The following is a 57,671-nucleotide window of genomic DNA, read 5'->3' as shown; positions in this document are numbered from 1 at the left end:
TCAGACACCACCGTCACTACTGTCACCATGGAAGCAGCCGTGCTGGAACACCGCGACTCACGCGGCGTTGTCACGCTGACGATGAACCGGCCGGGCAGTTTCAATTCGCTCAGCGAAGAAATGCTGGCTGCGATGCAGGCCGCGCTTGATCGTGTGGCGCAGGACGATTCGGCGCGCGTGGTGGTGATCGCGGCCAATGGCAAGGCGTTTTGCCCCGGTCACAACCTCAAAGAGATGGTGGACCATCCGTCGCTCGACTATTACCAGAAGCTCTTCGCGCAATGCAGCAAGATGATGCTGACGATCATCAAATTGCCTGTGCCCGTGATTGCGCGCGTGCAAGGCATCGCGACGGCAGCGGGTTGCCAGCTCGTCGCGCAGTGTGACCTTGCAGTGGCCGTGAACGAGGCGAAGTTTGCCGTGAGCGGCGTCAACTACGGGCTCTTCTGCTCGACACCCAGCGTGCCGCTGCTGCGCAACATGGCGCCGAAGCAGGCGATGGAGATGCTCGTCACGGGTGACTTCATTTCAGCGCAGGAGGCGAAGGAGCGGGGGCTGGTCAATCGCGTGGTCGCAGCAGACCAGCTCGATGCGGAGGTCGCAAAACTCGTCGAGAGCATCCTCGCCAAGCCGCGCGTCGCGATTGCGCTGGGCAAGGAGATGTTCTATCGCCAGCGTGAGATGGGCATTGAAGCGGCATACCAGCTCGCTGGCCAGACGATGGCGGTGAACATGATGGACGCGAGCGCGCAGGAAGGTTTCACGGCGTTCACTGAAAAGCGCAAGCCGAACTGGAGTACTTGAGCCAGACTTTGGTGTGCGGAACGATGGGTTGCGCAGGGTTACTCATGCAAGTTGCGGCATCAAGGCCGCGCCCACGCAGGAATCATCTTGATCCGAAGCCAAAATCCAACGCACACGGCACCTGATGTCGTCGTCTTCCACATGCAAGCAGGCCAGGCAGTCCTGCTGCCCGGAGCACTGCGAGTTGTTGCAAATCATCCGGTCGCCTTCGGCCAGCCTGAAAATATTCTCGCAATGCATCCGCCGCTATCGCTGCGCGCGAGCGAGCCGGTGCGAGTGTGCAGCCGTGGTCGGCGGGCCATCTACCAAGGCCTGGGGCCAGCTGCCGATCTGCATCGGTTTACGCAGGTGTGCGCAAGACTTGAGCGCAGGATGAGGCTGGGCGAGCGCGCTGTGATTGCGTTTGTCGAAGCCGCGACGTGGCTGATGCATTGGCAGCAACCTGCGGCCGCATTGATTCTGTTGCGTCGGCTTGACGCGTTGGTGCCGGGCCGCTCTGACGTCCACCGGCAGTTAGGAAAGGTGCTCTGGCGGCTGGGGTGGTATGACGATTCCATTGAACAAAGCTGCGCAGGTCAGCATCCTGAGCGCGGCGGCATCGACTGCGAACATCTGGTGTTCTCAGTCCTGGTGCGGGATGGCATGGCTGCAGCATTCGCTCTCGCCGGAGAAATTGGTGCAACACGCATGCAGCGCTTGCTGTTGGAGGCGCAAGCCTGGCTCGATACCGGGGAAGTTGACGCCGAAAGTCTGCAGGAGTGGACCGAGACTGAGCCTGGGCGCTTTCCGGCACTGATCGGCGATGCGCGTGGGACGTTAGCGCAGCTCAAGGTATTGGCAGATAGAGTCCAGTGGCGCGTTCTCATGACTGAATTGGCCCTACCCATCTACGACAAGTTTCGCGACGACCGTTGGTTTGCGCAATTTGTTCGGCGGGTATCGCCCCCGGCAGAAATGCTGCAGGCAATCCACTTGCGGATTCCCGACCGGTTCTTCACAGACGACAATTTCTTTGTGGCGCCAGCTGGCTGATCGCACCAGCCGGGCAGGCTCATTCAGCGCGTTGTCCGCCCAAACCCAGATACGTGTTCACCACGCGCGGGTCGTTCGTCAAGTCCGTCGCCGGGCCTTCGAGCGTGATGCGCCCCGTCTCCAGCACGTAACCATAGTCAGCCACCTGCAGTGCGGCGCGCGCGTTCTGCTCCACCAGCAAAATCGCAACGCCGCTCTCGCGCAGCGCCGAGATGATGTGGAAGATCTCGCGCACCACCAGCGGTGCGAGACCCAGGCTGGGTTCATCGAGCATCAACACGCGCGGCCTGGCCATCAGTGCGCGGCCAATGGCGAGCATCTGTCGCTCACCACCTGATAGCGTCCCGGCCAGTTGCTTGCGCCGCTCTTCCAGCCGCGGGAACAGGCGAAACACTTCGGCGCGCATTGCGTCGGCGTTGCTCGCGCGGCCCTTGAGCTTCACGTAGGCGCCGAGCAGCAGGTTGTCTTCGACGGTCATCGTCGCGAACAGCTCGCGCTTTTCGGGCACGAGGCTCATGCCGTCGGCCACGCGCGAGGCGATGGTTCCTTTTTCGACATGACCGTCGAACCACACCTCACCGCTTGCGGCAGGCAGCACGCCCATGATCGCGTTGAGCAGCGTTGATTTGCCCGCGCCGTTCGGCCCGATCACGGTAGCGATGCGGCCGGGCTCCACGTGAATCGCGGCGTCGTGCACAGCGCGCACCTTGCCGTAGTCCACGCACAGGTTCTTGACTTCGAGGATGGCGCTCATTCCACGCCCCCCAGGTACGCTTCGATCACTGCAGGGTTGTTGCGCACGGCTTCCGGCAGCCCATGCACGATGCGGGTGCCGAAGTCCATCACCACCAGCCGGTCGACCAGGCCCATCACGAATTCCATGTCGTGTTCCACCAGCAAGATGCTCACGCCTTGCGAGCGCAAATCGCGCAGCAGTGCGGCCAGCGCAAGTTTTTCCTGGTGACGCAGACCCGCAGCCGGTTCGTCGAGCAGCAGCACCACCGGGTCGCCAGCGAGCGCACGCGCAATTTCAAGCAGCCGCTGCTGGCCGAGCGCGAGGCTGCCCGCTTCACGCAGCGCATCAGCGCCGAGCCCCACGCGGTCGAGTTGCGCCTGTGCTTCGGCAAAGATCGATGCTTCCTCGATGCGGTTCGCACGCATCACACCCGCCATCCACCCGCGATGGCCGCGCAGGTGCGCGCCGATAGCAACGTTCTCGATCACGCTCATCGCCGGCAGCAGCCGCACATGCTGGAAGGTGCGCGCCATGCCCGCTCGTGCCAGTGCGCGTGACGTCTTGCCGTCGATGCGCTCACCCGCGAAGTGCACTTCGCCCGAAGTCAGCGGCAGCACGCCACTGACGAGGTTGAACATCGTGCTCTTGCCTGCGCCGTTCGGGCCGATCAGCCCGAGGATTTCGCCGGCATTCACGCTGAAGCTCACGTCGTTCACCGCGACCAGCCCGCCGAACGTCTTGCGTGCACTGCGCACATCGAGCACCGTGCTGCCCGCCGCGGCTTGCGGCCTGCGTGGCAGCGGCTGTGCGAGCTGTGCGTTCTGCAGGCCAATCGGTGCGGGCAGTTGCGGATGTTCGCCAGTCGCTGTGCCGCGCTTGAACATGCCCACCACGCGCAGCACCATCGGCCACAGGCCACCGGGCGCGCGTTGCAGCAGCAAGATGAGCAACATGCCCGACACGATCACTTCGAAGTTGCCGCTCTGGCCCAGCAGCTTCGGCAGGATGTTCTGCAGCCAGTCGCCCAGGATCGTCATGAGCGCGGCGCCCGCGAGCGCGCCCCACACGTAGCCCGCACCGCCGACGACGGCCATGAAGAGGTAGGTGATGCCTGCGTTCAGGCCGAAGGGCGTCGGGTTCACAGCGCGTTGCAGGTGCGCATAGAGCCAGCCCGACAGGCCCGCGAGCACGGCAGCCAGGACGAAAGCGAGGAGCTTTGTGCGAGCCGTGTTCACGCCGCATGACTCGGCCATCACCAGACCGCCGCGTAGCGCGCGGATGGCGCGGCCCGTGCGCGAGTCGAGCAGGTTGAGCACGGCGAGCACCGCCAGCGCCACGATCACCCAGATCAGCAGGTACAGGTTGCGCCCGCTTTGCAGCTCCACGCCCAGAAAGTTGATCGGCGGAATGCCCGTGATGCCATCGAATTTTTTCAGCAGTTCGAGGTTGCCAAAGAGATAGAACAGCGACAGGCCCCATGCAATGGTGCCCAGCGGCAGGTAGTGGCCCGACAGGCGCATCGTGATCGCCCCCAGCGCACCGGCAGCCAGCACGACGAGCGCGATGCCTGCGACCAGCCCCACCCACGGCGAGCCTCCGTATTGCGTGGTGACGAGCGCGCTGGCATACGCGCCAAGGCCGACAAAGGCCGCCTGCCCGAATGACGTCATACCTGCAATGCCAGTGAGCAGCACAAGGCCCAGCGCGACCAGGCTGTAGAGCCCGATGTAGTTGGCCAGCGTGATCCAGAACTCGGGCACCGGCAGGAACACAGCCGTGCACATGACAGCGAGCCAGATCGCGACGCCGAGGCGCTGGGGGCGAAGGCGCGTCATGACTCGTCGTCCTCCAGCAGCGTGTGGCTCGTGAACGAGCGCCACACCAGCACTGGCACGATCAGCGTGAACACCAGCACTTCCTTGTAGGCACTGGCTTCGAACGAGGCATACGCTTCGAGCAGGCCCACCAGCAGCGCGCCGCCAGCGGCGACGGGGTAGCTCGCCAGCCCGCCGATGATTGCGCCGACGAAGCCCTTCAGGCCGATGAGAAAGCCCGAGTCGTAATACAGTGTGGTGATCGGCCCGATGAGGATGCCCGAGAACGCGCCGATCACGCCCGCGAGCAGGAAGGCGAGCCGGCCCGAGCGCGCGACTTCAATGCCGACAAGACTTGCGCCGAGCCTGTTCACGGCCGTGGCGCGCAAGGCCTTGCCCGCCACCGTGTTGCCGAAGAAGACCGACAGCGCCGCCATGATCACGATGGACGCCGCGATGACCGACAGCCCCTGGCCCGTCAACGTGAGCGGCCCGACCGCAAAGCGCGCTTCCGAGAAGGCCGCAGAACGCACGCCTTCCGCGCCGAACATCACCAGGCCCAGGCCGAGCATCACGAAGTGCGCTGCGACTGAAACGATGAGCAGCACCAGCACACTGGCATGCGCGAGCGGCTCGAACGCGAGGCGATAGAGCATCGGCCCCAGCGGCGCGACCACAGCGAGCGTCAATGCAATCTGCCCCGCCAGCCCGATTTGCTGCAGCGGCAGGAGTTGGATGGTGGCCAGCACCACCGCAGGCCACACGAGATTGGTGAGCGCGGATTGCGCCAGCACTTTGGGCGAGACGGCGTCACCGCGACGCGCCACAAACTGCCACATGTCAATGGCGAACACCGCCACGCCCATCGCCAGCAGCAGCCAGCCGGTCGCAGGCCGCTGGCCACTTTGCATCGCTGCAATCGTCAGGGCGCCGTACGCCACGAGCTCGCCCTGCGGAATGAAGATGACGCGGGTGACGGCAAAGACCAGCACAAGCCCCACGGCGAGCATGGCGTACACCGCGCCGGTCGTGATGCCGTCCTGCGCGAGGATGAGAGCGATCGAGAAGTCCAAGGCAGTCCGGGCGAAAGATCAGGGGCGAAAAATCAGGGGCGAAAAAATGGGCGCTGCGTTGCGGCAGCGCCCACAGCATATGTCACGAACTTACTGCGCGAGCTTCCATGTGCCGTTTTCGATCTTCACCATCACGCGTGCGCGCTGGTCGAAGCCCATGTGGTCCGTCTTGCTCATGTTCATCACGCCGTGCGTCGTCACGAGTTCCTTCGTGCCTTCGATGGCATCGCGCAGCGCCTTGCGGAATTCCTTGGTGCCGGGCTGGGCTGTCTTGAGTGCGATAGGCACTGCGTACTGCAGCATCAGGTAAGTATTCCAGGCGTGTGCCGAGAACGAGTTGGCGCTGCCCGGCGGGTACTTGGAGTCGTGCAGCTTGATCAGCTCCATCGACACCTTCTTGATCGGGTTGCTGTCGGGCAACTGCTTGGCGACCACAAACGGGCCAGCAGGCAGGAACGAGCCTTCGAGGTCTTTGCCGCCCACGCGCAGGAAGTCGTCGTTGATCACGCCGTCAGTGAAGTAGATCTTGCCCTTGTAGCCGCGCTCCTTGAGCGTCTTGGCGGGCAGGGCGGCGGGCGTGCCAGAGGCGGCGATCATGATCGCGTCGGGGTTGGCTGCCATCAGCTTGAGCACCTGGCCCGTCACGCTCGTGTCAGAGCGGGCATAGCGCTCCTGCGCCACCACGTTGAGCTTGCGCGCGCCGGTGAGCTTGCCGAATTCGGTCATCACGCCTTCGCCGTAGGCGTCGTTGAAGCCGATGAGGCCCACGCTCTTGACGCCGTTGTCGGCCATGTGGGCCGACATGGCGGTCATCATGTGCGCGTCGTTCTGCGGCGTCTTGAACACCCAGTACTTCTTCGCGTCCACCGGATCGACGATGCGCAGCGACGAGGCGATGGCGATCATCGGTGTTTCGGATTCGGCGGCGACGTCCACCATGGCCAGGCTGTTCGGCGTGATGGATGAGCCGAGGATGATGTCCACCTTGTCTTCGGAGACGAACTTGCGCGTGTTGCGCACGGCAGCCACGGGGTCGGATGCGTCGTCGAGAACGATGAACTCCACCTTCTTGCCGGCGATCTCGCGCGGCATGATCGCGAACACGTTCTTCTCCGGAATGCCCAGCGAAGCAGCGGGGCCAGTGGTCGACACCGTAACGCCCACCTTGATTTGCGCCATGACGGCGGGGGCTGCGAGGGCCAGGCCCAGGGCCGAGGCCAACAACACCTTCTTGAACATCGGGAACTCCTTGGAAATTGCTGCTCTGCACTATAGGGCGCGCAGGGGCTGCACCCGTCATGGCTTTCCCGAGTTTTTGCAAATGGGGTGCGCGTGAAATGTCATCTGCCCGACAGACCTCGCCGGCCCGTGCCCGCTTGCCTATAATCCAAAATCGAACGGTCGTTCTTTTTTCGGTCCGCATGCCGGGGCGACCTAGAATTCCAGCTTACGTCAACGTCAATTCCCTTAGATCCAGGAGCCAGCAGCATGAAGGTCCTCGTACCGGTCAAACGCGTGGTCGACTACAACGTGAAAGTCCGAGTGAAATCGGATGGCACGGGTGTCGATATCGCCAACGTGAAGATGAGCATGAACCCCTTTGACGAGATCGCTGTCGAAGAGGCCGTGCGCCTGAAGGAAAAGGGCGTTGTCACCGAGGTGATCGCTGTGTCGTGCGGTGTCACGCAATGCCAGGAAACGCTGCGCACGGCCATGGCCATTGGTGCAGACCGCGCCATCCTCGTTGAATGCGTCGATGAGCTGCAGCCGCTGACGGTGGCCAAGCTGCTCAAGGCGATTGTCGACAAGGAACAACCCGGCCTCGTGATCCTGGGCAAGCAGGCCATCGACGATGACTGCAACCAGACGGGCCAGATGCTCGCCGCGCTGTGCGACCTGCCGCAGGCCACGTTTGCCTCCAAGGTTGAAGTGGTGGACGGCAAGGCCCGCGTCACGCGCGAAGTCGATGGTGGCCTGGAGACCGTGTCGATCACGCTGCCCGCGATCATCACCACTGACCTTCGCCTGAACGAGCCGCGTTACGTCACGCTGCCCAACATCATGAAGGCCAAGAAAAAGCAGATGGACACCTTCAAGCCCGCTGACCTGGGCGTTGAAGTCAAGCCCCACCTCAAGACGCTGAAAGTGTCCGAGCCGCCCAAGCGCTCGGCTGGTATCAAGGTGCCAGATGTCGCGACTCTGGTGGCGAAGCTCAAGAATGAAGCGAAGGTGATTTGAGATGACCGCACTCGTAATTGCAGAACACGACAACGCCACCATCAAGGGCGCGACGCTCAACACCGTGACAGCCGCTGCGCAATGCGGTGGCGATGTGCACGTGCTGGTCGCAGGCCACAACGCCGGTGAAGCGGCCAAGGCAGCAGCGCAGATTGCAGGCGTGAGCAAAGTCATCCATGCCGAAGGCGAGCACTTCGCGCACGGCCTGGCAGAGAACATCGCAGCGCAAGTGCTGGCATTGGCAGGCAGCTATTCGCACATCCTGTTCCCGGCAACGGCCAGCGGCAAGAACGTGGCGCCGCGCGTGGCAGCCAAGCTCGATGTGGGCCAGATCAGCGACGTGACGAAGATCGACAGCGCCGACACGTTCGAGCGCCCCATCTACGCCGGCAACGCCATCGCCACGGTGCAGAGCCTGGACGACAAGAAGGTCATCACCGTTCGCACGACGGGTTTTGATCCGGCAGCGGCCGCAGGTGGCGCAGCTGCCATCGAAGCAGCCACGGCAGTTGCAGACAGCGGCAAGAGCCACTTCGAAGGCAACGAGATCGCCAAGAACGACCGCCCCGAACTCACCGCCGCGAAGATCATCGTGTCGGGTGGCCGCGCGCTCGGCTCCAGCGAGAAGTTCAATGAAGTGATGACGCCGCTGGCCGACAAGCTGGGCGCCGCACTCGGTGCTTCACGCGCTGCGGTCGATGCAGGCTACGCACCGAACGACTGGCAAGTGGGCCAGACGGGCAAGATCGTCGCGCCGCAGCTGTACATCGCAGCGGGTATTTCAGGCGCCATCCAGCACCTGGCCGGCATGAAGGATTCGAAAGTGATCGTCGCGATCAACAAGGACCCCGAAGCGCCGATTTTCTCGGTGGCAGATTACGGCCTGGAAGCCGATCTGTTCACCGCGATTCCCGAGCTGATCAAAGCCTTGTGAGGTTGGGCGTTGGGCGTTCGGCGTTGAGCGAATTCCCGGCGTTCCTTCTTCTCGCGCTCAACGCTCAACGCCTAACGCTCGACCTAAAAGATGACCTATAAAGCTCCGCTCAAAGACATGCTCTTCGACATTCGCCATCTGGCGGGCATCGATGAGATCGCGAAGATCCCCGGCTTTGAAGAAGCCGGCTTCGACACGGCGCAAGCCGTGCTTGAAGAGTGTGCGAAATTCAATGAGGGCGTGGTCGCGCCGCTGAATGTGGACGGCGACCGTAATCCGTCGAGCTGGAAAGCCGGCGTGGTCACGACAACGCCGGGCTTCAAGGAAGCGTTCAAGCAATACGCCGAAGGTGGCTGGCAGGGCCTGCAGCATCCGACGGATTTCGGCGGCCAGGGCTTGCCGAAAACCATCGGCGCTGCATGCGGCGAAATTCTCAACTCGGCCAACCTGAGCTTCGCGCTGTGCCCGCTGCTGACCGATGGCGCCATTGAAGCGTTGCTCACCGCAGGCTCGGATGACCTGAAGGCGACGTATCTTGAAAACCTCGTGTCCGGCAAGTGGACTGGCACGATGAACCTGACGGAGCCGCAGGCAGGCTCTGACCTGGCGATGGTGCGCACACGCGCCGAGCCGCAACCCGATGGCACGTACAAGATCTTCGGCACGAAGATCTTTATCACGTATGGCGAGCACGACATGGCCGAGAACATCGTGCACCTGGTGCTCGCTCGCGTTGTGGGTGCGCCTGAAGGCGTCAAGGGCATCAGCCTGTTCGTAGTGCCGAAGTTCATGGTCAACGGTGATGGCTCGCTCGGTGCGCGCAACGACGTGCATTGCGTGAGCATCGAACACAAGCTGGGCATCAAGGCATCGCCCACGGCGGTGCTGCAGTTCGGCGATCACGGCGGCGGCGTGGGCTACCTCGTCGGCCAGGAAAATCGCGGCCTCGAATACATGTTCATCATGATGAACGCTGCGCGTTTTGCGGTGGGCGTGCAGGGCATTGCAGTAGCAGAGCGCGCTTATCAAAAGGCCGTGGGCTACGCGAAAGACCGTGTGCAATCACGCCCGGTGGATGGCTCGATCAGCGCCAGCGCGCCGATCATTCACCACCCCGACGTCAAGCGCATGTTGATGACGATGCGCGCCTACACCGAAGGCTGCCGTGCGATGGCAACGGTGGCTGCATCGGCCTACGACGCGGCGCACCACCATCCTGATGCTGACGTGCGCAAGCAGAACCAGTCGTTCTACGAATTCATGGTGCCGCTCGTGAAGGGCTACAGCACCGAGATGAGCCTGGAAGTCACCTCGCTGGGCGTGCAGGTGCACGGCGGCATGGGCTTTATTGAAGAGACGGGCGCGGCGCAGCATTACCGCGACGCAAAGATCCTCACGATCTACGAAGGCACCACTGCCATCCAGGCGAACGACCTCGTGGGCCGCAAGACGGCGCGCGATGGTGGGCAGGTGGCCAAGGCGATTGCTGCGCAGATCGAAAAGACCGAAGGCGAATTGTCCAAGCGCGACAGCGCCGCGGCCAAAGCCGTCGCGAAGAAGCTCACGGCGGCGCGCCAGGCTTTCCTCGATGTCGTCGACTTCATCGCAGGCAACTCCAAGACATCGCCGAATGCGGCGTTTGCCGGCTCGGTGCCTTACCTCATGCTCGCGGGCAACGTCGTAGCAGGCTGGCAGCTGGCGCGCTCGCTCATGGCGGCTGAAGACCTCGCCGCCAGCGGTGAAGACAAGGCCTTCATGGAAGCGAAGGTTGCGACCGCGCGCTTTTATGCAGAGCACATCCTGGCGAAGGCGCCGGGCACACGCGACGCTATCGTCGATGGCGCAGGCAGCGTCACCGCGCTGGCTATCGAAGCTTTCTGATCAACTCCGGAAATCAACCCATGTCACGTCTGCCTCCCGCGCTGAGCAAGCTCCCGTTTCCCGTCATTGGTTCGCCGCTTTTCATCATCAGCAACCCCAAGCTCGTGATCGAGCAGTGCAAGGCGGGTGTTGTGGGCTCCATGCCCGCGTTGAATGCACGGCCTGCCGCGCAGCTTGACGAATGGCTGCACGAAATCACCGAGACGCTCGCTGCGTACGACAAGGCGAACCCGGACAACCCGTCGGCGCCGTTCGCCATCAACCAGATCGTGCACAAGAGCAATGACCGGCTCGAGCACGACATGGAGATGGTCGTCAAATACAAGGTGCCGATCATCATCACGTCGCTGGGCGCTCGCTCTGATGTGAACGAGGCGATCCATAGCTACGGCGGCGTTGTGCTGCACGACATCATCAACAACTTCTTCGCCAAGAAGGCGATTGAAAAGGGCGCTGACGGCCTGATCGCCGTGGCTGCTGGTGCTGGTGGCCACGCCGGCGTGAAGAGCCCGTTTGCGCTGGTGCAGGAAATCCGCACGTGGTTCGATGGCCCGCTTGCACTCAGCGGCTCGATCTCGACGGGTGGCGCCGTGCTCGCAGCGCAAGCGATGGGCGCTGACTTTGCGTACATCGGCTCTGCGTTTATCGCCACGAACGAAGCGCGCGCCAGCGATGCGTACAAGCAGGCGATTGTCGATTGCAACTCTGACGACATCGTTTATTCCAGCCTCTTCACGGGCGTGCACGGCAACTACCTGCGCCCGAGCATCGTGGCCGCGGGCATGGACCCTGATCATTTGCCCGAGGGCGATGTCAAGACCATGAACTTCGCGGGTGCCGATGGCAGCAAGGCGAAGGCCTGGAAGGACATCTGGGGTTGCGGCCAGGGTATTGGCGCCGTCACTGAGGTCACCAGTACCGCAGCCTACGTCGCCAAGCTCAAGCGTGAGTACGCTGAGGCTCGGGCGCGGTTGAGTCTGTAGCCTTTTTTTGGGCGCTGCTGTTTGGGGCGCTGAACTTTCGGGGGTGTGCTGCGGAGGCCGGGTGGCCTTTTCCCTCCGTGTCATTCCGCCGGCCACGAGGCCGGGCTCCCTTCTTTACCTGCGGGAAAAGGCCACCCGGCCTCCGCAGCACGCACGCAGCGGTGGGTGATTTACTCGGTCATCACCCGCGCGGGCGACATTTGCTCAGTGAGGTCGAACTCGGCAATCACGGGCCGAGCGCACTCCAACGGGCGCGTCCGATTTCACTGAGAAAACAGCCACCGCTCTGTCCAGTGACGTGGCTTGCGGATGGCCGGTTCACGCAGGTAAAGAAGGGAGCTCGCCCATAGGGCGGCGGAATGACACGGAGTGAACCGGCCATCCGCAAGCCGCGTCACGACCCCGAACGACGGCGCCGCGAATCAAGACCCAGAACCCATACCGTAGGTCAACTCAGTCGCCTTCCCCCAGAACACGCGGTACATGAAGATCGTGTACACGATGATCACGGGCAGGGTGATCGCAACGCCGACGAAGATCACGAAGAGCGACTCAGTGGCGCTGGCGGCTTGCCAGACCGTCAGGCGGTCGATCACGATGTACGGATACATGCTGTAGGTCAGGCCGAGAAACGCCAGGATGAAAATCATGACGGTGCTGGCGAAGACGATCCATCCGTAACCTGCGGCGACGATCTTCGGTTTGCGCAGCACTTCGAATGTGGCGAAGAACGCGACGGCGCAGGCCACCGGAATCGGCAGCAGGCCAATCAACTGCGGCAGCGCGAACCAGCGATCGAACACCGTTTGGCTGATCAGGGGTGTTGCCATCGAGATACCGACGAGCGCCAGGCCCATCGGCCACAACACCTTGCGCGCCCACGCTGCGGACTTCGCTTGCAGCTCGTCGCCCGTTTTCATGATGAGCCAGCCGGCGCCGAGCATGGCGTAAGCCGTGGGGAGCGTCAGCGCGATGCCTGCGCTGAAGGCGAGCGCAATCGCGTCATCGCCAAAGCCCGTGAGAAAGCTGCCGAGCATCCAGCCTTGCGCCATGGAGGTGATGAGCGAGCCGAGCGCAAAGAGTTTGTTCCACCGGCCCTTGTGGGCGTCACGCGCCTTCACGCGGAAGTCGAACGACACGCCGCGCAGGATGAGGCCGATCAACATCACGGCGACGGGCAGATAAAGTGACGACAGCACGATGCTGTGCGCCATTGGAAAGGCGATCAGCAACACGCCGATTCCCAGCACCAGCCAGGTTTCATTCGCGTCCCAGAAGGGGCCGATGCTCGAGACCATCACGTCTTTTTCCGTGTCGCTTGCAAACGGCAGCAGGATGCCGACGCCCAGGTCGTAGCCGTCGAGGATCACATACGCGAGCAGCGACAGGCCCATCACGGCCATGAAGAAGAGCGGCAGGGCGGTTTCCCAGTTCATCGTCGCTGCTCCTTCACGCCGGGCCGCTGATCGGCTCAGCGGGTTGCGGGCTTTGCGGTGACGCGACAGCAGGCGCTTGCGCCGGGTGTTGCGCCATGTGCATCAGCACCAGCACATACGACACCAGCAGGAACACATAGACCAGCAAATACGCGATGAGTGTGGAAAGCACCATGCCCGCAGGATGGTCCGCGACCATGTCTGCCGTGCGATATAGGCCGTACACGATGAAGGGCTGGCGGCCGACCTCCGTCACATACCAGCCCGAGAGTGTGGACACCCAGCCCGAGAACGTCATGGCCGACAGCGCGATGAGCATCTTGCGCGGATACACCGCCATGCGGCCCGACCCCAGCGCTGCGCGATGCGCGCGCCACAGCGACCACGCGGCCCACCACGACACGAGCAGCATCAGCACGCCCACGCCTACCATCACACGGAAGCTCCAGAAGACAGGTGCCACGGGTGGATGCGCATTGGGGAATTCTTCAAGCCCCTTGATCTCGGCGTCGATGTCGTGCGCGAGGATGAGGCTGGCAAGCCCCGGCACCTGGATCGCGTAGTCAGTGCGGCGTTCCTCTTCATTGGGCCAGCCGAAGAGCGTGAGCGGTGCGCCCTTCTCGGTCTGCCAGATGCCTTCGATCGCGGCGATCTTGGCGGGCTGGTGCTCCAGCGTGTTCAGGCCGTGCATGTCGCCCGCGATGATCTGCAGCGGAATGGCAATCGCCGCTGCAACCACGCCCGCTCGCAGCGCGCGCCGTGTGCCTTCATTGGCTGTGTTGCGAAGCAGCTGCCATGCGGACAGGCCTGCAATCAGGAATGCAGCCGTGAGTGTCGAGGCGAGCAGCTTGTGCACCAGCCGGTACGGAAACGATGGATTGAAAACGACATCAAACCAGTTCGTTGCGTGGACCTTGCCGTTGATGATTTCGTAGCCGGCGGGCGTTTGCATCCACGAGTTCAGGCTGAGGATCCAGAAGGCCGACATCGTGGTGCCGATCGCGACCATGAGCGTGGCGACGAGATGAACGCGGTCTGACACGCGGCCCCGGCCGAACAGCATGATGCCGAGGAAGGTTGCTTCGAGGAAGAACGCCGTGAGCACTTCATAGCCGAGCAGCGGGCCGGCGATGTTGCCGGTTTTCTCCATGTAGCCGGGCCAGTTCGTGCCGAACTGGAAACTCATCGTCACGCCGGACACGACGCCTAGCGCAAACGTGAGCGCGAAAACTTTGGTCCAGAGGTAATAGGCCTCTTCCCAGCCTTTGGAATCCTTCGTTCCGTATGCGGCGGAGTGTCGCAACCGGAAGTAGACGAGGAACCAGCAGAGCGCGATGTTGATCGTCGGAAAGAGGATGTGGAAACTGATATTTGCAGCGAACTGAAGTCGCGAGAGCAGGAGCGGATCCATGGCGTGGAGACTACCACCCGCGCAAAGACAACAAGGGCAACAGTGGCCTTGATTGCGGTGATCGGCCCCGAGGTGCATACTGTATGGATGAACAGTAGTGACAGCCACTGATGAGCGAGGTGCACATACCCCTGGCAGCGATCAAGGGCCGCGGCGCAGCGACTCAGCTCGCGCATCGTTTCGAACGCGATGCGCGCGAGGCATTTGACGATGGATGGACCACGCTCGATGAGGGCCAGGCCGAGCATCGCGAGCCGCTGCGCACCGAAGTGATCTGGGAGAACGCGCGCAGCGTGATCACCAGCAACGAGTCGCCTGATGTGTACTTCGAGCGGTCTGTCAATCCGTATCGCGGCTGCGAGCATGGCTGCATCTATTGCTACGCGCGGCCTTCGCACAGCTACCTCAACATGTCGCCCGGCCTCGACTTCGAAACAAAGATCGTCGCCAAGCGAAACATCGCCTCCGTGCTCAGGCATGAGCTGTCGAAGAAGCACTATGAGCCTAAGCTCATCGCCATCGGCACGGTGACGGACTGCTACCAACCCATCGAGCGTGAACTGCGCCTCACACGCGCCGTGATCGAGCTGATGCATGAGACGAATCACTGCTTTGGCCTCGTCACGAAGTCGAGCGGTGTTGAGCGCGACCTGGACCTCATCGCGCCCATGGCTGCAAAGGGGCTTGCTTCGGTGAGCGTGACCATCACATCGCTCGACGCGGAATTGACGCGCAAGCTGGAGCCGCGCGCCGCAGCGCCGCATCGAAGGCTGCGTACCTTGCGCACGCTCACCGAGAACGGCGTGCCCACGGCGGTGAGCCTTGCGCCGCAGATCCCCTTCCTCACCGAAGACATGGAGCAAGTGCTCGAAGCCGCATGGGACGCCGGTGCGCGCAGCGCGTTCTATCACGTCATTCGCCTGCCCTGGGAGGTGAGCCCGCTCTTCAAACAATGGCTGGAGGTGCATTACCCGCAACGCGCCGCGCGTGTGATGGCGCGCATCCACGACATGCGCGGCGGCAAAGACTACGACGCCGATTTCGCGACGCGCATGAAAGGCGCAGGCCCATGGGCCGAGCTGATCGGCCAGCGCTTTAGAAAGGCGTGCGAGCGAATCGGCTTCAACAGGAAGCACATCGTGTTCGATACGTCGCAATTTCGCCCGCCGGGGATGCAGGGGCAGGGGATGCTTTTTTAGTCGCGCTCGCTTGATCTAATGTTGTCAGTTGAGATCGCAAAGCTGGAGGAATGCATGAAGAACAAGAAGCAAACGAAGGTGACGAAAGAGAAGGCCGGACCTGTTGCGCCGAAAAAGCGGGTGAAGGTCGGCGAGGCAATCGCAGCGCTGGCCCGCGGCGCTCGGCTAACTGACCGCGATCTCGAAATCATGAATCGGGCTCGTACATCAGAGCCCGTCATTCCCATGAGGTTCGACTGATTCGCAATTCGTTGGGGTAGCAAATCCGTGTGCGGGTGGGCTATGTCGCGCGGTCGTGGCGTCCCAATTCACGCAGTCGATGACATCACCGCCGCTTGCCCCCACCCCAACCCTCCCCCGGAAGGGGAGGGAGCAATTCAAATCCATCTGCCGCCCAAACTCCTTGATTTCAAACGCTCGAACTCTTCCCGTATTCTTGCGGGATGCTCATCCGCCCACCCAACCCCGGCAAACAGGCGCTCAAGTTCGCTGGCCTGTCTGCTCTGCTGGGCTGGGTGCTGGGGCTGGTGTTGAGCACGGTGCCTGCGTGGCAGATCGTCGAGTTGAAGGTGTTCGACCTGTTCACGGTGGCCGATCCGCCCAAGCAGTCGCTGCCCATCACCATCATCGGCATCGATGAAGCGTCATTCACCCAACTCGACAAGCGTTGGCCCTGGCCGCGCGACATGCACGCGCAGCTGATCGACAAGCTCGCCAAGGCGGGCGCTGCCGTGATCGCATTCGACGTGCTTTTCCCCGAAAGCGCATCACCGAAAGAAGACGAGGCCTTTGCTGCTTCGATCAAGGCAGCGGGCAACGTGGTGCTGGCGGCCGACTTCGCGTATCACGAGACAGCGTCGATCCGCCAGTGGATGCGCGTGGACCCGACGCCTGAATTGACCAAGGCCGGCGCGACCACCGCGCTCGCCAGCATTCCGCTCGATGACGACTCCGTGATCCGCCAGGTGCCCGACGCCGAAGACGCCTTCTGGCGGCAAGTGATCAAGACGCTGATCCGCGTGCGGCCGAACATGGTGCAGGAGCCGTATGTGGCGCCCGGCTCGCTGATGCGCCACCTGGGGCCGCCACGCCGCACGTTCCCGCACATCTCGTACTACCAGGTGCTCAATGGCGATCCGTCGATTCCGCCGGACTACTTCGCCAACCAGATCGTGCTGATCGGCAAGGACTTGCGCGTGTCCGGCGAGAACAATGCGTCGCAAGGCGACCTGTTCTCCACGCCGTTTCTCTACAAGCTGCATGAGTTGACGCCGGGCGTCGAGCTGCACGCAACGTTGATCGAGAACGCGTTGATGGGCCAGACGATCCGCCAGGCGTCAATCCGCTTCAACACCATGGTGCTCACGCTGGTGATGTTGCTGTCGCTGTCGTGGCTGGCGTTCTGGGGGCCGTTGCGCAGTGCGATCTTGATGATTGCGTCGGCGGGGGCTGTTGTGGGGCTGGCGGCGTGGCAGTTCCAGACGGGCAACTTCTGGTTCTGGTCGGCAACGCCGGTGGTGAGCATGCTCGCTGCATTCATGTGCATGGCAGCGGCTTCGTACTGGACGGAGAAGCGCCGCGCCAATGAGATTCGCGGCGCGTTCAGCAAGTACGTGTCGCAGGAAGTCGTCGACCGCATGGTCGCGCACCCGGAGGAGCTCAAGCTCGGTGGCCAGCGCCGCGAGCTCACGGTGGTGTTCACCGATCTTGCCGGGTTCACCAGCCTGTCGGAAAAGCTCACGCCGGAAGGCGTGGCCGACGTGATCAATCTCTACCTGAATGAAGTGACGAAGGTGGTCATGGCGCATCACGGCACCGTGGACAAATTCGTCGGCGATGCGGTGATGGCGTTCTGGGGCGCTCCGCTCGACGATGAGGAGCATGCGTTGAATGCCACGCGCGCCGCGATTGAAATGCAAGTGGTGATGGACCGTCTGCAGCCGCGCTTCGAGGCGCTCGGCGCGGCCGGCGTGTCGATGCGTGTGGGCCTGAATTCCGGCCCCGCGATTGTCGGCAACATGGGCTCGGACTTGCGCTTTGACTACACGGCACTCGGCGACACGGTGAACCTCGCCGCGCGGCTCGAAGGCGCGAACAAGGCCTATGGCACAGGCATTCTCTTGTCGAGCAGCACGGCAGAACTTCTGCGTGGCCGCATCGGCCTGCGGCGTGTCGACAAGGTGAAGGTCAAAGGCAAGAACGTGCCCGTGGAAGTGTTCACGCCGTGCGATGACGCGAGCCTTGCTGCTGCGACAGAACGTGCGTGGCACGCCTACCAGAACAAGCACTGGGACGCGGCGTTGCAAGAGTGGGAAGCCATCCGCGCCAGCCAGCCCGGCGATTCACTGGCGCAGTGCTATGTCGAGCGGATCGGCAAGCTGGTCGAGCAGCCGCCAGAAGGTGAGTGGGATGGAGCCGTGTCGCTCGACAAACTTTGAGCAGCGCCGCGCCGGCGGCTAGCGCATGTCGAAGTTGTACGAGTAACGCAGCACAAAGTGCGGCTCAGTGCTTCTGCCCGCTGACTTGCGCGTGAGCAGGTTCTCGGCAATGGCCTGCACACTCTGCCGCTTGTCCGCTGTTTCCCAATACAGCGTGCCACCGAAGCTGACGCCCGAATCGAGCAGTACCGTGTTGCGGTCATCGCGGAAGCGCTCGCTGCGGTAAATCGCACTTGCGCCCACCAGCCACCGGCCGGGCAGCGACCACTGCACGCCCGCCTGCGCATAGTGGCGGGGAATGAAGGGCACCGCGAGGCCGGCCAGCGTGCCCGTCTGCTTCGCATCCCGGTTGACGTACTTCAGCGAGACGCTGGCGGACTTGCCAAGCAAATGATTCACCGCCAGCCCAAAGCTCGCTACCTTGCCTTCGACAAACCGCGGTGTTTCTTCCAACTCGCTGCGAGCGGAAAAAACGTCGGGCCTATCGCGCAGGCTCTCGAGTTGCGTGAGTTCGAAGTCTGAGACAGGCGAGCGTTGGCCGGCCAGGCCGTTGTCCACGCGTTCCCTGTCGATATAGGCCTGCGCAAATGTCGAGGCACCGATTTCCCCATCGAACTGCGCACGCGCGCGGCGATAGAGGCCGCTCGGTGTGGCAAGCCGGTCATTCACTGCGATGCCCGAGGTATCGACCGGGCTGAGCGTGCCTACAGAGGCTGGACGGCGCCAGCGCTGAATCGCAAAGCGCACGGACTGCAGCGGTGCGAGCTGGAACTTCGCGCCCAGTCGCGGGTTCCATTCAGATGTGTCCTGCAGGCCTACCGTTGCGGAACTCGCCAGCGGCGTGGCCACGCCAGTCGCGAGCAGCGCATTGGCGTCGCTGCGGTTGATGCGAGCGCGTTGGTAGAAGGCATCCGCCTGCAACTCATGCCCGCCAGACAGGCGATAACGCATCGAGCCCCACACATCGCTCTGGCGCAGCGCGAATTGTTCGGCGCTATCGATGATCACCGGGGTGAACGTGGTCACGAGGCGGCCATTGCGGTTCAATCGTGATCGCTCTGCCCCCCACGACCATTCGGCGGCACCCAGGTCGAATGCGTGCCGGAACTGCAGGTCCCGCTGGCGAATTCCTGCGCTGAATTCGTCGAGCGTTCCGGCGGCCGGAATGACCGTCGTCTTGAACGCAGCGTTGAGTGCTGCTGCGGAGGACGGCGAGTAGATCAGCCCGTTCACGTTGCTGTCCTGGTGGCCGCTGCCAGCCTTGATCCAGAACTGGTTGGTGGGCGTGAGCTTGAAGTTCAGGCCGAGGTCGAGTCGTTGTTCGCCCTGGTCGAGGCGGTCGTCGGTCAGTGTTGCATCACGCAGCTTTCCGTTGAGGGTGCTGTCCGTCGCAAACGCGAAGATGCCGATGTCGTGGCGCGGCTTTGCGCCCAGACCCAAGGTGAAGTTGCGCGCGCGTGCCGTGCTGTCATTGCTGGTCGCGTTTGCGCCCGCAGCATCGCCGCTGAAGTAGTAGGCCATCGGCACGCTGGCGGTCGAAAGGCCGTTGAGCGTGGCAGAGGCATTGGCCTGCCGCCAGTCGCCCGTCTCCGCCATCACATCAACGCGCCCATAGTGCCCCGGCGCGGGCACCAGGCTTGACTTGCGGCTCGACGCGCCGAAGGCGGTGGGGTCTGTCAGAAAGCCCTGGAACAACTCCGAGTTGCGCGTGAACTTGCCCGTGTACCGGTCGGCCAGGAACAGGTGGCTGCCACCCCAGTAGGGCGATGCGGCCTGGTTGGCGTAATAGCCGGCCCACTCCTGCATGCCGAAATTCGCGAGTGATGCGCCGAGGTTCGCGCTGCCTTTCTGGTCGCTCGCCACCTGGTTCAATGACTTGAGGAAGGGCATGCGCGCTTGTGCGTTGCGTGCTGCTTCAATCGCTGCGCCATAGTCGAGCGCGTCGGTCAACACGTTGCTCTCGTAAACGTAGGGCACCGGGTCGTGCGGATCGAGCTTGGCGGCCTTGTCGAATGCTTCCAGCGCGCGCTTGGTGTCGCCCAGCTGGTAATGCGCAACGCCCGTGTAGAGCCATGCGCGTGCATACCGCGGCTCGATCAGGCCCGCTTTCAGGAAATCGTCGAGCGCTTGCGCAGGCCGTCCGCTCTTGAGCTGGTACACGCCCAGCGACGTGCGCGCCACGTAGTTGTCGGGCTCGCGTGCGACCAGCGCTTCCAGCAATTGCCGCGAGGCTTCGAGGTTGCCCGCGAAAGCTTCTGTCGCAGCCAGCTCTGCGCTGGCTTGCGAGAGGCTCGCGTCATTGCGCAGCGCTTCATTCAACGCGATGCGCGCGGGGCCCACGTTCTCGCGCTCCGACTCAATCAACCCGATGCCGTACCACGCCTGCGCATTGCGCGGCTCGATGGCGAGCGCGGCGTTGTACGCGCGGCGCGAAGCTGCGGCATCACCGTCGATCGCGGCGAGCTCGCCGTCGGCCAGCAGCAATTCGATGCTGGCGGGCGATTGCACGAGTGCCTGTGCAATCACTGCACGCGCCTGCGCGAGCTGGTCTTGCCGCGCCATCGCCCGCGCCATCAAGGCCGCGACGCGGCCCTTCGTGTTCGATGTGGCATGGGGGCGCAGCACTTCCACTGCACCCGCCACATCGCCCTGCTGGATGTGCACATCGGCGAGCAGCAGCGCTGCGCTGGCGTCCGTGCGTGATGCGGGCTGCAATTGCGCAATGGCGGCGGCATAGTCGCCCGCTTCAATCTGCGCGATGGCCTGTGCGTGCCGCGCTGCATCACCGCCGGCCCAGCGCCGGGGCTGCGGCTTCCATGAAGACACCCACTGCACGCGGCTCGATGGGTTCACCAGCACCAGCCGCACCGGTGCAGCGCCCGCACGCGCCACCGCTGCTTCGCCGGCGCCAATGCTCAAGGCACCGCGCTCATTGCTGATATCGACCACGCCTGAGAGCACGACGAGTTGCGTCTCGCCGTTGGGGCCGACCTCGATTTCCCAGTCGGTGCCGCGCACGCCCATCGTGGCCGTGGGCGTCTGGATGATCACGCGTGCATCGGCTGAATTGCCGCCGCCTGCGGGTGCTGTCTGCGGCTTGGCCTGGCTCCAGGCGCGGCCGGAGTTCAGTTGCAGCTGCGTCTGCGTGAACTGCGCCGAGTCGGCCACCGTCTTGATCTGCAGTTGGCTGTTCTGGTTCAGGCGGATCTGCGTGCGGTCAGGCAGGTACAGGCCCATCTGGCTGTTGACGAGCGTGCGCACAAAGCTGCCGGCTGATACTTTTTCGTTCACCGTTGCGGCGCTCCACGCGGCCTGCTCGGTAGGGCGCTTCTCGCCCTTGCCGACGAGCAGGATGATTTCAGCGTTGGAGGCAGGCTGTGCGATGCTCGCGCTGGCGTAGAGCGCGACACCTGCAATGGCAGCGATGCGGCTCGCGGGCCGCCAGAGTCCAGGGCCGCGCGTGGCCTGCTGCTTGAATGCCATGTAACGGGTCCCTCTTATTGTGCGGAAAGCTTACCCCAACGCCGGGAAAGTTCCATCCCTATAAATGGTGATGCGAAGTGCGCGCAAGTGAATAAGATAACGCGCAGTTTGCATACAAACTACACAGAACAACGAGGATTGACCATGCTAATCACCGGCACCCCAGGCGACGACAACCTGAGCGGCACTTCAGGCGACGACACGATGCAGGGGCTGGCAGGGCGCGACTTCCTCTCGGGCGGCACGGGCAATGACCTGATCGAAGGCGGCGCCGACGACGACTACCTTGCAGGCAACATCGGCAACGACACCATCGATGGCGGCAGCCAGCTGTTCGGCGACATGGTGACGTATGAGAGCGCCGCCGGCCCGGTGAACGTCAACCTGGGCAGCGGCACTGCCAACGATGGTGATGGTGGCATCGACACCCTGATCGACATCGAGCAGGTGACGGGCTCCCAGTTCGACGACACGCTCACGGGCAGCTCTGGCAACAACGTGCTGCTGGGCGGCCTGGGCAACGACTCGATCATTGGCAATGGCGGCTCCGATACGGTGGCCTACTACTCGGCTGGCTCGGGCGTGAACGTCAGCCTGCTGACCAACCTCACGTCCGGTGGCGCGGGCATCGACACGCTGGTCGGCATCGCGAACGTGTCGGGCTCGAACAGCAACGACACGATCACAGGCAATGCATCGAGCAATGGCCTGACGGGCTACGACGGCAACGACAGCCTCGTGGGCAATGGCGGTGATGACTTCTTCGATGGCGGCGCCGGCGACGACACGCTCGATGGTGGCAGCGGCACTGGCGACTCGGTCTCCTACTGGAGCGCAACGACTGGCATCGTGCTGGACCTGACCGCAGGCACGGCGACTGACGGCCTGGGCGGCAACGACGTGCTGATCGGCATCGAGAACATCAACGCCTCCAATTTCAACGACTCCATCAAGGGCAACGCGTCGAACAACTTCATCGTCGCCGGCCTGGGCAACGACACGATCGACGGCGCCGGTGGAACGGACGTGTCGAGCTACGAATTTGCTTCCGGCAGCGTCAACGTCAACTTGCTGACGGGAGTGGCCACAGGCGCTGGCGGCACCGATGTGCTGGTCAGCATCGAAGCCGTCCACGGTTCCGGATTCAACGATGTCATCCAGCTCTCGAACACAGGCGCGTACACGTTTGGCCGGGCGGGTGACGATGTGCTCACGGGTGGCACCGGCGACGACAACCTGATTGGCGGCAGCGGCAGCGACACGGTGGCGGGTGGCGCAGGCTTTGACCAGATCTCGTACGACAGCACGTCGTTCGATATGGGTCCTGCGCCGACGGGCCTGGGCGTGAACGTCAACCTGGTGACGGGGATTGCCATCGACAACTGGGGCAACACCGACCACTTCAGCGGCATCGAGCTCGTGTCGGGCTCGCAGTTCGCCGATACGCTGACCGGCGGCAATCCCGCCAATGGCAGCGCTGCGACCGACGGCTTCGAAGGCTTCACCGGCAACGGCGGCAACGACACGATCGATGGCGGCACCGGCTTCGACCGCGCGAGCTACACCACCAGCAATGCGCCCGTGAACGTCACACTCGGCGGTACATCTCCCGGCACAGCCAGCGACGGCTTCGGCGGCACCGACGTGCTGATCAGCATCGAGGAAGTGCGCGGTTCCGGATTCGCCGACACGCTGACCGGCAGCAACAGCGGCGGCTTTGAATCGTTCGAAGGGCGCGGCGGCAACGACACGATCAACGGCCTGGGCGGCACCGACCGCGTGAACTACCAGAGCTCGCCTGCTTCAGTGAACGTCAATCTGCAGGCCGGCACGGCCACGGATGGCTGGGGCGGCGTGGACTCCTTCACCAACATCGAATACGCGCGCGGCTCGGACTTCAACGACACGCTGGTGGGTGATGCAGGCAAGAACTCGCTTGAGGGGCGCCTGGGCAATGACTCGATGAATGGCGGTGCCGGGGCTGACTCGCTGTTTGGCAATGCAGGCAACGACACACTCGACGGCGGCCCGCAGCTGATCCTGGCCAACACGGCGAGCCAGAACAACGAATACGACTTCGTGAGCTACACCGATGCGACATCGGCCGTGACGGTGGTTCTCGGTGTCGACGGCACGGCGGGTTCAGCCACGGGCGGCGGTATCGGCACTGATGTGCTGATCGATCTGGAGCATGTCGCCGGCTCCTCGTTCAATGACACGATCTCCGGCACGAACCGCGCTGTCAATGAAATCATCCGCGGCGGCCTGGGCAACGACTTGCTCAATGGCGGCGCGTCCACCGGCACAGACCTGGGCTTCAACCAGGTGGACTTCCGCACGGCGCCAGGCAGCGTGACGGTGAACCTGTCCACCGGCAGGTCGACCGGCGCGGACGGCGACGACACGCTGATCGGCTTTCGCGGCATCCTCGCGGGCGACTTCAACGACATGTTGATTGGCGACGCAACCGACAACTATTTTGAAGGCGCGGGCGGCAACGACACCATCAATGGCGGCGCAGGCAACGATCGCGCGAGCTACGGCAATTCATCCGGGGCGGTCAACGTCAACCTGCTCACGGGCACGGCGACTGGTGCGCAGGGCACGGACACACTCATCTCGATCGAGTGGGTGCGTGGCTCGGAGTTTGCCGACACGCTCACGGGCGACGCAGGCAGCAACGACTTCCAGTCGCGCGCCGGTAACGACACGGTGATTGCTGGTGCGGGGCAAGACACCGTGTATGGCGGCCTGGGCGACGACAGCCTTGACGGCGGCACGAACGACACGCTGCTGGGCTACGACTGGATTTCGTATTCGACGGCCAGCGGCGCTGTGAATGTCAACTTCGCAACGCACTTGGCCACGGGCGCAGACGGCAACGATACGTTCACGAATTTCGAAGGCGTGATGGGCTCCGCGTTCGACGACACGCTGGTGGGCGATGCGGGCGACAACATCCTGCGCGGCAATGGCGGCAACGACCAGATCGACGGTGGTGGCGGCCAGGACGCGGTGGACTACTTCGCGGCGAGCGCAGGCGTTGTGGTGAACATTGCGCTGGGCACCGCAACTGGTGCGGACGGCACGGACACCTTCACCCACATCGAACGCGCGCGCGGCAGCAACTTCAATGACAGCCTCACGGGCGACGGCAACGACAACCGCCTGCGCGGCAACGGCGGCGACGACACGCTCGATGGTGCCGGTGGCAATGACGGGGCCGACTACTACAACGCGACCAGCGCCGTGACAGTGCGGCTGAAGCAGGGCACGGCGTCAGGCGGTGATGGCAACGACACGCTGGTGAGCATCGAGAACATCTACGGCTCGTTCAACTACGGCGATGACTTGCAGGGCGACGACGGCGCGAACTTCATCGACGGGCGCGGCGGCGACGACAAGATCGACGGCGGCAAAGGCGACGACACGTTGCAAGGCGGCACCGGCGACGACACGCTGGAAGGCGGCGACGGCGTCAACGTTGCGATCTACACCGGCAACTTCTCCGACTACAAGATTTACACGGTAGCGGGTACCGACGACCTTTTCGTGAGCGGACCCGAAGGCACCGACCGCCTCAAGCACATCAATCGCATCGAGTTTGCAGACCGCGCGTACACCGTGCAGTTCGGCAAGGACGACGTGAATGACAGTCTCGATGGCGGCGCTGACGACGAAATGATCCACGGCCGCTCGGGCGACGACACGGTAGGCGGTGGCGGCGGCGACGACGCGGTGTACGGCGACGAAGGCAACGACACCCTCAGCGGCGACCAGGGCAATGACTTCCTCGATGGCGGCACTGGCGCGGACAGCATGGCCGGTGGCACGGGCGACGACACGTACATCGTGGACAGCGCCGATGACGTCGTGACGGAAACCGAAACCCAGGCCCGCCTGAAAGACCCGCAGACGCTGAACCCGGGCGGTGGTGTCGACACCGTGGTCGCGAGCATCAACTACACGCTGGGCAGCTTCCTTGAAAAACTGGTGCTGGCCAACGGCAGCGGCAACATCAACGGCACAGGCAATGCGCTGGCCAATGTGGTCACCGGCAACGAGGGCGACAACGAGCTGGCTGGCGCAGCGGGCAACGACACCATCGACGGTGGCGCTGGTGTTGACACGGCAAAGTTCTCCGGTGCGCGCAGCCTGTACACCATTGGCTCGGCGGACGGCACCGTCACCGTCAGTTCCGCAGCCGATGGCACCGACACACTGACGCATGTGGAGCGCCTGCAGTTTGCCGATGGCCTGCTGGGCGTGGGTGACTCTGCCACGCTGGCGGCGCGGACAGTGAGCGTGATCTTTGGCGCGGCTGCAACGGCAGACGCTGCGCTGGTGGGCCACTACATTGCGTTGTTCGACAAGGGCGTCACGCTCGAAGAGGGCATTGCGGCGGCAGTCGCGTCGGATCGCTTCGTGCAGCTCGCCGGCTCGCATTCCGACGTGGCTTTTGTCAACCACGTCTATGAGAACCTCGTTGGCTCCGCGCCATCTGCGCAGTTGCGCGACACGCTGGTCGGCTATATCGCAGCGGGCGTCTTCACGCAGGCATCGATGGGTGCCTATGCAGCGGAGCTGGTCGCGGCGCCTTCTGCCGGCGTGGTGTTCACGAGCCAGAGCGCATCTGCCGTGACGGGCAGCGAAGAGCTGGACGACACGCTGGGCGGCACGGCGGGGCCTGATGCGATTTTCGGCCGGGCGGGCAACGATGTGATGTCCTCGCTGGGCGGCAATGACGTGATCGCAGGCGGCAGCGGCATCGACCGCGCGGTGTTCACCGCAGTGAAGTCTGCGTACACCGTTACGTCGAACGATCTGGGCCTGGTGGTGAGCGGCGCGGGCCAGACGGCGCAGTTGATCGACGTGGAGCGCGCCACGTTCTCGAATATTTCCGTCGCCTACGACATCGATGGCAATGCGGGCATTGCAGCGAAGGTGGTGGGTGTGATGTTCGGCGCTGCGGCGCTCGCCGACGAAGTCCTGGTCGGGCAATACCTGGCGATGCTCGACTCGGGCATGAGCTATGAGCAGGTGGTGGGCGCTGCGGCTGACTCAGCGCGGTTCGCGGCGGAGGCGGGCGGCAACAGCAACGCACAGTTCGTCGATCGCGTGTTCATCAACCTGGTGGGCGCGCCGCCGACGCCAGAACTGCATGACCAGTACGTCGCGATCCTGAACCTGCCGGGCTATTCGCAGGGCTACCTCGGCTCGCTCGCGGGCGACACGATTTACAACCTCAACAACGTCAACCTCACAGGCCTGGCACAGACGGGTCTCGAATACACAGTGGCCTGAAGCAACATGCCGACCAATACCTCACCAACATTTCGCAGCATCACCGGCGGCGGTGTCACATTGCCCGGCAACGGCGGATTCAATTCGTTTGGCACGAATGTTTTCGTGCTCGGTGATGGCCGCATCCTGGTCACTGGCACCCGGGACAACGGCGGCAATCTCTCGTCGGCCGGCGGCCCCAACCAGGACGCGCGGGATTTCCTGCTTGCACGCTTTCTCGCCGACGGCAGCGTCGACACGTCGTTCGGCAACCAGGGCAGTGTGACGACGGCATTCGGGCTTACCGCGCAGTACCGCTCGGCGGCATTGCAGGCCGACGGAAAAATCCTGATCGTGGGCGGCGCATGGAAGAGCCCCGGCAACAACTTCCAGTTCGCCATAGCGCGCTACAACGCCGACGGCAGCCTCGACACCACGTTCGATGGCGACGGCAAAGTCACGACCATTGTCACGACGCGCAGCGATGTGCTTTACAGCGTGGTCGCGTTGCCCACGGGCAAGGTGCTTGTCGCCGGCTTTTCCACGACCACGGCCAATGGCTCCGGGAGCTTTCGCGATTTCACGCTGGCGCGCTACAACGCCGACGGCTCGCTTGATGCCACTTTCAACGGCGACGGCAACAGCGATGGCCTCATCGTCACGCCGGTCAGCAGCAATTCGTTCGACGCTGCGCGCTCGATCATCGTCCTGTCCAGCGGCAAGATCCTGGCGGCGGGCGTGGTTGCGGATGCAACTGGCACTCTCTTCAATCCTGCGCTCGTGCGCTACAACGCCGACGGCAGCCTGGACACTGGCTTTGGTACTGGCGGCAAAGTTGTGCTCTCGACGAACCCGGGCGACTCGAGCGCCCAGGACAACTGGTCGCAGGTGCAGGAAGACTCGAACGGCAAGCTGCTGCTGATGGGCCAGGTGGCGAGCGGGCTGCAGAACGGCAGCACGCGCATCGAACTGGTCCGGCTCAATGCCGATGGCACTCCCGACACCAGCTTCAATGGTGACGGCAACGCAGACGGCCGCATCATGACGCCGGTGGGTGACGTGCTGGACGTCGTGTATCGCGTGATGAACCTTCCGGACGGCAAGATTCTTGTGTCGGGGCTGTCGTTCTACAACGCGACATCGAACTACGGCATCCTGATCCGCTACAACCACGACGGCAGCCTCGACACGACTTTCGGCGGCGATGGCATCGTCTATTCGCCGTGGCCGGTTCCTGCTGATGCGTCGTTCCAGGACATCGCCGTGCAGGGCGACGGCAAGATCGTTGTCACGGGCTTTCGCGGCGCGCTGATCAGTGGCTCTTACGACATAGCCGTGCTTCGCTACAACACGAACGGCACGCTCGACACATCGTTCGGCAGCATGGCGCAAGAGAACATCGTCGGCTACAACATCGGCGCGCCCGCTGGTGTGCTGGCCCCCGATGCGAGCGTGTTCGACGCCGAGCTGGCGGGATTGAATTCGGGCCAGGGCGACTACGGCGGCGCGAGCCTCACGCTGGTGCGGCACGGTGGCGTGAACAGCGCTGACCACTTCGGCGCGAGCGGTGCATTGAGCATGACGGCCACGTCTGCATCGGCGGGCACGCTCGCGCTGCACGGCACGCCCATCGGCACCTACGCCAGCACCGGCAGCGGCTGGAAGATCACGCTCGCGGCAGGCACGACGCAGGCGCGCCTCGATGAGATGCTGCCGCTGCTGACGTACAGCAACAGCAATCCTGCGGTCACGGGCACCTTGCAGATCGACATGATCTTCAGTGACGGCAACAGCGGCAGCCAGGGCACCGGCGGCGCGGGTGTGACGACCTCGAGCGCCTTCGTCGTGACGGCACCTGCCGTGGTGATCCACATCGACGGCGAGCTGGCGCAAGAGGGCTTGCCTACACAGGTGAGGGTGTTTCTCAGCGGGCCGAGCTCGGGCGTGGTCACCGTGCACTGGTCCACGTCGGACGTGACGGCGACGGCTGGCTCCGACTACACCGCGCAGGCCAACCAGGTGCTCACGTTCCAGCCGGGCGAGACTGAAAAGTTCATCACGATCACGCCGACGGCCGACGGCGTGGCCGAAGGGCCCGAGTTCCTGCTCATCAACCTGTTTGGCGCCACGGGCGCGACGGTGGCTGACGGCGAGGAGCAGGCACCTGTCCTCATCGCCCAAAGCGGCGTGCCGCCCGTTGCAACGCCGTCGATCACGGTGGCCAATGTCGCGGCCTTCGAGGGCCACGGTGACACCTCGTTCTTCCTGATGCTCGATGCGCCTTCGACGCAGACAGTCAGCGTGCACTATGCAACCGCCACCGGCACTGCAGGCGCAGCGGACTTCGGCGCCGTGAGCGGCACCGCCGTTTTCGCACCGGGCGAGACGTTCAAGGTGATCGATGTTCATTACGTTGAAGATGGCATCGCCGAGAGCACCGAGAGTTTTTCGATGCAGCTATCCAGCCCGCTGCACGCCACCATCGCCACGCCAATTGCCACAGGCACGATCCTGGACAACGACCCGGGCGGCGCAAGCGGCGGCCTGATCAATGGAACGAACGGCGCCGACGTGCTGATCGGCACCGAAGCGCCCGACACGATCAATGGCGGCGACGGCAACGACGTGCTGTTCAGCAACGATGGCGCCGACGTGATGAACGGTGGCGATGGCGACGACGTGTACGTCGGGGTGCAGCAGGGCGCCGTGATCAATGAGGCCGCCTCGCAGGGCAACGACACCGTGATCCAGGGCGCGATTGCCAGCTACACCCTGCCGGCCAATGTCGAGAACCTCGTCATGCTGAAAGACGCCCTGAATGGCACGGGCAACGGGCTGGACAACCGCATCACAGGCGATGCGTTGTCGAACACGATCCTCGGGCTGGCTGGCAACGACACGCTCACGGGCGGCGGCGGCAACGACACGCTTGATGGCGGGCAGGGCAATGACGTCGCGGTGTTCCCGGGCGCGTTCTCGCTCTATTCCATCGCCGTTGACAACGCCACTGGCGACTTGTTCGTCACGGGCCCCGCGGGCGTCACGCGGCTGCATGCCGTCGAGCTGTTGCAGTTTGACGACCGCTCGTTCAGCGTGCAGCAAGGCACCGTCGCGCCCGAGTTCCTGGGCGGCGGCGAGGCGGATGACCTGATCCGCGGGCGCGACGGCAACGACACGGTCGAAGGTGGCGGCGGTGACGACGCGCTCTACGGCGACGAGGGCACTGACTCTCTTTTGGGCGACTCAGGCGATGACCTGCTCGACGGCGGCACCGGCGCCGACAGCATGACGGGCGGCACGGGCGACGACACGTACATCGTCGACAGCGCAGGCGACGTGGTGACGGAGTCTGAATCCGCCGCGCTCACTCGACCGAAAGATCCGACCACGCTCAACCCCGGCGGCGGCATCGACACCGTGGTCGCGAGCATCAACTACACGCTGGGCTCGTTCATTGAAAACCTGGTGCTTGCGCAGGGCGCCTCACCGCTGGCCGGCACGGGCAATGCGCTGGCGAACCAGCTCACCGGCAATGATGGCAACAACACGCTCAGTGGTGGCCTGGGCGACGACCGCATCGAAGGCGGCGGCGGTATCGACACCGCCGTGTTCGCGTATCCGCAAAACCAGTACTCGCGTGTGTCGGGTGACGGCTATATCCTTCTTTCAGCGCACGACGAGGGACGCGACACGCTCACTGGCGTTGAACGCGTGGAATACGCTGATAGCCACTTTGCCATCGACCTGGACGGCAATGCCATGCTGGCACTGCGGCTGGTGGCGACGCTGTTCAGCGGCAACGCTTTTGTGGCGCACCTCGACACAGTGGGCAAGTACCTGGCGATGTTCGATGCCGGGCTCAGCATGCAGGACGTTGCGCAGGCGGCAGTGCGCTCGCAGGAGTTTGCCGACCTGGCGGGCTCGCATACGAACGAGGCGTTCGTCAACCAGGTGTTCGCCAACCTTTTCTTCACGCTGCCGCCGCCGGACCTGAAGGCCCAGCTCGTGGGCTGGCTCGACACCGGCGTGTTCACGCAGGCATCGCTTGCCGCACTGGCGGCCGACTTGCCGCAAGCGCTCGATGCCGCGGGCTACAACAACATGACCACGTTCGGCGTGGAATACGTGCCGCAGAACGTGCCAGTGCATGTGGGCGGTGCGGGCCACGACTCATTGAGCGGCTCCGCAGGCGACGACTTCCTGTACGGTGAAGCCGGCAATGACACGCTCGTGGGTGCCGGTGGTGGCGATTTGCTCGTCGGCGGTGAAGGCGCCGACATGGCCGTGTTCAATGGCCTGCGATCGAGCTTCGACATCACGCGTACGCTGCAGGGCTTTACGGTCGTTCCGCACGGCGCGTCGCCCGATGGTGACCAGGTGAACACGCTCATCTCGGTCGAGCGGGAGCGCTTTACCGACGTCACGCTGGCCTTCGATCTGGATGGCAATGCAGGCACCGCCGCGAAGGTGGTCGGCGCCATGTTCGGCGCGGGTGCACTGGCTAACCAGCAGCTGGTCGGCCAGTACCTGAGCCTGCTGGACAACGGCGCCAGCTACGAGGATGCGATTGGTGCAGCCGCTGCATCGGAGCGCTTTGCCCAGCTGGCGGGATCGCACTCGAACGAGGACTTCGTGGACCAGGTGTTTTTCAACCTGGTCGGCTTCCTACCGCCGCCCGATCTGAAGGCCCAGTACATCAGCATCCTGGAGACGCCTGGCTATTCGCAGGCCTACCTGGGCATGCTGGCCGCCGACACCTTCTACAACCTCGACAACGTGAACCTCACCGGCCTGGCCGCCACGGGGCTTGCCTATTCGGCCTGACGGGCCGGGGTGAACACGGCTAGCGCCTGGCGGTTGCGCCAAGCCGCTCTTCGGCGAGTGCGCTGTGCATGGCCTTGTCCCTGACGACGGCGAGCGTGCGCAGCAGCAGCTCAGCGCCGGCTTGCCCCAGTTCGGTGCGCAGTTCTGCCTCGTATTGGGCGGCCAGCTGTGACAGCCGCGCCGCGAGGTCCTTGCCGGACGTGCTGAGTGAGAGAAATGCAGAGCGCGCGTCGCTCGCGTATTCCTGCCGCACGATCAGGCCGCGTTTGACCAGCGCGGTCACGATGCGGCTGATCTGCGCCTTGTCGGCCGCAGATTCGGCCGCTACATCACGCAGCCGCACAGGCTGCATGAATTCGATGAGCAGGATGGTGCGCCATTCGACCTCGCTCAAGTCGAATTCGCGGCGCAGGCGCAGCGCCTGGCTGCGCCTGAGCGCCGACGAGGCGGCGTTGATTTGCGATGCAATGAGGTGGCGAAAGGCGGGATCACGGCTGTCGGTCATGCGCTATTCCGGTGCAGGGGCTCGTGGAGCGGAAGAATTTGAGCGAGGTCACCGCCCGATTCTGCCTTCAACCAGCCCCGGCGCGCCAGCTATTGTTGAGCCGCTGATGCGCCCCCAACAACGGAACCGGCCACACGCAAGGCGAACTACGCGCTGAAAAAGTTCTTCAGCTTGTCCGCCCAGCTCTCTTCCGTCGGCGAATGCTTGGAGCCGCCTTTTCTCAGCGCCTCATCAAGCTCCTTGATCAGCTTGCGTTGGTGCTCGGTGAGCTTGACGGGCGTTTCGATGGCCACGTGGCAATACAGGTCGCCCGGGTAGCTCGATCGCACACCCTTGATGCCCTTGCCCCGCAGCCGGAACTGCTTGCCGGCCTGCGTGCCTTCGGGAATATCGATGGCCGCCTTGCCTTGCAGCGTGGGCACGTCAATCTCGCCGCCGAGCGCTGCTCGGGTGAAGCTGATGGGCACCACGCAATGCAGGTCGTCGCCTTCACGCTCGAAGATGTCGTGCTTCTTCAGGCGGATCTCGATGTACAGGTCGCCGGGCGGGCCGCCGTTGGTGCCGGGCTCCCCATTGCCGGCGCTGCGGATGCGCATGCCGTCGTCGATGCCGGCGGGGATCTTCACTTCGAGCGTCTTTTGCTTCTTCACGCGGCCCTGGCCGTGGCACGTGGTGCACGGCTCGGGAATGATCTTGCCCGAGCCGCGGCAATGCGGGCACGTCTGCTGCACGCTGAAAAATCCCTGGCGCATCTGCACGACGCCTTGCCCCTGGCACGTGGTGCAGGTCTTGGCCTGCGTGCCCGGCTTGGCGCCGGAGCCGCTGCACACGTCGCAGGCTTCGAAGGTCGGGATGCGGATTTGCGCCTGCTTGCCGTTGGCCGCTTCTTCGAGCGTGACCTCCATCGCGTACGACAGGTCGCTGCCGCGATACACCTGCCGGCCACGGCCTGCGCCGCCACCACCGCCGCGTTGCTGGCCGAAGATGTCGCCGAAGATATCGCCGAAGGCTTCCGCAAAGCCGCCGAAGCCTTCAGCGCCGCCTGCGCCGCCGCGCATGTTGGGGTCCACACCCGCATGGCCGTATTGGTCGTACGCCGCGCGCTTGTCGGGCGTCGAGAGCATCTCGTACGCTTCTTTGGCTTCCTTGAATTTCGCTTCGGAGGCGCTCTTGTTGTCACCCTCATGGCGATCGGGGTGGTACTTCATCGCCAGCTTGCGATAAGCCTTCTTGATCTCCTCGTCAGAGGCGTTCTTGGGAACGCCGAGGATCTCGTAATAGTCTCGTTTGGTGGCCATGAATCTAGCGTGTTGTTCTGTACGGCAGTGTCGATGTAGCAGCGGTCTTCAGGTAAGCAGCAATCGTCTTCAAGCAGGTTCGCCGCGTTAACGAGACCCGAAGGGGTCTCATTTGAACGCGGCGAGTTGATCCGGCGCTTTCAGCGTCCGGCATCAACCTTTTTTGACTTCTTTCACCTCGGCGTCCACCACGTTTTCATCGTTCGCCTTCGAAGCACCTTCTGCGCCAGGCGCAGCGCCTGCCGCCTGCGCGGCTTGCTGTGCCTGCTGGTCGGCGTACATCTTCTCGCCAAGCTTCTGGCTCACGGACATCAGCGCGTTCGTCTTGGACTCGATGGCTTCCTTGTCATCGCCCTTGAGCGCTTCTTCCACTTCCTTCAGCGCGGTTTCGATCTTTTCCTTCTCGGACGCATCGATCTTGTCGCCGTATTCGCCCAGGCTCTTCTTGACGCTGTGAACCATGGCTTCGCCCTGGTTGCGCGCCTGCACGATCTCAAGCTTCTTCTTGTCTTCAGCAGCGTTCAGCTCGGCGTCTTTCACCATCTTCTGGATTTCCTCCTCGGAGATGCCCGAGTTGGCCTTGATGGTGATCTTGTTTTCCTTGCCGGTGGCCTTGTCCTTCGCGCCCACATGCAGGATGCCGTTGGCGTCGATGTCGAAGCTCACCTCGATCTGCGGCAGGCCGCGCGGCGACGGCGGAATGCCTTCGAGGTTGAATTCGCCCAGTGCCTTGTTGCCGGCAGCGATGTCGCGCTCGCCCTGGAAGACCTTGATGGTCACGGCGGGCTGGTTGTCATCAGCGGTCGAGAAGGTCTGCGCGAACTTCGTCGGGATGGTCGTGTTCTTCTTGATCATCTTGGTCATCACGCCGCCCAGCGTTTCGATGCCAAGAGACAAAGGCGTCACGTCAAGCAGCAGCACGTCCTTGCGGTCGCCGCCGAGCACCTGGCCTTGAATGGCCGCGCCCACGGCAACGGCTTCGTCAGGGTTCACGTCCTTGCGCGCTTCCTTGCCGAACAGCTCCTTGACCTTCTCCTGCACCTTCGGCATGCGCGTCTGGCCGCCAACGAGGATCACGTCATGGATGTCGCCGATGGAAATGCCGGCGTCCTTGATGGCCGTGCGGCAGGGGGCGACGGTGCGCTCGATCAGCTCTTCGACCAGCTGCTCCAGCTTGGAGCGCGTGAGCTTGATGTTCAGGTGCTTCGGGCCCGATGCATCGGCCGTGATGTACGGCAGGTTGATGTCGGTCTGCGAGTTGCTCGACAGCTCGATCTTGGCCTTCTCGGCGGCTTCCTTCAGGCGCTGCAGCGCGAGCACGTCTTTCGACAGGTCAACGCCTTGCTCTTTCTTGAACTCGGCAATGATGAAGTCGATGATGCGCTGGTCGAAGTCTTCACCGCCCAGGAACGTGTCGCCGTTGGTGGAGAGCACTTCGAACTGCTTCTCGCCATCGACATCAGCGATCTCGATGATGGAGACGTCGAACGTGCCGCCGCCCAGGTCATACACGGCGATCTTGCGGTCGCCCTTTTCCTGCTTGTCCAGGCCGAACGCGAGGGCCGCAGCCGTCGGCTCGTTGATGATGCGCTTGACGTCCAGGCCGGCGATGCGGCCGGCGTCCTTGGTGGCCTGACGCTGCGAGTCGTTGAAGTACGCGGGCACCGTGATCACGGCTTCGGTCACGGCTTCGCCGAGGTAATCCTCAGCGGTCTTCTTCATCTTGCGCAGCACTTCAGCGGAGATTTGCGGCGGTGCCAACTTCTTGCCACGCACTTCCACCCAGGCGTCGCCGTTGTCGGCGCGGGCAATGGTGTAGGGCATCAGGTTGATGTCCTTTTGCACTTCCTTTTCCTCGAACTTGCGGCCGATCAAACGCTTGACGGCGTAGAGCGTGTTCTTGGCGTTGGTCACGGCCTGGCGCTTGGCCGAGGCGCCGACGAGGATTTCGCCGTCTTCCTGGTAGGCGACGATGGACGGCGTGGTGCGCGCGCCTTCACTGTTTTCGATCACCTTGGGCGTGTTGCCCTCCATGATGGAGACACACGAGTTCGTGGTGCCGAGGTCGATGCCAATGATTCTTCCCATTTTTATGCTCCTAGCGATGCGGCCGTGACGGCCAATTCAGATTCAGATGTGAGGTACTTGTGGATAAGCTGTTCGGTTTCAAGCGGCAGTTGCCGCCTATCGAGAGCCGGAAACTGTGACCAGCGCGGGGCGCAGCGTGCGTTCGGCGATCGAGTAGCCCTTTTGCAGCACAGCGACGATCGTGTTGGCATCCTGTGTAGATCCTGCGGGCAACGGCACCACTGAAATGGCCTGGTGCTGGTGCGGATCGAACCTGGCGCCCTGCGCGGGGTTGATTTCCATGACCTTGTTGCGCTCCAGCGCCGCCTTGAGCTGGCGCAGCGTGAGCTCGGCGCCTTCGCGGATCTGCTGGGGCGTGGCCTCCTTGATGGCCAGGCCAGCTTCCAGGCTGTCGAGCACGGGCAGCATCGCGTCGGCAAAGCTTTCGACGGCGAATTTGCGTGACTTGGCGACGTCTTCCTCGGCGCGGCGGCGGGTGTTTTGCATGTCGGCCTGTGCGCGCAGGTAGAGCTCGCCGAGCTCGGCGTTTTTCAGGGTCAGCTCGTGGAGCTGGCCTTGCAGGTCAGCCAGCGCGCCGTGTTCGTTGGCGGCTTGAGCGGCTTCGAGTTCTTCTGGGGAGGGCTCGCCAGACAGCGGCTGAGCCTGGTCGTTGTGGTTGAAGTCTGCCTTGGGGTCTGCCATTTGGTTTTCTTAGCTGGAAATGAGGGCCAAGTCGCAGCTTGGGCCGGCATTGGCCCTTTTCAAGGGAGTGGCAATCGGTTTTTCGCGATGCGTGCGGGGCAGGCCCGGACGGCCCAGCCAGGCGACGACTGTCGGGCCTGGCCGGGGGGCAAGGGGAGCCCGCGAAGGCCCCGGGGGGGGGGAGATCTGTGGTCAGCCGGCCCGGGGACCGGGCGCGCGGCGTTGGCGGCTCAGTGCGTGGCGCGGTCGGCCAGCACGAATTCGAATACGTCGTCCAGCAGGTCTTCGAGCCTGAGGGCGTCGCGCTGCGCGGCGTTGGCCCGGCTGTTGCCCGGCTCGCCGTTGCCGTAGCGTTGCTCGTCGTGCTGTTCCTGGCGTTGCGCGTAACCCATGTCGTACTCCTTGGATTGGTGTGCATTCACTGTAGGCACCGGCGCGGGTGCGCCCTTAGGTAAAGTGCTTACCGCGCCCTAGGTGAAACGGAGCGCGAACGAACCCAGCGGCATGACATGAGGGACAAGCAGATGACCAGACGATTGATCAGCTCCGGCTCCACCTTTGAAGAGCAGATCGGCTATTCGCGCGCCGTGGTGGACGGCGAATGGGTGTTTGTCGCGGGCACAACGGGTTTTGACTACGCGGCCATGACCATCGTGGATGACGTCGTGGGCCAGGCCGAGCAGTGCCTGAAGAATATTGCGGCGGCGCTCGAGCAGGCCGGCAGCAGCATGGCAGACGTCGTGCGTGTGACGTACCTGCTGCCCGACAGTGCTGATTTCGAAGCCTGCTGGCCGGTTCTCAGGAAGTACCTGGGCAATGTGCGGCCCGCCGCGACCATGATGTCGGTCGGCCTGGCTGACAAGCGCATGAAGATCGAGATCGAAGTCACCGCCAGGAAGCAGCCCGGCAAGCCCGTGAGCTCATGAACCCGGTCATCGAGGGGGCGCGGGGCCTGGCCGCCCTCATGGTGCTGCTGCACCACTACAGCTATCACCTGCATGGCGACGTGGCAGCGCAACTGCAGTGGATCCACTTCTTTCACAACGGCGTGGACCTGTTCTTCGTGATCACGGGCTTTCTCTTTGCGCCTTACCTGCTCGGCACGGCGTGGATGCCGCCGGCCGCATTTACGATCCGGCGCGCGTTCCGCCTGTACCCGCTGTACCTGCTGTCGCTGCTGGTCAGCGTTGCGCTGGTGTGGGGCAAGCAGGCCGGCGTGGGCGAGGCATTTTTCAAGCACCTCTTTTTCATCGAGACGTTGCCGGTCTTTCCCGCCAGCGACGCGGCGTACTTCAGCCTCGTGTATTGGACGCTGCCTGTCGAGGTGGCGTTTTATGCAGTCGTTGCGCTGTGCCTTCGCCTGGCGACGCAGGGTGGGGCCGCGTCGCCGGGCCGGCGCCTGGCCGTGATGGGTGTTGTGGCTGCGATCAGCTATGCCCTGTCTCACGGCTGGAACCCCGACATGAAAAGCGAGCGCTGGATCGTGTGGCAGGCCCAGCTGCCGGCGATGCTGATCGAGTTCTGGTTCGGCATCGCGCTCGCGTATGCGCTGCCCGTGTTGCTGCGCGAGCGGGTGTGGCAAAGGGCGTCGCTGGTTGCGGGGCTGGCGCTGGGTGGTGCGCTGTTCGTGTGGTACCCGCAAGCCGCAGGCGAGGGCATCGGGCCGCGGCCGTTCGGCTATTTCAACGTGCTGAGTGCCTTGTCTTTTGCGTTGCTGCTGGGTGGCGCGATGGGAGGTGACGTGAAAGCGGATGCTCCCCTGTCGCCCGGTGTGCGGCTGGCGCTGTTCGGCGGCGCGCTCAGCTACGGCATGTACCTGTTCCATGGCATGGGCATTGCCGCGGCAGAGGCTGTCGCCGGTGCGTGGCCCGACGCGCTGAAGATCGCTTTGGCGCTCGCGCTGACCATTGCCGCATCGTGGGCCGCGCACCGTCTCGTGGAGTTGCCGTTGCGAGCTTACGGCAGGCGCATCACCGCCAGGCGGATTCCATCCCCGCCAAACCGCGTTTCGTCGCAGCCAGGCCCGCCAGCGGCTTGACCCTTTGCGCGGCGCACGCTTATCGTCGCCGCATGAATTCCGGATTGCGCAGCCTCCTTCCCGCGCGCCGCCAGCTGGCCGTGGTGGTGGCGATGGCACTGTCTTGCGCGGTGTTGCTGCTGTTTGTCACCCGCAACACCTTCATCGAACTGGCAGGCGAGATGGTGTTTGTGGGCGTGACGCTGCTGTTTGCCTTCACGGCGAGCGGTGCGTGGCACCAGCAGTTCGCGCCCAAGGGGAGGGTGCAGGTCGCCGCCGTGCTTCTTGCGGCCGTCGTAGCGCCGCTGGTGGTGCACATGGTCAACTTCGGCGGCGACTTCGCGGCCTTTGCGCGGTCGAGGCCGCATGTGAACGGTTATTTCATCGTGGTGATCGGCGCGGCCATCATTGGCACGCTCTTCGCACTGGCAGCGCTGTACAGCGAGCGCGATGCGCAAGCCCAGGCGCAGGCGCTGGAGTTTGCGCTGGAGCGCGAGACACTCCAGCGCCAGGCCGCCGACGCGCGGCTGCACCTGATGACGGCGCAGATCCAGCCTCACTTCCTGCTCAACACGCTCGCCAATGTGCAGGAGCTGGTCGAGAGCGGCTCGGCGCGTGCGGTGCCGGTGTTTCGCAGCCTCATCGACTACTTGCGCGCGGCAATGCCTCACCTGCAGCCGGGTGCGTCGACGCTGGGGGATGAGGAGCGGCTGGTGCGCGCCTATCTTGACCTCATGCACATGCGCATGCCTGACCGGCTGCAGTTCGCAGTCGATGTCGATCCTGCGTTGCGGGGCATGCGGTTTCCGCCCATGGCGCTGCTCACGCTGGTGGAGAACGCGATCAAGCACGGCATCGACCCTGCCTGCGACGGCGGGCGCGTCGAGGTGGGTGCGCAGGCCCAGCTCGACGGGCGCATCCATCTCTGGGTTGCAGATACGGGCGTCGGCATTGCCGAACATGGCCAGGGCGCGGGCATGGGTCTGGCCAATCTCAATGCGCGGCTGGCGGCGTTCTTCGGTGAAGGCTCGCATGTCGAGTTGAGTGAGCAGCAGCCCAGTGGCGTGCGCGCCGACGTGCGTGTGCGCCCTGCCAGCGAGCGTGCGTCATGACCACTGCATTGATTGCCGATGACGAGCCATTGCTGCGCGAGCGGCTGGCCTCGTTGCTCGGTGGGCTCTGGCCCGAGTTGAAGGTGGTTGCGCAGGCGCGCAATGGCAGGCAGGCCGTAGAGCTGTTCGACCAGGAGCAGCCGCAAATCGCTTTCCTGGACGTTCATATGCCGGGCCTCAACGGTGTCGAGGTGGGGCGCTGCATTGGTGGCCGCGCGCAGGTGGTGTTTGTGACGGCGTTCGACCAGTACGCCGTGGAAGCATTCAAGCAAGGCGCGATCGACTATTTGCTCAAGCCTGTCGAGCCTGATCGCCTTGCCGAGACAGTGCAGCGCCTGCGCCGGCGCGTTGAAGTGCCGGTGGCGACGTCGTCGCCCGACTATGCCGCGGCGCTGGAGCGCATTGCGTTGCACATGCGCGCTGCGCAGCCGGTGCAACCGCGCCTGAAGTGGATCAAGGCGTCTGTGGGCAATACGGTGCGTTTGATTCCGGTCGAGCAGGTGATCTACGTGAAGTCCGACAACAAGTACACGCTGGTCATGTGGGAGGGTGGCGAGGCACTGATTCGCAAGACCATCCGCGAATTGGCCGATGAGCTTGACCCGGAGCGGTTCGCGCAAGTGCACCGCTCGGCCATCGTTGCGCTCGACCGCGTGAGCCACTTCACGCATGGGCCGGGCGACTCAGGCGAACTTCACCTCAAAGGCCGTGACGAGAAGCTTGTTGTGAGCCGCAGCTACCTGCATCTGTTCCAGCAGATGTGAGCAGGTTGTGCCGCCCCGGGTTCAATGCGCGTCGAGCAGTTCCACATCGAACTTCAACGTGGCATTCGGCGGAATCACGCCACCGGCACCACGCACGCCATAGCCGAGTTGCGGCGGAATGATCAGCGTGCGCTTGCCGCCGATCTTCATGCCGGCTACGCCTTCGTCCCAGCCCTTGATGACCATGCCCGCGCCCAGCGAGAACGCGAACGGGTCATTGCGGTCGAGGCTGGAGTCGAACTTCTTGCCTTGCACGCCGTTCTCGTAGAGCCAGCCGGTGTAGTGCACGTGCACATGCTGGCCCTTGGTGGCTTCGGCACCTGTGCCAACGGTGGTGTCTTCGTACTGCAGGCCGGAGGGGGTCGTGTTCATCTTTGATTTCCTGTGGGTGTTGAAGTGGGTGTTGCTTTTGATTTTGACTTTGCTGTTGGCCGTCAAAGCAGGTCGCGCCGCGCAAGATCGCGCATGAGCTGGCCCGCGCCATAAGTCCACGGTGCGACTTTGTCGCTGGTGTTGACGCGGTTGGCGAGTGTACCGAGCCGCGGTGTCGAGACGGTCACAACGTCGCCCACCACATGCGTGAAGCCCTGGCCGGGGCCATGCCTGTCTTGCGTGGGCGCGAACATCGTGCCCAGGAACAGCATGAACCCATCCGGGTACTGGTGATTCGCGCCGATGGCCTGCGAGGCAAGGTCGAGCGGGTCACGGCTGATCTTCGAGATCGAGCTGGCGCCTTCCATCACGAAGCCGTCCGTGCCGCGCACCTGCATGGCAAGGTCGCATTGGCGCACGTCATCCATCGTGAAGTGCTCATCGAAGATGCGGATGAACGGGCCTATGGCGCAGCTCGCGTTGTTGTCCTTTGCCTTGCCGAGCAAGAGTGCACTGCGGCCTTCGAAGTCGCGCAGGTTCACATCGTTGCCGAGTGTGGCGCCTTGCACTTCGCCGCGGCTGTTCACGGCCAGCACGATCTCAGGCTCGGGGTTGTTCCACGAGCTTTCAGGATGGATGCCGATTTCGGCACCCGTGCCGACCGCGCTCATCGGCTGCGACTTCGTGAAAATTTCAGCGTCGGGGCCAATGCCGACTTCAAGGTACTGTGACCACACGCCTTGCGCGATCAGCACCGCTTTGAGCTGCATCGCTTCCGGTGAGCCAGGCTTGACGGCACTGAGGTTCTCACCGATGACGGCGACCACGGCCTGGCGCACGCCTTCGGCTTTGGCTGCGTCACCACGGGCTTGCTCTTCAATCACGCGCTCGAGCATGGACGACACGAACGTGACGCCTGCGGCCTTGATCGCCTGCAAGTCGCACGGCGCGAGGAAGTAGGGCGCCGACAGATCCAATGCGTTGTGGGCGCTGTTGGCGAGAATGTCTTGCGTGTCACCGAGCTTCACGCCCGTATGTGACCGCAGGGCGGAAGCAGGATCGCGCAGTTCAAGCAAGTCGCTGCATGTAGCGGCCAGCGATGAGATGTCATACACACCCTCACCGCGCACCTGCACGAGCACCGCACCGAGCCCCGCCACATGCACGCGCCCGACAAGTAGTGCATGTTGTGAATCGACGGGCAGCGTTGCAGCAAGACCGAGCATCGTGTGGGGCGTGTGATTCATGGCAGCACCTGTTTCTTCTTGGATTGCGCAGCGGTCCACTTGGCGGCGAACGCGGGCAGGTCGGCCAGGCGCTTGAGCAGGTCGACACCTGAAGGCGTGACAACATAGCCATCGGTGCCGTGCGTCATCAAGCCTGCTTCACGCAGTTCCTTGATGCGGGTGTTGAGGGTGTTGGGCGTGATGCCGCCGACGCTGTCTTGCAGCAGGCGGAACGTTTGCGCATGGCCGTCACGCAGTGCCCAGAGCACGCGGATCGCGTAGCGTGCCTCCAGCAGCGCCAGCAGTTGGCTGATGGCTGCGTTTTCCTTCGAACTCATGCGCTCTTCACTCCTCGGGGGAGAGGAGTGTACGCGGCGGGCGCTATGCAAACAATAGCGCCGGAGAATAAGTCACAGGTAAATCTTCTGGAGCAGCCGGATCAGCGTCTTCGTTTCTGATGGTGACAGTCGCGCCGCTGCTTGTGCCTCAAGTTCGGCCGCGGTCTTTTCTGCATCGCGCATGAGCTTGATGCCGCTCGCGCTCAGGTGCAGGCCCACTGCACGGCCATCGCGTGGATGCGGCTGGCGCTCGATCAGGCCGCGCTTTTCCAGTGCGTTCACCATGCCGACCAGGTTGGGCGGAAGAATGCCGAGCGTGGTGCACAACTGCCGCGACGTGATGCCGGGGTTGTGCGTGATGAGCGACAGCACCGAGAAGTCAACGGGCCGCAGCTTGTAGACCTTCATGCGCTGCAGGAAGATCTCGATCACGGCGAGCGCCGCGCGCCGTGCGTTGTAGCCGATCAGCCCTTCGAGGTAGCTCGTGTCGACGTGCTCGGTGACCGCTGGCTTTGCAGCCGGCCTGGCTTTCGCCTTCGCAGGCACTTTGGCGGGTGTCGTGCGGCTCATGAACCCGGTGCGCGGCACGCAAAACTGGCCGCAGTTTCTGCATCACCCGCAACGTAGCGCGGCACTTGCGGATATGGGCACAGCAGGCGGGTGCGCGTGGCGCTCCAGCTGGAGGGCACTTCCGCGTTCGGCACAGCCGTGCCTGCGCCGCGTGCAGTTGCAACGACTGCACCTGGCGCTTGCCCGCGCTCGACCCACTTCACCAGCTCGTCAAACAGATTCACCTGGTCGGTCGCTGGCCCGCCACGGCTGTGGTTCATACCGGGCACCAGATACAGGCGCTCCTGTGCAGCTGCAGCAGCGCCGTGCGCGCGATGAAACTGCTCATGCCAGGCAACGGTATCGAGCGCCGAGAACACCGGGTCGGCCGTGCCATGAAAGACGATGAGCTTGCCGCCAGCGGCTACAAAGTCGCGCATCGAAGGATCGGGCGGCGTCATGAAGCTCATCGACGACTGCGTGTAGGCACCACTCGTTGCCCGCACGAGACCCAGGTCGCGATCGATGTCGAAGCCGAGTGCGTAGTCGATCAGTGTTGTCCCCAGCCCCGTGACGGTTTGCGGTGATGCTGGCGGCGTCGCCATCACGAAGGCCATTGCAATCGAGTCCCGCGGGCCGACGCTGTTCACGAACTTCCATGTTGCCCAGTCGCGGCCTGCGATGCCCGGGTCTGCCGGCAAGCCCGCATAAACCGCTGAGCCGTCGCGTGTGCGTGGCCCGGCGAGTACGCGGGTGAGCACGTCTTTTTGCGCCGTGGTCAGGCATGTGCCCGCAGCCGAGCTCGCGTTGCACGCGGGCACATCGCGCTGCAGCTGGAATGCCGACTGGCAGCCCTGCAGGTCAGACACGATGCCATCCGTGAGGCCGTCGAGCGCATCGCAACGAGCGAGCACGCTGCGCGCGAACACGCTGAAGTCCGCAGGTGACAAGGCCGTGGTGAGGTCGGGCCGGTGGGTGGTGGCGTCGCGGCTGGCGATCGACGCGAACTGCTGCGCGCCCCACAGCTGCGTTGCGGCGGCGAGCGGCAGGCGCCAGCCCGGTGTGCTGACGAGAATGCCGTCGTACGCCTTGGGCAAGCGCGATGCCGTCACAAAGCCGTGGCGGCCGCCGTTCGATGTGCCGACGAAGTACGACGTGTCCGGGCCCCTGCCGTACACCGTGCGAATCAGCGCCTTGGCCATGGGCGTGAGTTGGGCGACGGCGTTGTAGCCGTAGTCGAGCCGCGCCTGGGGATCGAGCCCGAATGTCGCGCCGCCAATTGGCGTCGTGCGGTCGAATGCGTGACCCGCATCGGAGCTGATCACCGCAAAACCTTGCAGCAAGCCGTTGGTGACCGGGCCACCGCCGAGGATGTCGCCATAGGCCGGCGTCTGGAAGCCATCGAGGCCGCCGTTGGCCTGGTAGAAGAAGCGGCCGTTCCACTGCGTGGGCAGGCGCATCTCGAAGCCGATGGCGTAGGGCTTGCCATCGACAGGCCCAATGCGCTCGTTCATGGCGCCTTTGACGACGCAGTGCTCGGGCATCGCCGCAGCAATGCCGGGCAGCTTCAGTGTGCCGGCTGCAACTTTGTCGACCGACACGACGCGCGTGTTGGCGTAGCTGAACCGGGCTGCAATCGCATCGCAGCCCATGACCGCCGAAGCGCCCTGCGCCGGTGAGCGTGGCACAGCCGAGGGTGTGCTTGCGCAGCCAGCGCCGAGCGCGAGCGCCGCAATGGCGCTCGCGAATACAAGCGGGCGCTTCACGATTCCGGCGTGAAGCCGATCTGCTTGATCAGGCGGCGCCATTCTTCAGCGTCCGCGCGCAGCAGGTCGCCAAGCACTTGCGGCGACGACGACTGCACTTCCATGCCGAACTGCGCCATGCTGGTGATCACATCGTTTTGCGCGAGTGCAGGCTGCAGGTAAGCGGCAGCGCGGCGCACAACTTCAGGCCGTGCCTTGCCGGGCAGGAACACGCCATACCACTCGCGCACGGTGATGGGATAGCCCTGCTGGCGATACGTTGCCACTTCGGGCACAAACGGGCTGCGGTTCTGGCCGGAGATGGCGAGCACGCGCAGCTTGCCAGTCTTGATGTAGGGCAGGTAGTCGCCAACGGGTGACGACATGGCCGAGATCTGGCCGCCCAGCAAGTCCTGGATGCCGGGCGCGGAGCCGCGATAGGGGATGTGCTTCAAGTCACTGCCCGTCAGCTTGTTCAACAGCGCCACGATCAGGTGCGGCATGGAGCCGGCGCCCGGCGAGCCGTAGTTGGCCTTCTCGGGGTTGGCCTTGGCCCAGGCGAGGAAGTCTTTGACCGTCTTGACGCTCTCGGGCACTGCAGGGCCGACGCCGAAGGCGTGGTTGAAGTAGCAGGCGAGCGAGGCCGGTTGCACGTCTTCGAGCGGCTTGTAGGGCAGTGTCTTGTAAACGTACGGATAGATCGACAGCATCGACGAGGGCGTGAGCAGCAGCGTGCTGCCGTCAGCCGGGCTGTCCTTGAGTTGCGTGATGGCGATCTGGCCGCCAGCGCCGGGCTTGTTCTCAACGAGCACGTTGCTGGCGTAGTTGCCACGCAGCTTGTCTGCAAGGCGGCGCGACATGGCGTCGCTCGTGCCGCCCGGCGGAAAGCCGCAAAGGATGCGGGCGAGATCGAGCGAGGTCTGTGCGCCCGCTGTGAATGGCAGGCCCAGGGTGGCCAGGGCGGCGGTCTGTTTGACGAACTCTCTGCGGTTGCTCATGGGGTTGTCTCCTGCGGGTTAAATGAGTGAGCGTGACTTAGCGCGGCGCCATTCGCAACGCGCCATCCAGGCGAATCACTTCGCCGTTGAGGTGGTTGTTCGTGACGATATGGCATGCGAGCTGCGCAAACTCTTCGGGTTTGCCCAGGCGCGGCGGGAACGGAATGGAGGCGGCGAGCGACTGCTGCACCGCTTCTGGCAGCTGGCGCATCAAAGGCGTGGAGAACAGGCCCGGCGCGACGGTGCAGACGCGGATGGCGTGCTGCGCCAGATCGCGTGCCATGGGCAGTGTCATGCCGACGAGGCCGCCCTTGGAAGCGCTGTAGGCCTGCTGGCCGACCTGCCCGTCGAATGCGGCCACCGATGCGGTGAACATCATCACGCCGCGCTCGCCATCGGCCATGGGCGCGAGCTTCGCGCATTCGGCCGCGAAGAAGCGGCTGACGTTGTAGCTGCCGATGAGGTTCACATTCACCACACGCGCGAAGTCTTCCAGCGGTGCGGGAGAGCCGTCTTTTTGCACGATGCGTTTGGCCGAGCCGATGCCGGCAATGTTCATCAGGATGCGAGCCGGGCCATGTGCAGCCGTGGCCTTTGCAAGGGCTGCAACCACGCTGTCGGTGTTGGTGATGTCGCACTGGCACGCGATGCCGCCGATGTCTTTCGCGACGCTTTGCGCCATCTCCAGGTTGACGTCGAGCACCGCAACCTTGGCGCCCAGGCGCGCCAGTTCACGCGCCGTTGCCTCGCCAAGGCCGGAAGCGCCGCCGGTGACGATGGCTGCTTGTCCTTCGATGATCATGATTTCTTTCCTTGCGGCAGCAGGGTATAGGGCAGCGTGCCGCCGTGCAACGCATTCACGAGCGCATCACGGTGCTTGAGCACCGCGCGCTGGTTGATGGAGCCCTTGTCCGTCACCTCGCCTTTGTCGATGGAAGGCGGCTCGTGCATGAGGTGCAGGCGTGCGATCCGGCTCGAACTGCCGGTGGAGGATGCTGCGAGTTCATCCACCACTTTCTGGAAGTGAGCTTGGACCGGCGCGCTTTCGAGCACCTGCTTGAGCGGCGCAGTGTCTGGCAGGCCCGCGAGCTGGCGCACGGCAGGTGTTGGGAAAATCAGCGCGCCGACTTCATTCAAGTTGATGCCGGTGATCACTGCGTCTTGCACGTAGGGCGCGCCAGCGGCAATGATCTTTCCGCGCAGCGGGCCGACGGAGACGAACGTGCCCGTCGCGAGCTTGAAGTCTTCCGCGATGCGCCCATCGAACTTCAGGCCCTGGTGGATGTCTGCCTCGTCGATCCACAGCACCGCGTCGCCCGTGCAGAAGAAGCCTTCTTCGTCGAACGATTCCTGGGTGGCTTGTTCGTTGCGCCAATAGCCCGGCGTGATGTTCGGGCCCCGGTATCGCACCTCGGTCTTGCCATCGGCAGGCACGAGCTTGAGCTCGAGCCCCGGCGTCGGCACGCCGAGGTGGCCGGCCTTCACATTCGGGTTCGTGATGAAGATCGCGAAGGGCGACGACTCTGTCATGCCCAGGCCGGTGCCCATCACGATGCGCTCGCCGATCTCGCGCTCCTGGCTTTCATGCAGGGCGTCCCACACCGGCTGCGCAAGCGCGGCGCCGGCATAGAAGAACATCTGCACGCGCGAGAGCAGGTTGCGGCGAAGCACGTCATCCGTTTTCATCGCGTTGGCGATCGCTTCGAAACCCGTGGGCACGTTGAAGTACACGGTGGGTGCTATCTCGCGCAGGTTGCGCAGTGTCTCGCCGACGAACGCGGGCGTGGGCTTGCCGTCGTCGATGTACAGCGTGCCGCCATTGAAGATCGTGAGGCCAACGTTGTGGTTGCCGCCAAACGTGTGGTTCCACGGCAGCCAGTCAACGAGCACAGGTGTTTGCGCCAGCACCGGCATCGAATGGCACATCTGCTGCTGGTTGGCGCACCACATGCGGTGGGTGTTGATCACCGCCTTGGGCAGCTTGGTCGAGCCGGAGGTGAACAGGAATTTCGCGATTGTGTCGGGGCCGGTCGCTTGCATGGCTGCGTCGACTGCCGGCGTTGGGTCAGCCTCGGGCGCGCGGCCGTAGACCACTTCGATGTCGTTGCCGACAGTGGCCCGCACGGCCTTGCCGTAGCGCGCTTCATCCGTGGCGAACACAAGGCCTGGCGTGAGCGTGGCCAGCACGTGGCGCAGCTTGTCGAAGTCCTGGCTCACAAGTGAGTAGGCAGGCGATACGGGGCTGTACGGAATGCCTGCATAGAGGCAGCCGAGCGCGAGCAGCGCGTGTTCGATGCTGTTCTCGCTGAGGATGGCGACGGGCCGCTGCGCATCCAGGCCGCGGTCGAGCAGCGCCTGGCCGATGCGGCGCGCCTTCGCGAGCGCTTGCCGGTACGTCACGTGCTGCCACTCGCCTGTGGTGCCATCGGCCTGCTTCACGCGGCGCGCGATGAAAGTGCGGTCGGGCGCGACTTCGGCCCAGTGCACGAGGCGATCCGTCAGGCGCTGCGGATGCTCGCCGAGCGGATGCTCAGCCTTGATGTAGCGCACGCCACCCGCGCCTTCGCGCAGCGTCACTCGATCGACCGGGAAGGCGAGTGGGCGATAGCGTGGCGCGGTGGTCGTCACGTCGTCAGTCTTTCTTGACTTTGTTGGCGCGGCCTTCCAGGAAGTCGCGCACGCGGCTCTTGGCTTCAGGCGCGCTTTGCGCAATGGCGGCCATGAGTGCTTCGGTGAGGAAGCCCTGGTCGGCAGGCTGCTCTGCAATGCGTGGTAACGCGTGCATGAGTGCGTAGTTGGTGAGCGGCGCGTTGGAGGCGACGCGCGTCGCGATCTCGATGGCCTTTTCAGTCGCCGTGCCCGTGGGCACCAGGTATTGCGCCAGGCCGATTCGCTCGCCGTCTTGTGCGTTGTACACGCGGCCGGTGAGCATCATGTCGGCCATGCGCGCGGCGCCAATCAGGCGCGGGATGCGCACCGCGCCGCCGCCGCCGACGAAGATGCCGCGCGAGCCTTCGGGCAGGGCATAGAAAGTGGATTCATCCGCCACGCGAATGTGGCATGCACTTGCCAGTTCCAGGCCGCCGCCAACGACCGCGCCATGCAGCGCAGCAACGACGGGCGCGGGGCCATATTGCACGGCTTCCAGCGCGGCGTGCCACATGCGCGAATGCATCATGCCGGCGCCAGCATCGCGCTCTTTGAGCTCCGACAGATCCAGGCCCGCGCAGAAGTGATCGCCCTCGCCATCGAGCACGATCGCGCGCACACTGGGCGGCATGGTCTCGAACATTTCACGGATGGCAAGCACGAGGCCATCGCTCAGCGCATTGCGCTTGGCGGGGCGGCTCAGGCGCACGATGGCGATGTTGTCGCGCAGTTCGAGTTGGACGTCTTTGGAGGTCATGTGATGGTTGCCTGTGGGTTGAATTATTGTTATAAATAATAATCACTTCAAGGCCGGCGGCCTAGTACTTTCCCTAGCCGCGACACTTCAGCGCACGCTGGCCCGCCACAACGGAGACAACACAGATGGACCACGCCAACCTCATCGCGATTGATGTGCACACGCACGCCGAAATCAGCTGCTGGAACCCTTTTGACAGCTACGGTGAAGAGTACGACCGCGCGGCAGACAAGTACTTCCGCTCCAGCCGCCGGCCCACCATCGCCGAGACCATCGCGTACTACCGCGAGCGAAAGATCGGCCTGGTGATGTTCACGGTAGACAGCGAGTCGAACCTGGGCCGCCGCCGCATCCCGAACGAGGAAATTGCGCAGGCCGCCAAAGAGAACAGCGACATGATGATGTGCTTTGCGAGCATCGATCCGCACAAGGGCAAGATGGGCGCGCGTGAAGCTGAACGTTTGATCACCGAGCACGGCGTGAAGGGTTTCAAGTTCCACCCGACTGTGCAGGGCTATCACCCGTACGACAAGATGGCCTGGCCCATCTATGAAGTGATCAACGCGCACAAGCTGCCCGCGATTTTTCATACGGGGCACAGTGGCATCGGCTCGGGCATGCGTTGCGGCGGCGGGCTGCGGCTGGAGTACAGCAATCCGATGCATCTTGATGACGTGGCGCTGTCGTTCCCCGACATGCAAGTGGTGATGGCCCACCCAAGCTTTCCGTGGCAGGACGAAGCGTTGTCGGTTGCCACGCACAAGCCGAATGTGTGGATCGACTTGTCGGGCTGGAGCCCCAAATACTTCCCGAAGCAACTCGTGCAGTACGCGAACACGCTGCTCAAAGACCGCGTGCTGTTCGGCAGCGACTACCCGCTCATCACGCCCGAGCGCTGGATGAGCGACTTCCAGGAAGCTGGCTTCAAGCCTGAAGTGATGCCCGGCATCCTGAAGGGCAACGCGGTGCGGCTGCTCGGGCTCGACAAGGCATGAGTGCGCCGGGTGCGGGCGGCGAGTTCTTTCGCGGCCTTGCGGACATTGAGGCGCTGGAGGCGGGCACGCCGTACGAGCAGGCGATACCTGCGCGCACGACGTATGGATTGATAGAGCGCGCGGCGAAGTTGTTCGGCCAACGCATTGCGTTCACGTATTTGCCCGACGGTGAGCCTGGCACCGCGCCGCATCGCATCACCTATGGCGAAGTGCTGGCGCATGTGAATCGCGCGGCCAACCTGTTTCGCAGCCTCGGTGTCGGCCCGGGCGATTCGGTGGCGATTCTTGCGCCGAACATCCCCGCTACGCACTACGCGTTGTGGGGTGCGCAAGTGGCAGGGCGCGCTTGCCCGATCAATTTCATGCTGCAGCCCGACCATATTGCGGCCTTGCTGGAGGCGAGCGGTGCAAAGGTCGTGGTCGCATTGGGTCCGCACCATGAACTGGATGTGTGGCACGCACTGCAACGCGTGCCGGGCTTGCAATCGCGCCGGGTGCTGCATATCGACGCAGGCGGCACGGCGTCTGAAGATTCGTTCGATGCGTTGATTGCCGCGCAGCCTTCGGCACTCACCTTCGACCCGCAGCTCACGCCTGACCGTATCGCGGCCTTGTTTCACACCGGCGGAACCACAGGTGCGCCCAAGCTCGTGCAGCACACGCACGGCAACGAGGCGCACACCTCCTGGTTCGCGCATCGCTTCTATGGTTTTGATGAGCACACAGTGGAGGTCAACGGCTTTCCGCTGTTCCATGTGGCGGGTGCGTTCGTGTATGGCCTTGCGATGCTGGCTATCGGTGCATCGCAAGTGCTGCCAACGGTGACGGGCATGCGCAACGCCGTGTTCATGCGCCACTACTGGAAGTTCTGTGAGCGCGAGAAGGTGACGGCCTTGGCGTGCGTGCCGACGATCCTTGCGGGGCTGTGCAATGTGCCGATCGATGCAGATATCAGCACCGTGCGTGTGGCCTACACGGGTGGCTCACCCCTGCCGGGCGAGCTGGCTTCCCGATTTGAAACTGCAACCGGTATCGCCGTGCGCAACATCCTGGGCATGACGGAGTGCGCGGGCCTCGTGGCGATCGAGCCTTATGCATCGCCGCGCGTGCCGGGCTCGGCAGGCCTGCGCATGCCCTACAGCGAAGTGCGTGTGGTCCGCTGGCGCCATGACGCGCTCGACTTCGACGACATGTGCGCTGCAGGAGAGACGGGCGTGATCGTCCTGCGCGGGCCGCACATGAGCCCTGGCTACACCGACGCGCGCCGCAACGCGGGCATGTTCGAGCAGGGCTGGATCGTGTCGGGCGACCTGGGCCATCTCGATGGCAGTGGCGGCATTCACGTGACGGGCCGCGCGAAGGACGTGATCATCCGCGGGTCGCACAACATCGATCCCGGGCTTGTCGAGGAGGCGTTTCTCGCGCATCCGGCTGTGGCGATGTGCGCCGTGGTCGCAGAGCCGGATGCGCACGCTGGTGAAGTGCCCGTGGCCTTTGTCACCTTGAAACCTGGCGCTGCTGTGTCAGCGGAGGCAGTGTTGAAGTCCGTCGGGCCGCATGTCTATGAGCGGCCCGCCACGCCCAGGCGCGTGGTCGTTCTGGATGCCTTGCCATTGACCGCGGTCGGAAAGATTTTCAAGCCGGCGCTGCGGCTCCAGGCCATCGAGATCAAGCTCGAAGAGCTGCTCGCTGCAGTGTGCGAGGGCCGCAGCGTGGCGGTGTCTGCGGCAGAAGAGGGTGGCGTCGCTGTGGCGCGGGTCGTGATCGCAGGCCCTGGCGATGACGCTCTGGCTGTTCGCTGCCGCAACTCGCTCGGCGCGATTGCCGTGCGCGTGGAAATTTCGTTCACTGCATAGCCAACGCCATGCGCGGGCAGCGCTTACCGCTCGTTCTTGCCCTTTTGCACACAGACCGACACCGTCACGTTGCCTGCCAGTGGCTGCAATGAAGCCGTGCGCTGGTCAAAGTAGCTCAGCTGGAGCAGGGAGTTGCCGAAGTCCGTGGTGACCACGAGCTTGCTGCCATAGGTGTACGGCCCGCTCACCGTTGTCTGGGCGCCGTCGAAGTAGAACGAATCGATGCTCGGGTAGGCAGAGGTTGCGTTGATCGAGTAAGACGCGGGCATGCCCAGGATGCGGGAGTTCGAGACGCAGCCAATCGGCAGCATGCCGTTGCCAAACGGCGGGTTGATGACGCCGCCGCCCGTGTTCTCCATCACCGTAGGGTCCACCGAGCGGACGCACAACCCGTCGAGCGCGTTGGTGGCGTGGCGGTTGGGAAGGCGCGGGTCCAGGAAGCCGCCACTCATGATCACCTTGGAGATGAATTCGTTGCGCGACAGCGCGAGCGGGATAGGACTCGTCTGCTTGCGGTTCCACGCGTTGGTCGTGAAGTCGCTGGCAGAAAACGTGCCCAGTGTTTCCACACGGCCCGTGCACTGTTGCTGCGGCGTCTTGACCCACTCGCCCTCCGGGTAAGGCAGGATCGAACGCCACACACCGCCTTCCGTCACCACCCGCGTGTCGCCTGTGCTTGCATTGATGCAGATGTCAGTGCCGGGCAGGTAACTGAAGCCCGCGCCGAACACGGAGCAGACCCTGACGTATTCCACCGGTGCTGCATGGCTTGCCAGGGGTGCCAGCAGCAGCGCGGCGCATGCCGCAATCGACTTGAGGTGCCGGGTCATGAATTGCTCCAGGGTTGGGATGGCCGGGGCGACAGTGCCGCCGTGTGAGGCTGCCCAGTATAGGAAGCGCAGGTCTGGACGTACAGGGCTGCGATCGCGCTGGCTGCTGCCGGCTCAGGGTGTGCACCACTGCTTCTCGCAGGGAATGCCGTTGTGGTCGCCATCCATCTGCGCGCCGGGGCAGTTGTCGAGGAAGTACTTGGCCTCTGCGCAGGACTTCATCTGGGAGCAACGTGTGCGCCCGTCGCAACGGTAGGGGCTGAATGTGTATGAAGTCCCGGGGTCTGCCTTGCGGGCGGCGGACGCAGCCGTCGCGGCGCGCCGCTTCTTTGCCCGTGCGTTGAGCTCTTCGACTGTCGGGCGCTGGATCGCCCCGGTGGGCGGACACGGACTTTGCTGAAAGACGACGGAGCCGTTCACCGTGCACTTGACGACTGGCGACGCAGTGGCTGCGGCGGTGGCCATGACGAGAGCAGCAATTACACCGAGACCTGAAAAGGTTTTGCGCATGGTGAATTCGATGCGGTGGGGGACTGCCGGACAGTGTAAGCCCCGTGGCGCACTCTTGACCTCCCGGCCCCGGCTCAGCAGGAGAGGGCGGTCAACAGGCTTACCAGCCACCGCGCTTGAGCCACTCATCCACATCGGCCAGGCGATCAAAGCCCCAGAAGGGCTCACTGTCCACCACCACCGTGGGTGAGCCAAAAATCCCGGCGCGCAGCGATGCGTCAACTTCACGCCGCAGCAGGGTTGCCGCAAACTCGCCGTGCAACTGCGACTCCAGCCACGCCGGGCTCAACCCATCCGGCAAGGCAATTCTGGCGACGGCTTCAGGCGTCGAGAGATCAAGACCCTGGGCCCAGTACGCGCGATAGATCAGCCGCGCCATCAGCTCCTGCAGGTGCGGATGGTGATGTTTGACCAGGCAGAACGCGCGGGCCATCGGCAAGGGGTTGCCCACTGGCGCATCGATGTCGCGCGCGAAGGCAATCTTGTTCTTGCGCACATGCCGCAGCACGTCGCGCCTGGCATAGTCGCCCTTGAGCGGTGTGTCGAGCAGGGGCTTGAGCCCCATCACTTTCATCACCGACACGCCTAGCAGCATGGCGTGCCATTCGACGGTGCGGCCGTGCTTTTTGGCGAGGTCTTCGATCTTCAGGCTTGCAAGGTAGCCGTACGGCGAGATGAAGTCGAAATAGAAGTGAAGCGGCGCGGGCATGTGCAAAGGCAAAGTGAAGGGGCAGGTTGCTTCAGGGCTCGAACGGCCCCATCTTCACGAATGCGCCGCCCTGGTACTTCAACGCAGGATCGGCGGCATCGAGCATGGGCTGCGTCTCGACTTTCGTGCGAAAGATCTCCGAGGTGTCCTGCGGGTGAAAGCCCAGGTGCGCGGCTTTCGAGTTGTCCCACCACTGGTCGCGATTGGCGGACATGCCGTACACGATCGTGTGCCCGAGCTTCGGCGCAAACAGGCAGCAGCGAATGAGCTCGGTGAGGTCACGCGAACTCAGCCACGTGATCAGCATGCGCCTGTCTTTCGGCTCAGGGAACGACGAGCCGATGCGCATGCAGGCTGTCTCGATGCCGTAGCGGTCGAAGTAAAACCGCGAGAGGTCTTCACCATACGACTTCGACAGGCCGTAGTAGCCATCGGGCCGCTTCACGCAGTCGGCGTCGATCACCTGGCCCTGCTCGTGAAAGCCGATCACATGGTTGGAGCTCGCGAATACAACGCGCTTGACGCCGTGGCGCCTCGCGCCTTCATAGATGTGGAACACGCCCTTGATGTTGGCTTCGAGAATTTCCTCGAACGGCCGTTCGACGGAGACGCCACCCATGTGGACGATGGCGTCGCAGCCCGCGACAAGTGCATCAACGGCCTGCTTGTCAGCAAGGTTGCAGGCCACCACCTCCTCGCCGGCCGCGGCTTGCGCCATCGGTGCGACATCGGACAGGCGCAGGGTCTTCGCGTAGGGCTTGAGGCTGTCGCGCAGGATTTTCCCCAGCGCGCCCGCTGCGCCTGTGAGCAGGAGTCTGTTCAGTGGTTCTGGCATGGCGTCTCGTTGGTGTTACATCAACCGGTGCGGTGTCTCGCCCGCGCCAAGGTCCCAATACAGCCCCGTCATCACGGCCAGCGCTTCGCGCAGCAGTTGCGGCGGCAGGTGTTCGTTCGGCGCATGCTGCGAGCAACCCGGATACGAGTGCGGCACCCACACCGTGCGCAGGCCCAGCACGTCGGTGAAGATGTCGTTGGGCAATGAGCCGCCGAGATTGGGCAACACCGCCGGCTTCTTGCCGGTGGTCCGGGTGATCGACTCTGCAGCCCAACGCACCCACGGGTCGTCCGGGTCGATGCGAGTGGCCGCGAAGATCTCGTCGCGCGTCGACGTGATCTGCACCATGGAGAACCCGTGCCGGTCCAGATGGCTGCGCAGGGCGGGCATGAACTGCGCCGGATCCGGCCCGACCACAAAGCGCAGCTGGCAGCGCGCCCATGCAGTGGCCGGTATGGCGTTGACGGGTGTTTGCGGGTTGCCTGTCTTGTACGCGAGCACTTCAAAGGAACACCAGCCGAACACCCGCTCGGCGGGGCTCAGCCCCGGCTCGCCCCACCACGGCTCGATGGCGGGGCCATCTGTGCCGCCATCAACTTCGCAATCGGCGAGCGCGCGCCGCACCGGCTCCGGCAGTTCGGTGGGCACCCATTGCGGAATACGGATTTGCCCCGTCGGCCCCACGATGCATGCAATGGCGTGCGCCAGCTGGATGCCGGGATTGGAGATCAGGCCACCCCAGTTGCCGCTGTGATGCGCACCCTTGCGCGCTTCGATGCTGAGGTCGAAGTTGAGGGCGCCACGCGTGCCGAGAAAAATCGTCGGGCGGTCAGGACGCAAGCGCGGACCGTCCGAGGCGAGCAGCAAGTCGGCGTGGAACAGATCCTTGTTCGCTTCGCACAGCTCGCGCAGGCCCGGTGAGCCCGTCTCTTCGCCCATCTCGATCAGGTACTTCGAGTTGAAGCCGAGGCGGCCGCGCTGCTCGAGCACATGGGCCATCGCCTCCATGTTGGTGGTGTGCTGGCCCTTGTTGTCCGCGATGCCGCGGCCATACCAGCGGCCATCACGCTCGGTCAATGTCCAGGGCGAGAGGCCTTCCTTCCACTCGGGCTCGAGCCCGCGGATCACGTCACCGTGGCCATAGCCGAACACGGTGGGCAGCCCATCGCCCTCGATGCGCTGCGCGTACAGGAAAGGCGCCAGCGCCTTCGGGTGCGTCAGCGTGCGGCACTCGAAGCCCATTGCTTCAAACGCGGGCTGCATGTGCTGCGAGAGGTACGACGCCAGTTCGGGCGCGCGTGCGCTGTTCTGGCTTTCCGTTGGAATGGCGATGCGGCGGGCCAGCGTTTCGCGAAACGCGCCGGAATCGAACTGCGCTTGCGAATACGCAATGGCTTGCGATCTGTTCATGAGGCTCATCCTACTGGGGGCGCGAGCGGCGCGCGATCAGTTCGAACACCAATTCGCTCGCCAGGGCCAACACGGCCGCCGGAATGGCGCCGGCCAGCAGCAAGTCGCTGTCGTTGATGGCCAGGCCCGTGACGATTCGCTCGCCGTAGCCTCCTGCGCCGACAAACGCAGCGATCGTCGCCGTGCCGATGGCGATAGTGACTGCAGTGCGCACCCCCGCAAGAATCGTCGGCATCGCAAGCGGAAGCTGTACCAGCCGCAGCGACTGCCCAGGCGACAGGCCCAGTGCTGCTGCCGCATCTCGCAGGCCTTGCGGTACCTCTGCCAGGCCCGTGACGGTATTGCGCATGATGGGCAAGAGCGCATACAGGGTCAGCGCGATGACCGCAGGCACAACGCCGATCGCGCCGACCACCCAGATCAGGATCGCCAGCAGCGCGAGCGACGGGATCGTTTGCAGCAGGCCGGTCGCACCGAGCAGCAGGCTGCGAACGCGCGGATGGGGAAATGCGAGCAGGCCCAGCGGAATGGCGATGAGCGCGGCTGTCGCCACCGACACCACGACAAGCCCCAGGTGCTGCACCGTCAACCTGCCGAGATCGGGGCCGAACAGTTTGCTGGCAAAGCCCGCGCTGGGTGCGGCTTGTGCGCTGGATGTTCCTGCGAGATGCTCACGCGCGATGGCGTCGAATGCTGCACCTTGCAGCTCCGCGCGCGCGTTCATCGCGATCATGGCGCCCTCATCGATGGTGCCGGACAGGCGCGTCAGCGCGGCCCAGGCTTTCGGAAACTTCTGCGGCACTTCAAGCCGGTACAGCACCAGCGCGTCGTATCGCGGAAAGTAGTGGCGGTCGTCCTGCAAGACCGTGAGCTTCAGGTGGCCGATCTTGGCGTCGGTGGTGTAGATGTCCATCACGTCGATCTGCCCGGCTGCAATAGCGTCATACGCCAGGCCATGGTCCAGGCCTGTGGGTTGCTGGCTGAAGCCATAGGCCCGCGCAAGCCCGGGCCAGCCGTCGGCGCGGCCGAGGAACTCGTTCGACAGACCGATCTTCAAGCCGGTGTGCCGGGCCAGGTCGCCGAGCGTGCGAATCTTCAGGCGCTGCGCTTCGTCGCCACGCATTGCCAGCGCATACCCGTCGTTAAAGCCCAGCGGAATGGCTGCTGCGAGGCCGAGTGGCGCCAACCCTCTGTTCATCTCCTCAAGCGACATCGGCTTGTTGCTCTTGAGGATTTCCAGGGCAATGGTGCCAGCGTATTCGGGATAGAGATCGATGCTGCCCGAGCGCAGCGCTTCGTACACGATGGCCGTGTTGCCCAGACCCTGCTTGACCTCAGGCGGCGTGGGCAGGTGTGGGGCTGCCGTCTGCGCCAGCACTTGGGCCAGGATGTACGACTCCGTGAAGCGCTTGGAGCCGATGCGCAACGGTTCTGCAGCGAACGCGCCGGCAGCGAAGGCCCAGGCAGCCAGCAACGCGAAAGTGCTCAGGAATGCAGTGCGCTTCATGCGCAACGATTATGGGCGCGTGCTGCCTTGCATTGAAACCGGCACGGCGCTTGCGTACATTTTGGACGACAGGACAAGCACTGAGAAACTCTTGCGCGGCTTTTCTGTCTATCGTTGACTACCGTGAATTCAGTCGCTTGCTTACATGACTTCACAGGCAGAAGATGGTGATGTCGATAGAGTGCGAGTGGTGGGTCTTCGGGGGGTGCAGTCACAGTAAACCTTAGGGAATCTCTGAATAAGTCCACCGATGATGCCTTCGTGCGTTGATCTTGCAAAGGAGCACGCGATGAGTCAGATCAGCTTTGCGGATGCGGAGTACGCGGGCAAGAGGAAGAAGACACGGCGAGA

At 63.9% G+C, this 57,671-nt stretch carries 44 protein-coding genes (1 of these 44 running past the window's edge); 17 read left to right on the top strand and 27 right to left on the bottom strand.

All coding sequences use genetic code 11. The features are described from left to right. On the top strand, positions 1-804 hold the 3' portion of the coding sequence (locus GHT07_RS17960) for an enoyl-CoA hydratase (RefSeq protein ID WP_153586479.1). 9 nt of this gene lie to the left of the window's left edge; the window shows 804 of its 813 coding nt (coding positions 10-813); the start codon falls outside the window, past its left edge; the stop codon is at positions 802-804. A gap of 87 nt (positions 805-891) precedes the next feature. Continuing rightward, positions 892-1,836, top strand: coding sequence for a hypothetical protein (locus GHT07_RS17955; protein WP_153586478.1), 945 nt, complete (start codon positions 892-894; stop codon positions 1,834-1,836). A gap of 19 nt (positions 1,837-1,855) precedes the next feature. Here the strand turns inward: GHT07_RS17955 and GHT07_RS17950 are convergent, their stop codons facing one another. From GHT07_RS17950 to GHT07_RS17935, 4 genes are all read right to left on the bottom strand, one after another. Next, positions 1,856-2,590, bottom strand: coding sequence for an ABC transporter ATP-binding protein (locus GHT07_RS17950; protein WP_153586477.1), 735 nt, complete (start codon positions 2,588-2,590; stop codon positions 1,856-1,858). Beyond that, positions 2,587-4,407 carry a branched-chain amino acid ABC transporter ATP-binding protein/permease gene (locus GHT07_RS17945; protein ID WP_153586476.1) on the bottom strand — a complete coding sequence of 607 codons (1,821 nt, stop codon included), beginning with the start codon at positions 4,405-4,407 and terminating at the stop codon, positions 2,587-2,589. The genes GHT07_RS17950 and GHT07_RS17945 overlap by 4 nt, the downstream gene beginning before the upstream one ends. Continuing rightward, positions 4,404-5,459 carry a branched-chain amino acid ABC transporter permease gene (locus GHT07_RS17940; RefSeq protein WP_153586475.1) on the bottom strand — a complete coding sequence of 352 codons (1,056 nt, stop codon included), beginning with the start codon at positions 5,457-5,459 and terminating at the stop codon, positions 4,404-4,406. Before GHT07_RS17940 ends, GHT07_RS17945 begins: the two co-directional genes overlap by 4 nt. 90 nt (positions 5,460-5,549) lie before the next feature. Beyond that, positions 5,550-6,698 carry an ABC transporter substrate-binding protein gene (locus GHT07_RS17935; protein WP_153586474.1) on the bottom strand — a complete coding sequence of 383 codons (1,149 nt, stop codon included), beginning with the start codon at positions 6,696-6,698 and terminating at the stop codon, positions 5,550-5,552. A gap of 249 nt (positions 6,699-6,947) precedes the next feature. Between GHT07_RS17935 and GHT07_RS17930 the strand changes: the two genes are divergently transcribed. The 4 genes from GHT07_RS17930 to GHT07_RS17915 all read left to right on the top strand — a co-directional run bounded on the left by GHT07_RS17930 (position 6,948) and on the right by GHT07_RS17915 (position 11,495). After that, positions 6,948-7,697, top strand: a complete 750-nt coding sequence (locus GHT07_RS17930; RefSeq protein WP_153586473.1) for an electron transfer flavoprotein subunit beta/FixA family protein — start codon at positions 6,948-6,950, stop codon at positions 7,695-7,697. A gap of 1 nt (position 7,698) precedes the next feature. Beyond that, entirely contained in the window at positions 7,699-8,631 is a 933-nt protein-coding gene (locus tag GHT07_RS17925) for an electron transfer flavoprotein subunit alpha/FixB family protein (RefSeq protein WP_153586472.1), read from the top strand. A gap of 90 nt (positions 8,632-8,721) precedes the next feature. Next, on the top strand, positions 8,722-10,512 hold the full coding sequence (locus tag GHT07_RS17920) for an acyl-CoA dehydrogenase (RefSeq protein WP_153586471.1): 1,791 nt from the start codon (positions 8,722-8,724) through the stop codon (positions 10,510-10,512). A gap of 20 nt (positions 10,513-10,532) precedes the next feature. After that, positions 10,533-11,495: an NAD(P)H-dependent flavin oxidoreductase gene (locus GHT07_RS17915; protein ID WP_153586470.1), complete on the top strand. Its 963-nt coding sequence runs from the start codon at positions 10,533-10,535 to the stop codon at positions 11,493-11,495. Positions 11,496-11,917: 422 nt separating this feature from the next. Here GHT07_RS17915 and GHT07_RS17910 read toward each other — a convergent pair whose 3' ends face one another. Both GHT07_RS17910 and GHT07_RS17905 read right to left on the bottom strand, forming a co-directional pair. After that, positions 11,918-12,931 (bottom strand): cytochrome d ubiquinol oxidase subunit II, encoded by a 1,014-nt coding sequence (locus tag GHT07_RS17910; protein WP_153586469.1) that lies wholly within the window; start codon positions 12,929-12,931, stop codon positions 11,918-11,920. A gap of 13 nt (positions 12,932-12,944) precedes the next feature. Beyond that, the gene (locus tag GHT07_RS17905) at positions 12,945-14,342 is read right to left on the bottom strand and encodes a cytochrome ubiquinol oxidase subunit I (RefSeq protein WP_153586468.1); all 1,398 of its coding nucleotides are present in this window, start codon (positions 14,340-14,342) and stop codon (positions 12,945-12,947) included. Between the two features lie 110 nt (positions 14,343-14,452). Between GHT07_RS17905 and GHT07_RS17900 the strand changes: the two genes are divergently transcribed. The 3 genes from GHT07_RS17900 to GHT07_RS17890 all read left to right on the top strand — a co-directional run bounded on the left by GHT07_RS17900 (position 14,453) and on the right by GHT07_RS17890 (position 17,979). Then, positions 14,453-15,541 (top strand): PA0069 family radical SAM protein, encoded by a 1,089-nt coding sequence (locus tag GHT07_RS17900; protein WP_153586467.1) that lies wholly within the window; start codon positions 14,453-14,455, stop codon positions 15,539-15,541. A gap of 54 nt (positions 15,542-15,595) precedes the next feature. After that, positions 15,596-15,781, top strand: a complete 186-nt coding sequence (locus GHT07_RS17895) for a hypothetical protein (protein WP_153586466.1) — start codon at positions 15,596-15,598, stop codon at positions 15,779-15,781. Between the two features lie 203 nt (positions 15,782-15,984). Beyond that, complete coding sequence (locus tag GHT07_RS17890; RefSeq protein ID WP_153586465.1) at positions 15,985-17,979, top strand: CHASE2 domain-containing protein; 1,995 nt, start codon at positions 15,985-15,987, stop codon at positions 17,977-17,979. Positions 17,980-17,997: 18 nt separating this feature from the next. Here GHT07_RS17890 and GHT07_RS17885 read toward each other — a convergent pair whose 3' ends face one another. Next, positions 17,998-21,462, bottom strand: a complete 3,465-nt coding sequence (locus GHT07_RS17885) for a tetratricopeptide repeat protein (RefSeq protein WP_153586464.1) — start codon at positions 21,460-21,462, stop codon at positions 17,998-18,000. A gap of 144 nt (positions 21,463-21,606) precedes the next feature. Here GHT07_RS17885 and GHT07_RS17880 point away from each other — a divergent pair, with 144 nt between their 5' ends. After that, positions 21,607-26,766: a beta strand repeat-containing protein gene (locus tag GHT07_RS17880; RefSeq protein ID WP_153586463.1), complete on the top strand. Its 5,160-nt coding sequence runs from the start codon at positions 21,607-21,609 to the stop codon at positions 26,764-26,766. A gap of 6 nt (positions 26,767-26,772) precedes the next feature. Beyond that, positions 26,773-31,569 (top strand): beta strand repeat-containing protein, encoded by a 4,797-nt coding sequence (locus GHT07_RS17875; RefSeq protein WP_153586462.1) that lies wholly within the window; start codon positions 26,773-26,775, stop codon positions 31,567-31,569. Positions 31,570-31,588: 19 nt separating this feature from the next. Here the strand turns inward: GHT07_RS17875 and GHT07_RS17870 are convergent, their stop codons facing one another. The 5 genes from GHT07_RS17870 to GHT07_RS17850 form a co-directional block, all read right to left on the bottom strand. Further along, on the bottom strand, positions 31,589-32,074 hold the full coding sequence (locus tag GHT07_RS17870; protein ID WP_153586461.1) for a MarR family winged helix-turn-helix transcriptional regulator: 486 nt from the start codon (positions 32,072-32,074) through the stop codon (positions 31,589-31,591). A 146-nt stretch (positions 32,075-32,220) separates the two neighbouring features. After that, positions 32,221-33,372 carry a molecular chaperone DnaJ gene (dnaJ, locus tag GHT07_RS17865; RefSeq protein WP_153586460.1) on the bottom strand — a complete coding sequence of 384 codons (1,152 nt, stop codon included), beginning with the start codon at positions 33,370-33,372 and terminating at the stop codon, positions 32,221-32,223. A gap of 153 nt (positions 33,373-33,525) precedes the next feature. Beyond that, positions 33,526-35,460 carry a molecular chaperone DnaK gene (gene dnaK / locus GHT07_RS17860; RefSeq protein ID WP_153586459.1) on the bottom strand — a complete coding sequence of 645 codons (1,935 nt, stop codon included), beginning with the start codon at positions 35,458-35,460 and terminating at the stop codon, positions 33,526-33,528. A gap of 96 nt (positions 35,461-35,556) precedes the next feature. Beyond that, on the bottom strand, positions 35,557-36,141 hold the full coding sequence (grpE, locus tag GHT07_RS17855) for a nucleotide exchange factor GrpE (protein ID WP_153586458.1): 585 nt from the start codon (positions 36,139-36,141) through the stop codon (positions 35,557-35,559). A gap of 230 nt (positions 36,142-36,371) precedes the next feature. Next, a complete protein-coding gene (locus GHT07_RS17850) occupies positions 36,372-36,563 on the bottom strand; it encodes a hypothetical protein (RefSeq protein ID WP_153586457.1) in 192 nt (63 codons plus the stop codon). 102 nt (positions 36,564-36,665) lie between these two features. Here GHT07_RS17850 and GHT07_RS17845 point away from each other — a divergent pair, with 102 nt between their 5' ends. Genes GHT07_RS17845 through GHT07_RS17830 form a run of 4 tightly spaced genes read left to right on the top strand, consistent with a single transcriptional unit; the run spans position 36,666 to position 40,034 of the window. After that, the gene (locus tag GHT07_RS17845; protein WP_153586456.1) at positions 36,666-37,067 is read left to right on the top strand and encodes a RidA family protein; all 402 of its coding nucleotides are present in this window, start codon (positions 36,666-36,668) and stop codon (positions 37,065-37,067) included. Then, positions 37,064-38,179: an acyltransferase family protein gene (locus GHT07_RS17840; protein ID WP_153586455.1), complete on the top strand. Its 1,116-nt coding sequence runs from the start codon at positions 37,064-37,066 to the stop codon at positions 38,177-38,179. The genes GHT07_RS17845 and GHT07_RS17840 overlap by 4 nt, the downstream gene beginning before the upstream one ends. 32 nt (positions 38,180-38,211) lie before the next feature. After that, a complete protein-coding gene (locus tag GHT07_RS17835) occupies positions 38,212-39,270 on the top strand; it encodes a sensor histidine kinase (protein WP_153586454.1) in 1,059 nt (352 codons plus the stop codon). After that, on the top strand, positions 39,267-40,034 hold the full coding sequence (locus tag GHT07_RS17830) for a LytR/AlgR family response regulator transcription factor (RefSeq protein WP_153586453.1): 768 nt from the start codon (positions 39,267-39,269) through the stop codon (positions 40,032-40,034). Before GHT07_RS17835 ends, GHT07_RS17830 begins: the two co-directional genes overlap by 4 nt. 21 nt (positions 40,035-40,055) lie before the next feature. Here GHT07_RS17830 and GHT07_RS17825 read toward each other — a convergent pair whose 3' ends face one another. From GHT07_RS17825 to GHT07_RS17785, 9 genes are all read right to left on the bottom strand, one after another. After that, the gene (locus GHT07_RS17825) at positions 40,056-40,406 is read right to left on the bottom strand and encodes an FKBP-type peptidyl-prolyl cis-trans isomerase (RefSeq protein WP_153586452.1); all 351 of its coding nucleotides are present in this window, start codon (positions 40,404-40,406) and stop codon (positions 40,056-40,058) included. 62 nt (positions 40,407-40,468) lie between these two features. After that, the gene (locus GHT07_RS17820) at positions 40,469-41,653 is read right to left on the bottom strand and encodes a fumarylacetoacetate hydrolase family protein (protein WP_407646657.1); all 1,185 of its coding nucleotides are present in this window, start codon (positions 41,651-41,653) and stop codon (positions 40,469-40,471) included. After that, the gene (locus tag GHT07_RS17815; protein WP_153586451.1) at positions 41,650-41,970 is read right to left on the bottom strand and encodes a winged helix-turn-helix transcriptional regulator; all 321 of its coding nucleotides are present in this window, start codon (positions 41,968-41,970) and stop codon (positions 41,650-41,652) included. Before GHT07_RS17815 ends, GHT07_RS17820 begins: the two co-directional genes overlap by 4 nt. A gap of 72 nt (positions 41,971-42,042) precedes the next feature. Further along, a complete protein-coding gene (locus tag GHT07_RS17810) occupies positions 42,043-42,540 on the bottom strand; it encodes a MarR family winged helix-turn-helix transcriptional regulator (protein WP_153586450.1) in 498 nt (165 codons plus the stop codon). Then, complete coding sequence (locus GHT07_RS17805; RefSeq protein ID WP_323740993.1) at positions 42,537-44,285, bottom strand: tannase/feruloyl esterase family alpha/beta hydrolase; 1,749 nt, start codon at positions 44,283-44,285, stop codon at positions 42,537-42,539. The genes GHT07_RS17810 and GHT07_RS17805 overlap by 4 nt, the downstream gene beginning before the upstream one ends. Further along, a complete protein-coding gene (locus GHT07_RS17800; protein ID WP_153586448.1) occupies positions 44,282-45,262 on the bottom strand; it encodes a Bug family tripartite tricarboxylate transporter substrate binding protein in 981 nt (326 codons plus the stop codon). The genes GHT07_RS17805 and GHT07_RS17800 overlap by 4 nt, the downstream gene beginning before the upstream one ends. A 37-nt stretch (positions 45,263-45,299) precedes the next feature. Beyond that, positions 45,300-46,064, bottom strand: coding sequence for an SDR family NAD(P)-dependent oxidoreductase (locus tag GHT07_RS17795; protein ID WP_153586447.1), 765 nt, complete (start codon positions 46,062-46,064; stop codon positions 45,300-45,302). Beyond that, the gene (locus tag GHT07_RS17790; RefSeq protein ID WP_323740992.1) at positions 46,061-47,890 is read right to left on the bottom strand and encodes a feruloyl-CoA synthase; all 1,830 of its coding nucleotides are present in this window, start codon (positions 47,888-47,890) and stop codon (positions 46,061-46,063) included. Before GHT07_RS17790 ends, GHT07_RS17795 begins: the two co-directional genes overlap by 4 nt. Positions 47,891-47,894: 4 nt before the next feature. Further along, positions 47,895-48,668 carry a crotonase/enoyl-CoA hydratase family protein gene (locus tag GHT07_RS17785; protein WP_153586446.1) on the bottom strand — a complete coding sequence of 258 codons (774 nt, stop codon included), beginning with the start codon at positions 48,666-48,668 and terminating at the stop codon, positions 47,895-47,897. Between the two features lie 125 nt (positions 48,669-48,793). Here GHT07_RS17785 and GHT07_RS17780 point away from each other — a divergent pair, with 125 nt between their 5' ends. Both GHT07_RS17780 and GHT07_RS17775 read left to right on the top strand, forming a co-directional pair. Then, positions 48,794-49,663, top strand: coding sequence for an amidohydrolase family protein (locus tag GHT07_RS17780; RefSeq protein ID WP_153586445.1), 870 nt, complete (start codon positions 48,794-48,796; stop codon positions 49,661-49,663). Then, entirely contained in the window at positions 49,660-51,519 is a 1,860-nt protein-coding gene (locus GHT07_RS17775) for an AMP-binding protein (protein WP_153586444.1), read from the top strand. The genes GHT07_RS17780 and GHT07_RS17775 overlap by 4 nt, the downstream gene beginning before the upstream one ends. A gap of 23 nt (positions 51,520-51,542) precedes the next feature. Here GHT07_RS17775 and GHT07_RS21560 read toward each other — a convergent pair whose 3' ends face one another. The 6 genes from GHT07_RS21560 to GHT07_RS17745 form a co-directional block, all read right to left on the bottom strand. After that, positions 51,543-52,349 carry a porin gene (locus tag GHT07_RS21560; protein WP_228488420.1) on the bottom strand — a complete coding sequence of 269 codons (807 nt, stop codon included), beginning with the start codon at positions 52,347-52,349 and terminating at the stop codon, positions 51,543-51,545. Between the two features lie 114 nt (positions 52,350-52,463). Further along, positions 52,464-52,814 carry an excalibur calcium-binding domain-containing protein gene (locus GHT07_RS17765; RefSeq protein ID WP_228488419.1) on the bottom strand — a complete coding sequence of 117 codons (351 nt, stop codon included), beginning with the start codon at positions 52,812-52,814 and terminating at the stop codon, positions 52,464-52,466. A gap of 145 nt (positions 52,815-52,959) precedes the next feature. Next, positions 52,960-53,568, bottom strand: coding sequence for a 2-hydroxychromene-2-carboxylate isomerase (locus tag GHT07_RS17760; RefSeq protein WP_153586442.1), 609 nt, complete (start codon positions 53,566-53,568; stop codon positions 52,960-52,962). Positions 53,569-53,599: 31 nt separating this feature from the next. Further along, a complete protein-coding gene (locus tag GHT07_RS17755; protein WP_153586441.1) occupies positions 53,600-54,403 on the bottom strand; it encodes an NAD-dependent epimerase/dehydratase family protein in 804 nt (267 codons plus the stop codon). Positions 54,404-54,418: 15 nt separating this feature from the next. Then, positions 54,419-55,813 (bottom strand): M20 family metallopeptidase, encoded by a 1,395-nt coding sequence (locus GHT07_RS17750; protein WP_153586440.1) that lies wholly within the window; start codon positions 55,811-55,813, stop codon positions 54,419-54,421. Positions 55,814-55,823: 10 nt separating this feature from the next. Further along, complete coding sequence (locus GHT07_RS17745; RefSeq protein WP_153586439.1) at positions 55,824-57,320, bottom strand: glycine betaine ABC transporter substrate-binding protein; 1,497 nt, start codon at positions 57,318-57,320, stop codon at positions 55,824-55,826. Positions 57,321-57,671: the final 351 nt, after the last annotated feature.

Origin of the sequence: Caenimonas koreensis DSM 17982 (assembly GCF_009646335.1) — a bacterium.
Classification (GTDB): Bacteria; Pseudomonadota; Gammaproteobacteria; order Burkholderiales; family Burkholderiaceae_C; genus Ramlibacter; species Ramlibacter koreensis.
The sequence above is the reverse complement of the archived record's forward strand: the minus strand, read 5'-3'. Positions and strand labels throughout refer to the sequence as shown.

Bases quoted from the DNA above. Each gene is read 5' to 3' on its own strand.
- GHT07_RS17950 (WP_153586477.1), bottom strand. From the start codon at position 2,590: ATGAGCGCCATCCTCGAAGTCAAGAACCTGTGCGTGGACTACGGCAAG.
- GHT07_RS17810 (WP_153586450.1), bottom strand. From the start codon at position 42,540: ATGAGCCGCACGACACCCGCCAAAGTGCCTGCGAAGGCGAAAGCCAGG.
- GHT07_RS17820 (WP_407646657.1), bottom strand. From the start codon at position 41,653: ATGAATCACACGCCCCACACGATGCTCGGTCTTGCTGCAACGCTGCCC.
- GHT07_RS17800 (WP_153586448.1), bottom strand. From the start codon at position 45,262: ATGAGCAACCGCAGAGAGTTCGTCAAACAGACCGCCGCCCTGGCCACC.
- GHT07_RS21560 (WP_228488420.1), bottom strand. From the start codon at position 52,349: ATGACCCGGCACCTCAAGTCGATTGCGGCATGCGCCGCGCTGCTGCTG.
- GHT07_RS17930 (WP_153586473.1), top strand. From the start codon at position 6,948: ATGAAGGTCCTCGTACCGGTCAAACGCGTGGTCGACTACAACGTGAAA.
- GHT07_RS17755 (WP_153586441.1), bottom strand. From the start codon at position 54,403: ATGCCAGAACCACTGAACAGACTCCTGCTCACAGGCGCAGCGGGCGCG.
- GHT07_RS17750 (WP_153586440.1), bottom strand. From the start codon at position 55,813: ATGAACAGATCGCAAGCCATTGCGTATTCGCAAGCGCAGTTCGATTCC.
- GHT07_RS17785 (WP_153586446.1), bottom strand. From the start codon at position 48,668: ATGACCTCCAAAGACGTCCAACTCGAACTGCGCGACAACATCGCCATC.
- GHT07_RS17885 (WP_153586464.1), bottom strand. From the start codon at position 21,462: ATGGCATTCAAGCAGCAGGCCACGCGCGGCCCTGGACTCTGGCGGCCC.
- GHT07_RS17840 (WP_153586455.1), top strand. From the start codon at position 37,064: ATGAACCCGGTCATCGAGGGGGCGCGGGGCCTGGCCGCCCTCATGGTG.
- GHT07_RS17815 (WP_153586451.1), bottom strand. From the start codon at position 41,970: ATGAGTTCGAAGGAAAACGCAGCCATCAGCCAACTGCTGGCGCTGCTG.
- GHT07_RS17945 (WP_153586476.1), bottom strand. From the start codon at position 4,407: ATGACGCGCCTTCGCCCCCAGCGCCTCGGCGTCGCGATCTGGCTCGCT.
- GHT07_RS17830 (WP_153586453.1), top strand. From the start codon at position 39,267: ATGACCACTGCATTGATTGCCGATGACGAGCCATTGCTGCGCGAGCGG.
- GHT07_RS17845 (WP_153586456.1), top strand. From the start codon at position 36,666: ATGACCAGACGATTGATCAGCTCCGGCTCCACCTTTGAAGAGCAGATC.
- GHT07_RS17825 (WP_153586452.1), bottom strand. From the start codon at position 40,406: ATGAACACGACCCCCTCCGGCCTGCAGTACGAAGACACCACCGTTGGC.
- GHT07_RS17835 (WP_153586454.1), top strand. From the start codon at position 38,212: ATGAATTCCGGATTGCGCAGCCTCCTTCCCGCGCGCCGCCAGCTGGCC.
- grpE (WP_153586458.1), bottom strand. From the start codon at position 36,141: ATGGCAGACCCCAAGGCAGACTTCAACCACAACGACCAGGCTCAGCCG.
- GHT07_RS17880 (WP_153586463.1), top strand. From the start codon at position 21,607: ATGCTAATCACCGGCACCCCAGGCGACGACAACCTGAGCGGCACTTCA.
- GHT07_RS17780 (WP_153586445.1), top strand. From the start codon at position 48,794: ATGGACCACGCCAACCTCATCGCGATTGATGTGCACACGCACGCCGAA.
- GHT07_RS17870 (WP_153586461.1), bottom strand. From the start codon at position 32,074: ATGACCGACAGCCGTGATCCCGCCTTTCGCCACCTCATTGCATCGCAA.
- GHT07_RS17925 (WP_153586472.1), top strand. From the start codon at position 7,699: ATGACCGCACTCGTAATTGCAGAACACGACAACGCCACCATCAAGGGC.
- GHT07_RS17890 (WP_153586465.1), top strand. From the start codon at position 15,985: ATGCTCATCCGCCCACCCAACCCCGGCAAACAGGCGCTCAAGTTCGCT.
- GHT07_RS17895 (WP_153586466.1), top strand. From the start codon at position 15,596: ATGAAGAACAAGAAGCAAACGAAGGTGACGAAAGAGAAGGCCGGACCT.
- GHT07_RS17910 (WP_153586469.1), bottom strand. From the start codon at position 12,931: ATGAACTGGGAAACCGCCCTGCCGCTCTTCTTCATGGCCGTGATGGGC.
- GHT07_RS17745 (WP_153586439.1), bottom strand. From the start codon at position 57,320: ATGAAGCGCACTGCATTCCTGAGCACTTTCGCGTTGCTGGCTGCCTGG.
- GHT07_RS17915 (WP_153586470.1), top strand. From the start codon at position 10,533: ATGTCACGTCTGCCTCCCGCGCTGAGCAAGCTCCCGTTTCCCGTCATT.
- dnaJ (WP_153586460.1), bottom strand. From the start codon at position 33,372: ATGGCCACCAAACGAGACTATTACGAGATCCTCGGCGTTCCCAAGAAC.
- GHT07_RS17920 (WP_153586471.1), top strand. From the start codon at position 8,722: ATGACCTATAAAGCTCCGCTCAAAGACATGCTCTTCGACATTCGCCAT.
- GHT07_RS17905 (WP_153586468.1), bottom strand. From the start codon at position 14,342: ATGGATCCGCTCCTGCTCTCGCGACTTCAGTTCGCTGCAAATATCAGT.
- GHT07_RS17760 (WP_153586442.1), bottom strand. From the start codon at position 53,568: ATGCCCGCGCCGCTTCACTTCTATTTCGACTTCATCTCGCCGTACGGC.
- GHT07_RS17875 (WP_153586462.1), top strand. From the start codon at position 26,773: ATGCCGACCAATACCTCACCAACATTTCGCAGCATCACCGGCGGCGGT.
- GHT07_RS17935 (WP_153586474.1), bottom strand. From the start codon at position 6,698: ATGTTCAAGAAGGTGTTGTTGGCCTCGGCCCTGGGCCTGGCCCTCGCA.
- GHT07_RS17900 (WP_153586467.1), top strand. From the start codon at position 14,453: ATGAGCGAGGTGCACATACCCCTGGCAGCGATCAAGGGCCGCGGCGCA.
- GHT07_RS17775 (WP_153586444.1), top strand. From the start codon at position 49,660: ATGAGTGCGCCGGGTGCGGGCGGCGAGTTCTTTCGCGGCCTTGCGGAC.
- dnaK (WP_153586459.1), bottom strand. From the start codon at position 35,460: ATGGGAAGAATCATTGGCATCGACCTCGGCACCACGAACTCGTGTGTC.
- GHT07_RS17795 (WP_153586447.1), bottom strand. From the start codon at position 46,064: ATGATCATCGAAGGACAAGCAGCCATCGTCACCGGCGGCGCTTCCGGC.
- GHT07_RS17765 (WP_228488419.1), bottom strand. From the start codon at position 52,814: ATGGCCACCGCCGCAGCCACTGCGTCGCCAGTCGTCAAGTGCACGGTG.